Consider the following 56,147-nt stretch of genomic DNA (forward strand, 5'->3'; position numbering starts at 1 on the left):
CCGCTGGATCGTCGCCTCAGCGCTGGGCGGGCCGCTGCTGATGACCGCGATCGCGCTGGCGGTGATCCACGACGCCGCGTCGGTGATGACTCAGCTGCAGACGCCGAACGCACTGCGCGCGTTCGGCGGCGTCCTGGCGGTGCATGCGATCGGTGCGCTGCTGGGGGTGGGCTCGCGGATCGGCGTGCGGCTGCTGGCCGCGTGGTCGCTGCCGCTGTGGCTGGCCGACTCGGTGCGGGCGGCGCTCACCGGTGTGCTGGCGCTGCTGGGATTGTCCGGCGCCATCACCGCGGCGTCGCTGATCGTGCACTGGGGCGCGATGCACGAGCTGTACTCGATCACCGACTCGCTGTTCGGTCAGCTGAGTCTGACGCTGCTGTCCGTGCTCTACATCCCGAACGTGGTCGTCGGCACGTCGGCGGTCGCCGTCGGGTCGAGCGCACACGTCGGTGTCGCCACCTTCAGTGCGTTCACGGTCTATGGCGGCGACCTGCCCGCACTGCCGGTGCTGGCAGCCGCGCCGACGCCTCCGCTGGGCCCGATCTGGGTGATCTGGCTGATCGCGGCGGCCGCGGCCGGGGTGGCGGTGGGCCAGCAGTGTGCACGACGGCCGCTTCCGGCGCTGGCCGCATCGCTGAAGCTGCTGACGGCAGCGGCGCTCGGCGCGGTCGCGATGGCGGTGCTCGGCTACGCCGCGGGCGGGCGGCTGGGCAACTTCGGCGACGTCGGCGTGGACCAGGGCACGTTCGGGCCCGCGGTGTTCTTGTGGTTCGCCGGCATCGGGGGGCTCACCGTCGCGATGGCCGGCGGCATCGCCCGGCCCAGACCGAAGCCGAAACCGAAGACCGACGAGGACGCCGAACCGGAGCCAGACCCGGACGCGGACACCGAGGTATTGGACGCCACACCGCCAGATCCACCCACGCTTTCCGGCGACGATTAGGCTGCCAGCGTGCAACAGCCGCTCCACGTGCCGCCCACCGCGCCGGCCCGGCTCGTGGTGCTGGCGTCGGGCACCGGATCGCTGCTGGACTCCCTGCTGACCGCCGCACGCGGCGAGTATCCGGGCCGGGTCGTGGCCGTCGGCGTCGACCGCGACTGCGCCGCCGTCGACATCGCCAAAGCGGCCGACGTGCCCGTGTTCCGGGTGCGGCTCTCGGACTATCCCGACCGCGCCGCATGGGACGCCGCGATCACCGAAGCCACCGCGGAACACCGCCCGGACCTGATCGTCTCGGCAGGGTTCATGAAAATACTTGGGCCACAGTTTCTTTCACAGTTCTTGGGTCGGATCATCAATACCCACCCCGCGCTTCTGCCGGCATTTCCCGGCGCGCATGCGGTGCCCGAATCGCTCGAGTACGGCGTCAAGGTCACCGGCTGCACTGTGCATCTGGTCGACGCCGGAACCGACACCGGACCGATCCTGGCTCAAGAAGTCGTCGAGGTGCGTGACGACGACGACGAGGCAAGCCTGCACGAACGAATCAAGGTCGTCGAAAGACGGCTGCTGGCAGAGGTCATCGCCGACGTGGCCACGCGCGGCGTGACCTGGAGCGGACGAAAGGCAACCATAGGATGACCGCACAGTACGGGCGCAGGCCGATCCGTCGGGCGCTGATCAGCGTCTACGACAAGACCGGTCTGCTACCGCTGGCCCGCGGACTGCACGAGGCCGGGGTGGACATCGTCTCCACCGGCTCGACCGCGAAAACGATTGCCACCACCGGTATTCCGGTGACACCGGTGGAGTTCGTCACCGGGTTCCCCGAGATTCTCGACGGCCGCGTCAAGACCCTGCATCCGATGGTGCATGCCGGACTGCTCGCCGACACCCGCAAGCCCGAGCACCTCACGGCGTTGCACCGCTTGAACATCGAGCCGTTCGACCTCGTCGTGGTCAACCTCTACCCCTTCACCGAAACCGTCGCCTCGGGCGCCGACGTCGACGAGTGCGTCGAGCAGATCGACATCGGCGGCCCTGCGATGGTGCGGGCCGCGGCCAAGAACCATCCCAGCGTCGCGGTGGTCACCGACCCGCTCGGCTACGACGGGGTGCTGGCCGCCGTTCGCACCGGCGGCTTCACGCTGCAAGAGCGAAAGAAGTTGGCGGCGTTGGCTTTTCGTCATACCGCAGAGTACGACGTCGCGGTGGCGTCGTGGATGGAGTCGACGCTCGCGCCCGGCGCCGAGCCGCTGCCGCCCTGGTTCGCCGGGACGTGGCGGCGCTCGGCGGTGTTGCGCTACGGCGAGAACCCGCACCAGCAGGCGGCCCTGTACGTCGACCCGTCGGCGTGGCCCGGCCTCGCGCAAGCCGAGCAGCTGCACGGAAAAGAGATGTCCTACAACAACTTCACCGACGCCGACGCCGCCTGGCGGGCGGCATTCGACCATGAACAGACCTGCGTCGCGATCGTCAAGCACGCCAACCCGTGCGGCATCGCTATCTCGTCGGTGTCGGTGGCCGACGCCCATCGCAAGGCCCACGAGTGCGACCCGGTCAGCGCGTTCGGCGGGGTGATCGCGGCCAACACCACCGTGTCGGTCGAAATGGCCGAGACCGTCGCCGACATCTTCACCGAGGTGATCGTCGCACCGGCGTACGAAGACGGCGCAGTGGACATTCTGGCCCGCAAGAAGAACATTCGTGTGCTGGTCGCCTCCCAGCCCCAGCGGGGCGGCGTCGAGTTCCGGCAAGTCAGCGGCGGGCTTTTGGTGCAGGAGCGCGACGCATTCGGAGCCGTGGGCGACGACCCGGTCAACTGGCAGCTGGTGGCGGGATCACCGGCGGACCCCGCCACGCTCGCCGACTTGAAATTCGCGTGGCGCAGTTGCCGGGCGGTCAAGTCCAACGCGATCGTGATCGCGAAGGACGGCGCGACCGTCGGCGTCGGGATGGGTCAGGTGAATCGGGTCGACGCGGCGCGGCTGGCCGTCGAGCGCGGCGGCGACCGGGTGGCTGGGGCGGTCGCGGCGTCGGACGCGTTCTTCCCTTTTCCCGACGGGCTCGAGACGCTCGCGACAGCCGGGGTGACGGCGATCGTGCATCCGGGTGGCTCGATCCGCGACGAGTTGGTCACCGAGGCGGCGGCCAACGCCGGCGTGACGCTGTACGTCACCGGCGCGCGCCACTTCGCCCACTGAATCGACCGCCGAGTCGAGTTCATCCAGCTCGGTTGGTATAGGCACCACGCCGAGGTGGGTATGGGTCTGGGGTGAAAGTGCGCTCGATGGTTGCCGCGGTAGGTGGAAGTCTGGCTGGGGTGGCAGGTTGGGACCTGCTACAGCGTCGACACACGATCCTCCGGAACTTCCCGGTGGTGGGTCATCTGAGGTTCATCCTCGAAGGCATCGGCCCGGAGCTGCGCCAGTACATCGTCACCGACAACAACGAGGAGAAGCCGTTCAGCCGCGATCAGCGGCGTTGGGTGTATGCGTCCTCGAAGCTGTCCAACCGCTACTTCGGCTTCGGCAGCGACAACGACGTGGAGAACACGCGCAACTACCTGATCCTCAAGCACGCGGCGTTTCCGGTGCTGGCGCCCGACGACGAACCGGTTCATCCCGACCCGGCGATGCCGCTGCCGCCGGCCAAGGTGCTCGGCGGCGCGCGCAAGCGCGCCAAGGCGTTCCGTCCCCAATCGATAGTCAACATCTCGGCGATGAGCTTCGGGTCGCTGAGCGCCGCGGCGATCACCGCGCTGAACAAGGGCGCGGCGATGGCAGGCGCGCTGCACACCACCGGCGAGGGTGGGGTGTCGTCGTACCACCTCAACGGCGGTGACCTGATCTGGCAGATCGGCACCGGCTACTTCGGCTGCCGCAACGAAGACGGATCGTTCAGCTTGCCGCGGCTGCTGGACCGGGTGGCCGAGACGCCGTCGATCCGGGCGATCGAGATCAAGCTCAGCCAGGGCGCCAAGCCGGGACTGGGCGGCATGCTGCCCGGTGCGAAGGTCAGCCAGGAGATCGCCGACATCCGCGGCATTCCGGTCGGCCGGGACTGCAAGAGCCCGGCCGCCCACACCGCTTTTCGTGACGTCGACGGGCTGCTGGAGCTGGTGGAGACCATCGCCGCCGAGACGGGGCTGCCGGTCGGGATCAAATCAGCGGTCGGGGAGGGCCAGTTCTGGCAGGAGCTGGCGGAGCGGATGGCGCGCACCGGCCGCGGCGTGGACTTCGTCACCGTCGACGGCGGCGAGGGCGGTACCGGCGCGGCGCCGCTGGTGTACAGCGACCACGTCGCGCTGCCGTTCAAGTGGGCCTTCCCCCGCGTGTACCGCGCATTCGCGGAGCACGACCTGCACCACGACGTCGTGTTCATCGGCTCGGCCAAGCTCGGCATCATCGAGAACGCGATGCTGGCGTTGGCCATGGGCTGCGACATGCTCAACGTCGCGCGCACAGCGATGTTCGCGATCGGCTGCATCCAGGCTCAGCGCTGTCACACCGGCCGCTGCCCCACCGGGGTGGCCACTCAATCGCGCTGGCTACAACACGGGCTCGATCCAGAGCTGAAGTCGGTGCGCTGTGCGAACTACCTCGCTACCGTCCGTTTCGAGCTGCTGACCTTGGCCCGCACCTGCGGTTATGTGCACCCTGCGCTGGTGCCGCTGGATGCCGTCGAATTGCTCGACACCGACCTGCAAACCGTCCCGGTGTGCAAGGTGTTCAACTACAAACCCGGCTGAGGCTTGCCGGGCCAACCCGACATCGATGCGATCACCCGCCTCATGGCGGACCGGCAGCCTTGCAAGCCCCGACTGCCTTGAAGCCCTCGAGGCCCTCGAGACCTACGCCTGGACGATCACCGGGTCGCCGATGTGGACGGTGTTGTAGTACCACTTCGCGTTGTCCGGGCTGAGGTTGATGCAGCCGTGGCTGACATTCGCGTAGCCCTGCGAATCCACTGACCACGGCGCCGAGTGGACGTAGACGCCGCCGTTGTTGATCCGCTCGGCGTAGTAGGCGGTGATCTTGTAGCCGTCCGGATCGCTCAGCGGAATACCGATGGTGCGTGAGTCCATGACCACGCTTGCTTCCCTGGACAGCACGCTGAAGTTGCCGATCGGCGTCGGCCGGCTGGGTTTGCCCATCGAAGCCGGCATCGTGCGGGCCAACTGTCCGTCGATGCTCACGGTGAACGTGTGCGCCGAGATGTCGGCGACGCCCTGGACGACCGAGCCGGTGGTGATGTCCGTCTTGAACCCGCCCACCGACAGCGGGATCACGCTGTGCGCCGGCCAGTAGGTGTCGGGCTTGAACTCCAGCGTCCTGTCGTCAGGCCAAGAGAACTGACCCGACGGCGCATTGGGCACCCCGACGGAAAACGACCGCTGCGCCGCCGTTCGGTTCGCGACCGGCTGCGCGAAGGTCACAGTCACCGTGGCGGCCACGCCGACGGTTTCCCCGGCTTTCGGCGACACATTGGCCACTGTCAGCGTCGTCGACGTCACCGCGGCCGCGCCGGGCACGGCCGTTGCGACAAGTGCCGTCGTCGCGATCGTCAGCGCCACAAGAGCGCTCTTCACCTTCAGCAAACGCATGCCTCGATTTACCCGAGCGCACGGCAGGCCGAAACATCTGCCACCTGCATGGCTCATCAGCACACCCACCTGTCCCCCCGCACCGAATTGATGACGGACATTAAAAACGATACCGACGCACGGCTCACCGCGAGAGCCGATGAGCAAAGAAGCCACCCGACGCGAGCCGGGAAGCAGCCGCCGTGACGCAGTAGCGTGGAGTGGTGACTCTACCTAACGATCTTCCGCGCACCGTTGCCGAGCTGCGGGCATCAGGTCATCGCGAGCGCAGCGTCAAGCAGGAGATCCGGGAAAACCTGCTCGCCGCACTGGCTGACGGCCGCGATGTGTGGACCGGCATTTTCGGGTTCGACGACACGGTGATTCCGCAGCTCGAGCGCGCGCTGATCGCCGGCCATGACTTCGTGCTGCTCGGCGAGCGGGGACAGGGCAAGACGCGGCTGCTGCGGTCGCTGGAGGGGCTGCTCGACGAGTGGACGCCCGTGATCGCGGGCGCGGAACTGGGCGAGCACCCCTATTCCCCGATCACCCCGGAGTCCATCCGCCGGGCCGCCGAATCGGGCGACGACCTTCCCGTCGCCTGGCGGCACCGCAGCGAGCGCTACACCGAGAAGCTCGCCACGCCCGACACCAGCGTCGCCGACCTCGTCGGCGACATCGACCCGATCAAGGTGGCCGAGGGCCGCAGCCTCGGCGACCCCGAGACCATCGCGTACGGGCTGATTCCGCGCGCGCACCGCGGCATCGTCGCTGTCAACGAACTGCCCGACCTCGCCGAGCGCATCCAGGTGGCGATGCTCAACGTGATGGAGGAGCGCGACATCCAGGTCCGCGGCTACACGCTGCGCCTTCCGCTCGACGTGCTCGTCGTCGCCAGCGCCAACCCGGAGGACTACACCAACCGCGGCCGCATCATCACCCCGCTCAAGGACCGCTTCGGTGCGGAGATCCGCACCCACTACCCGCTGGAGCTCGACGCGGAGGTCGGCGTGATCCGCCAGGAGGCGCACCTGTCGGCTGAGGTTCCCGAATACCTGCTGCAGATCCTGGCCCGCTTCGCGCGCTACCTGCGCGAGTCGCGCTCGATCGACCAGCGCTCCGGGGTGTCGGCGCGGTTCGCGATCGCTGCGGCCGAGACAGTCGCCGCGTCGGCGCGGCACCGCGCCGCCGTTCTGGGCGAGCGCGACGCGGTGGCCCGGGTGATCGATCTGACCACCGTCATCGACGTGTTGCGCGGCAAGCTCGAGTTCGAGTCCGGCGAAGAGGGCCGCGAGCAGGCGGTGCTGGAGCATCTGTTGCGCCGTGCCACCGCCGACACCGCGCAGAAGTTGTTGGGCGGAATCGACGTGGGGCCCATCGTCGCTGCGGTGGAACGCGGTTCGCCCGTGACGACGGGAGAGCGGGTGTCGGCGCGTGAGGTGCTGGCGGCGCTGCCCGAAGTTCCCGCGGTCGCCGCGATCCAGCGCCGGCTGGGTGCGTCGTCAGAGGGTGAGCGCGCCGCCGCGATCGAATTGGCTTTGGAGGCACTGTATTTGGCGAAGCGGATCGACAAGGTTAGCGGCGAAGGGGAGACCGTGTATGGCTAGACGCGGACGCGGCAGGGCGTCTCGCTACTCCGCCTACACCGGCGGTCCAGATCCGCTGGCGCCGCCGGTGGATCTGCGCGACGCGCTGGAGCAGATCGGCCGCGACGTGATGGACGGCACCTCGCCGCGTCGGGCGCTTTCGGAGCTGTTGCGCCGTGGCACCAAAGACTTTCGCGGTACCGACCGGCTGGCCGCCGAGGCCAACCGCCGCCGTCGAGAGTTGTTGCAGCGCAACAACCTTGACGGCACGCTGCAAGAGGTCAAGCGACTGCTCGACGAGGCAGTGCTGGCCGAGCGCAAGGAGCTCGCCCGGGCACTCGACGACGATGCGCGGTTCTCGGAGATGCAGCTGCAGAATCTGCCGCCGTCGCCGGCCAAGGCCGTCCAGGAGCTGGCCGACTACCAGTGGCGCAGCGGCGAGGCGCGGGAAAAGTACGAGCAGATCCGCGACCTGCTGGGCCGGGAGATGTTGGACCAGCGTTTCGCGGGGATGAAGCAGGCCCTTCAGAACGCCACCGACGAAGACCGCCAGCGCGTCAACGAGATGCTCGACGATCTCAACGACCTGTTGGACAAGCACGCCCGCGGCGAGGACACCCAGCAGGACTTCGAGAATTTCATGGCCAAGCACGGCGAGTTCTTCCCGGAGAACCCGCGCAACGTGGACGAGCTGCTCGATTCGCTGGCCAAGCGCGCGGCCGCCGCCCAGCGGTTCCGCAACAGCCTCAGCCCCGAGCAGCGAGCTGAGCTGGATGCGTTGGCGCAGCAGGCGTTTGGTTCGCCGTCGCTGATGCAGGCGCTGAATCGGCTCGACGCGCACCTGCAGGCCGCACGACCCGGCGAGGATTGGACGGGCTCGTCGCGGTTCTCCGGCGACGATCCACTGGGCATGGGCGAGGGCACCCAGGCGCTGCAAGACATCGCCGAGCTCGAGCAGTTGGCCGAGGCGCTGTCGCAGAGCTATGCCGGTGCGACGATGGACGACGTCGACCTCGACATGCTGGCGCGGCAGCTGGGTGACGAGGCGGCGGTCGACGCGCAGACGCTCGCCGAGTTGGAACGGGCGCTGCTGAATCAGGGCTTCCTCGACCGGGGTTCCGACGGTCAGTGGCGGCTGTCGCCGAAAGCGATGCGGCAGTTGGGCCAGACGGCGTTGCGTGACGTCGCTGCGCAGTTGTCGGGCCGGCACGGCGAGCGCGAGACGCAGCGCGCCGGCGCGGCGGGGGAGCTGACCGGTGCAACGCGGCCATGGCAGTTCGGCGACACCGAGCCGTGGAACGTCACCCGCACGCTCACGAATTCCGTTCTGCGCCAAGCAGGTACGGGCGAGGCCGGGCCGCTGCGGATCACGGTTGACGACGTCGAGGTGTCCGAGACCGAGACCCGCACGCAAGCCGCGGTGGCACTGCTCGTCGACACGTCGTTCTCGATGGTGATGGAAAACCGCTGGCTGCCGATGAAGCGCACCGCGCTGGCGCTGAATCACCTTGTCAGCACCAGGTTTCGCTCCGACGCGTTACAGATCATCGCGTTCGGCCGGTATGCGCGCACAATGAGCGCAGCCGAGCTGACCGGCCTCGAAGGCGTCTACGAGCAGGGCACCAACCTGCACCACGCGCTCGCACTGGCGGGGCGTCACCTGCGCCGTCACCCGAGCGCCCAGCCGGTGGTTCTGGTGGTCACCGACGGTGAGCCCACCGCACACCTGGAAGGCGGCTTCGGCAGCAGCGACGAGCCCGCGCAGGTGTTTTTCGACTACCCGCCGCATCCCCGCACGATCGCGCACACCGTGAAGGGCTTCGACGAGGTGGCCAAGCTCGGCGCGCAGGTGACGATCTTCCGGCTCGGCAACGACCCGGGACTGGCCCGGTTCATCGACCAGGTGGCGCGCCGCGTGCAGGGCCGCGTCGTGGTGCCCGACCTCGACGGGTTGGGCGCCGCCGTCGTCGGCGACTATCTGCGCTCCCGCCGCCGCCTCTGATCACCGCGAGCGGGCGTGTCTGCACGTCGACACGCCGCGTCGGCCCGTGCAACAGCGCACCCTCGCGGAGGAGCGAGAGCCGCGGCCTTCAGTGTCTGCGCGGCTTGCGCCTGACGGCGACGCTGCCCCAGAACGAGAAGCCGCGCACCACCACGTGCGGCGCGCCCGGCACGCCGTTCCCCGCCGCGCTGTGGTCGAACGAACCCATCACACCCACGCCTTCGATCTCGACGTTGACCTCCGGCGGCACCAAAATCGTCTGCCCGCCCATGATCGAGTACGCCTTGATCTCGACTTGCGGTGACGTGAAGTCGGCGTAGCGCAGGTCGACGACCCCGCCACCCCACAGCGCGAACGTGGTCAGCCGGCCGGGGACGTTCCAGCGGCCGCGACGCTCGAAGCCGCTCATGATGGCCAGCAGCACGGTCGCCGGCGCCGGGTGGCACGGTCTGCCCGGCTGCCGTGGCCGCAACGCCGCGCCGGGGAGGTCGGCGCTGAGCCGGTCCAGCTCCTCATACGTGCGCGCAGAGTAGACCTTGGCCAACCGGTCCTCGTACTCGTCGATGCCGAGCCTGCCCTGGGCGGCGGCGTCGGTCAGCAACTGCGCGACCTCGATGCGATCGGTGTCGGCGGCCCGCAGCTCGGTGTCTCGCTGAGGCATATTGCTGGTCATCATCGCCGAGCCTACGACGTTGTCCGTGCCGCGCTCTAGAAACCCTCGAGATGGTCTCAGATGGTTCCCGACTGTGACTGCGTCGATGCGATTCTGTGCCGCAGCGGGCGCGCCGCGTCAGTCCAAGTGGGCCGTCAGCAACCACCCGGGCAAGGACTTGCGGCCATTCGGTTCGTCCCTCAGCTCGACGTCGGCCATAGGGGTGAAGCCGTCCGGCACGACGGCGTGGATGCGTGCCGGCCGGATCTCGTCGATCGTCCAGTACTTCGACACCGCGTCGCGAAGCTCGTCGGCAGTGACGGGATTGCCGGGTCCGTTGGGCATCCCCGCGCGGTCGAAGACGAGCACGAAGTACGACGCGCCCGGTGCAGCGGCGCGCACGATCGAACGCTGATAGCCCTCGCGCGCTTCGACCGGTATCGAATGGAACAGTGTGCTGTCGACGATCGTGCCGAACCTGCCGTCGTAGCCCCCGAAGTCGCTGATGTCGGCGACCTCGAACGTCGCGTTGGTCAGGCCGCGCTTGGCCGCTTCGGCGCGAGCCAAGTCGATGGCGGTGGGTGAGAGGTCCAGCCCCACGGTCGTGTGGCCCAGCTCCGCCAGCCGCAACGCAATCGCCGCCTCGCCGCAGCCGACGTCGAGCACGTCGCCGTGGAACATGCCCTTCTCGATCAGAGCGGCCAGCTCGGGTTGGGGCTCCCCGATGCTCCACGGGGGCTTGGCGCCGGAACCGAGCTCTTGAATCTCTCCGCGGTAGAAGGCGTCGAATTCGAAGTCTTGCGGTGCAGTCGTCATGACTCCATGCATATCAATGCGGTTGATATACGTCAATATGGTTGATATGGCAGACGCCGACCAACCGCTGGGCTATCTCATGCATCGGCTCATGGGCGTGCTCCGCCCGGCGGTCGCCGCCGAGCTCAAGCCGCTGGACCTCGGTCTCGCGGAATTCGTCTGCCTGCGCATCTTGGCCATGTCCCCCGGCCGGTCCAACGCGGAGCTGGCCCGCGACACCAACGTCTCGCCACAGGCGATGAACAACGTCTTGCGTTCGCTCGAGGATCGGGGAGCGGTCGCGCGGCCGGCGTCGGTGGCATCGGGGCGTGCCCTACCCGCCGAGCTGACGGCGCATGGGCGCGCGCTGTTGAAGCGGGCCGAGGCCGCGGTTCAGCGCGCCGACGAGCAGGTGCTGGCCAACCTCAGCCGCGCCGAGCAACGGGAATTGCGAAGGCTCCTGGCGGCCGCCGCGTCGCGGCCTAGCCGCTGACCCAACGCGGCGGGCGCTTCTCGAGAAACGCGAGCATGCCTTCGCGGGCCTCCTCAGAAGCGAACAGTCGCGCCGATTGCGCGCTCAGCTTCTCGGCCCGCTCGTCAAAGCCGTCGAGGATCGCCGCCGTCGCAAGGGCTTTCGACTCGCGCAGCCCCTGCGGCGACCCCTTCGCCAGCTCGGCGGTGATCGCGGCGACATTAGCGTCCACGTCGTCGGCGGCGAGCGTCACCAGTCCGATGCGTTCGGCCTCCTCGGCGCCGAACTTCTCGCCGGTGAGAAAGTAGCGCCCGACGGACCGCGGCGTCATCTTCGGCACCAGCGTCAGCGAGATGATCGCGGGCGCGACGCCGATGCGTGCCTCGGTGAGCGCGAACGTGCTGTTTCGTCCGGCGACGACGATGTCGCAGGCGCCGACGAGGCCGAACCCGCCGGCGCGCACGTGGCCGTCGATGGCGCCGACGACCGGTAGCGGCAATTCCACGATGGCCCTAAGCAATTCGGCGAGTTGGCGGGTGCGGGTATCCGGTCCGCCTTGGGACGCCTCCGACAAATCGGCACCCGCACAGAACGTGCCGCCGGTGTGGCCGAGCACCACGGCCCGCACGTCCGGATGGGCCGCCGCGTCACGCAGCCCCTGGTGCAACTCCTGAACGAGCCGCGAGGACAGCGCGTTGCGGTTGTGCGGCGAGTTCAAGGTGACCCGCGCCGTCGAGCTTTCGACCGCGTAGTCGACGTACCTGTTGCCCTTCGCGCTATCGCTCATCGGTGACCAGTCAGTACGAACGCGGCAGGCCGAGGGACGTCTGCGCCACGAAGTTCAGCACCATCTCGCGGCTCACCGGTGCGATGCGCGACAGCCGCGACGCGGTGATCGCCGCCCCGATGCCGTATTCCTTGGTCAACCCGTTGCCGCCCAGGGACTGCACCGCCTGGTCGACCGCGCGCGCCGACGCCTCACCGGCGGCGTACTTCGCGATGTTGGCTGCCTCGGCCGCGCCGGCGTCGTCACCGCTGTCGTACAGCGTGGCGGCCTTCTGCATCATCAGCCGGGCCAACTCGATCTCGATGTAGTTCTGCGCCAACGGATGCGACAAACCCTGGTGCGCACCGATCGGCACGTTCCACACCTGGCGGGTCTTGACGTAGTCGACCGCCTTGCGAATCGCGAAGCGGCCCATGCCAACTGCACTTGCCGCCCCCATGATGCGCTCCGGGTTCAGGCCGGCGAACAACTGGGCGATCGCGGCGTCCTCCGATCCCACCAGCGCGTCGGCGGGCAGGCGCACGTTGTCGATGAACACCTGGAATTGCCGCTCGGGGCTGATCAGCTCCATCTCGATCGGCGTATAGGTGAACCCGGGCGTGTCGGTGGGCACGATGAACAACGCCGGCCGCAACTTGCCGGTTTTGGCTTCCTCGGTGCGGCCCACCACCAGCACCGCCTGCGCTTGGTCGACGCCGGAGATGTACACCTTCTGGCCGTTGAGAATCCAGTCGCCGCCGTCGCGGCGGGCCGTGGTGGTGATGCGGTGTGAGTTCGAGCCGGCGTCCGGTTCGGTGATCGCGAAGGCCATGGTGATCGACCCGTCGGCGATGCCGGGCAGCCACCGCTTCTTCTGCTCCTCGGTGCCGAACTTGCTGATGATCGTGCCGTTGATCGCCGGCGACACCACCATCATCAGCAGCGCGCAGCCTTGGGCGGCCATCTCCTCCATCACGATCGCCAGCTCGTACATGCCGGCGCCGCCGCCGCCGTATTCTTCAGGCAGGTTGACGCCGAGGAACCCGAGTTTGCCTGTCTCGTGCCACAATTCGTCGGTGTGCTGACCGGCACGGGCCTTCTCCAGGTAATAGTCCTGGCCGTAGTTCGCGGCCATCGCCGACACCGCCTCGCGCAGTGCCCGGCGTTCTTCGTTCTCGATGAAGCCGCTGTCGGTCATGATTGCTCCTTGTCTTCGACGTCTTCGACTCGGGCGAGCACCGCGCCGAGCTCGACCTGCTGGCCAACTTCCACTGAAACCTCGGCTACCACACCGTCTTTCGGGGATGCGACGGCATGCTCCATCTTCATCGCCTCCATCCAGACGATCGGCTGTCCGGCGGTGACGATGTCGCCCACCGCGGCGCCGAGCCGGCTCACCGCGCCCGGCATCGGCGCTACGAGGGATCCTGGCTGCAGTGCGGAGCCGGGCTCCGGAAAGCGCGGGACGACGGTGAATTCCGCCGCGGCGGCGGGGGAGTCGACGTACACACGGTCGCCGTGGCGCGCCACGCGATGAGGCCGGTCGACACCGCGGACCCGCAGCACCACTTCGTCCGGAGTCGCCGAGACGAGCTGCACATCGTCGTCGGGAACATGGAGAAGCCCGCGGTCGAACCGATACCGCACGACGTGCTCGTCATCGTCGGATGCATAGCGCTTGACCTGGAAGCCGGACGGCAGGTTGCGCCAGCCCGACGGGACGGACGCCATTGCCGGTGCGGTGGCGCGGTTGTGCGCGGCGTCGGCGAGCGCAGCGGCCAGCGCGCAGTGCCGCACGGTGTCGGAGTCGGCCAGGGCGGTGCTCAACGTCGCGAGGCCGTGGGTGTCGAAGAATGCGGTGTCGGTGTCGCCGGCGAGGAACGCCGGGTGCCGCAACACGTTCACCAGCAGGTCGCGATTGGTGCGCACGCCATGTACGCGGGCTCGTGCGAGCGCGTCGGCGAGCAGTGCGGCGGCCTGCGTGCGGGTGGAGCCGTAGGAGATGACCTTCGCGAGCATCGGGTCGTAGTGCACCGACACCTCAGAGCCGCTGACGACGCCCGCGTCCACGCGGACGCCGGGCCGGGTCAGCGGAGCGAAACTCACTTGCGAGGTCGCGATCTCGAAGGTGTGCAGCGTGCCGGCCTGCGGCTGCCAGCCGCGGGCGGGATCTTCGGCGTAGAGGCGTGCCTCGATCGAATACCCCTGTCCCGCAGGCGGTTCGGGGCTCAGGCGGATACCGTCGGCGACCTGCAGCTGCAGCTCGACGAGATCGCACCCGGTGACATTTTCGGTGACCGGGTGCTCGACCTGAAGCCGGGTGTTCATCTCGAGGAAGTAGAACGCCCCGTCATCGTCGGCCAAGAACTCCACCGTTCCCGCCCCGCTGTAGCCGATCGCCGAGGTCGCCTGTCGCGCCGCGTCGAAGAGCTTGTCGCGCATGCCGGGAATGCGCTCGACGAGTGGCGACGGCGCCTCCTCGATCACCTTCTGGTGGCGCCGCTGAATGGAGCACTCCCGCTCGCCGACCGCCCACACGGTGCCATGCTGGTCAGCCAGCACCTGCACCTCGATATGTCGGCCGCGCGGCAGGTAACGCTCGCAGAACACGGTGTCGTCGCCGAAGGCAGACGCGGCTTCCCGGCGTGCAGCCGCGACTTGGGTTGGCAAGGAAGACAATTCGGTGACGACGCGCATGCCCCGACCGCCACCGCCCGCGGACGCCTTGACCAGCACGGGCAGTTGCGACTCGGTGACGCTGTCGGGGTCGAGTTCCTCGAGCACGGGCACGCCGGCGGCGGCCATCATCTTCTTGGCTTCGATTTTGCTGCCCATTGCTGCCACCGCGGCGACCGGTGGCCCGATCCACGTCAGACCAGCGTCGAGCACGGTGGCCGCGAAATCGGCGTTCTCCGAGAGGAATCCGTAGCCTGGGTGGATGGCGTCGGCACCCGCGGCCTTCGCCGCGGCGATCAATGCGTTTGCCCGAAGATATCCGTCGGTGCCGGGAAGCAGGACGCGGGCGTCGGCCTCGGCGACGTGCGGAGAGTGCGCGTCCGGCTCGGTATACACGGCGACCGTGCGCACGCCGAGGCGGCGGCACGTGGCGAACACGCGCCGCGCAATTTCTGAGCGATTGGCAACAAGAACTGTATGCATGTTCACATCCGGAAGACGCCGAAGTTGCTGGTGCCCTCGACCGGTGCATTGGCGATGGCCGACAGGCACATTCCGAGCACTGTGCGGGTGTCGCGGGGATCGATGATGCCGTCGTCGTACAACATCCCGGACAGCACCATCGGAAGCGACTCGGCCTCGATTTGCGCTTCGACCGCGGCCTTCAGGGCCGCGTCGGCCTGCTCGTCGACCTGCTGCCCACGGGCCTCGGCGGCGGCTCGGCTGACGATCGACAGCACACCGGCCAGCTGCGCCCCGCCCATCACCGCGGACTTGGCGCTGGGCCACGCGAACAAGAAGCGCGGGTCATAGGCGCGCCCGCACATCCCGTAGTGGCCGGCGCCGTAGGAGGCGCCGATCAACAGCGAGATGTGCGGAACCGTCGAGTTGGAGACGGCGTTGATCATCATCGAGCCGTGCTTGATCATGCCGCCCTCCTCGTACTGCTTGCCCACCATGTAGCCGGTGGTGTTGTGCAAGAACAGAAGCGGCGTGTTCGCCCGGTTGGCCAATTCGATGAACTGGGTGGCCTTCTGCGCCTCCTCGCTGAACAGCACACCGCGCGCATTGGCCAAGATGCCGATGGGATAGCCGTGCACGCGCGCCCAACCCGTCACCAGCGACGAGCCGTAGAGCGCCTTGAACTCGTCGAAATCGGAGCCGTCGACGACCCGGGCGATCACCTCCCGCGGGTCGAACGGGGTGCGAAGGTCGGGCGGCACGATCCCCAGCAGTTCGTCGGTGTCGAACAGCGGCTCGCTCACCGGACCCGGTGCCGGTCCGCGCTTGTGCCAGTTCAGCCGCGCGACGATCCGCCGCCCGATCCGGATCGCGTCGAGTTCGTCGACCGCGAAGTAGTCTGCCAAACCTGATGTGCGCGCGTGCATTTCGGCCCCGCCCAGCGATTCGTCGTCGGACTCCTCGCCGGTGGCCATCTTCACCAGCGGCGGCCCGGCAAGAAACACCTTCGAGCGTTCCTTGATCATCACCACGTGGTCGGACATTCCGGGAATGTAGGCGCCGCCCGCGGTCGAGTTGCCGAACACCAGCGCGATGGTCGGAATGCCCGCGGCCGAGAGCCGGGTCAAGTCGCGGAACATCTGGCCGCCGGGGATGAAGATCTCCTTCTGGGTCGGCAGGTCAGCGCCGCCGGATTCCACCAATGAGATCACCGGTAGCCGGTTCTCGAACGCGATCTTGTTCGCGCGCAGGATTTTCCGGAGCGTCCACGGGTTGCTGGTACCGCCCTTGACGGTCGGGTCGTTGGCAACCAGCAGACACTCGACCCCGCTCACCACACCGATCCCGACAACGGCCGACGCGCCAACGGTGAAGTCGGTGCCGTATGCCGCCAGCGGGCTCAATTCCAGGAACGGCGAATCAGGGTCGATCAGCAGCTCGATACGCTCGCGCGCGGTCATCTTGCCGCGGGCATGATGGCGCTCGACGTACTTGGGTCCGCCTCCGGCGAGCGCCTTTTCGAGTTCAACGCCGATTTCGGCGAGCTTGGCCGTCATGGCAGCGACGGACTCGTCGTAGGCCGGCGCGCGGGTGTCCACGGTCGAGCGGAGCACCGTCATGACTGATATCCCAGCGTCTTGGCTGCCAGCGCAGTGAGAATCTCCGTTGTGCCGCCGCCGATTCCGAGGATCCGCATATCGCGGTACTGCCGTTCGACTTCGCTCTCTGCCATGTACCCCAGGCCCCCGAACAGCTGCACGGCTTGGTTCGCCACCCACTCGCCGGCCTCGACGGCGGTGTTCTTCGCAAAGCACACCTGCGGAATGAGATTCGCCTCGCCGGCGTTTGATGTCGCCGCCATCGCGGCTCCGGCAAGCTGCCGCTCCACCACGTTGCGTGTGTACACCCGTGCCACGTCGACCCGGCGCGCCATCTCGGCCAGCGTGTTCTGCACCGACTGGCGCGAAATCAGGGGACGGCCAAAGGTTTCCCGGTTGCGGCACCACTCGGCGGTGATGTCCAGGCAGCGTTGCGCGCTGGAATACGCCTGCGCGGCCAGCCCGACACGTTCTGAGACGAACGCCGCTGCGATCTGCAAGAAGCCGGTGTTCTCCGCGCCGATCAGATTGGCCACCGGTACCCGGACGTCGGTGTAGGACAGCTCCGCGGTGTCCGACGATCGCCAGCCCATCTTGTCGAGCTTGCGGGTGACCTCGAATCCCGGTGTGCCCTTGTCGACCACCAGCAGCGACACTCCGCCCGCCCCCGGCCCGCCGGTGCGTACGGCGGTCACCACGTAGTCCGCGCGCACGCCGGAGGTGATGTAGGTCTTGGCGCCGTTGACGATGTAATCGTCGCCGTCGCGCCGCGCGCTGGTGCGCAAGTGCCCGACGTCGGAGCCCCCTCCGGGTTCGGTGATCGCCAGCGCGCCGATCAGCTCACCGCGCAGCGTGGGCCGGACGTACGTCTCGATCAAGCGTTCGTCGCCCGAGGCGATCATGTGCGGCACCGCGATCCCAGACGTGAACAGCGACGCGAACACCCCACCGGGTGAGCCCGAGTAGTGCATCTCCTCGCAGATGACCAACGAGTCGGCGCCGTCGCCGCCACCGCCGCCGGCCGACTCGGGGAACCCGGCGCCCAGAAGTCCGGCGTCGCCGGCTTTGCGGTGCAGCTCGCGCGGCAGCTCACCGATGCGTTCCCACTCGTCGATGTGCGGCAGTACTTCATGTTCGGCGAAGGCTCGCACGGTTTTTCGCAATTGCTCGCGCTCGGGGGTATGCCAAATGTTCATGTCAACAGTTCTTCCGGGATGTCGATGTAGCGGCTCCGCAGCCATTCGCCGAGGCCCTTGGCTTGCGGGTCGAAGCGGGCTTGGTACGCCACGCCCTCGCCGAGGATGCCGTCGATCACGAAGTTGACCGCACGCAGATTGGGCAGCACGTGACGGGTTACGGGCAGATCGGCCACCTCGGGCAGCAGCTGACGCAGCTTCTCGACCGTCAGCGTGTTGGCCAGCCACCGCCACTGGTCCTCGGTGCGCACCCAAACCCCGACATTTGCGCTGCCGCCCTTGTCGCCGCTGCGGGCGCCGGCGATCACACCGAGCGGCATCCGCCGTGTCTCGCCGAACGGCAGCGGCACGGGCAGAGCGAACGGCGGAACGGCGGCTAACTCCAAAGTTTCGGTGGCCGTGGGTATTTCGACACGACGCCCGTCGGCGTGCACCGCGACATGGGGAACTTGCTCGGCAGGGACGTATCCGGCGGTGAACACGCCGTACACCTGGCCGTCGGCGGGCGGTGCGGTGGTGGTGAACCCGGGATAGCTGGCCAGCGCGAGTTCGACGGCAGCAGAGGAGAATCGGCGTCCGACATTCGCCGGTTCGCGGTCACGGACCACACAGCGCAGCAGCGCGCTGGCGGTCTCCTCGGTGTCGGCGTCGGGATGGTCGGTGCGGGCCAGCGTCCATTCGAGCTCCGCAGGCTTGACAGTCAGCGCCGCCTCGAGCTGCCGGCGAACCAGCGCGGCCTTCGCGTCGATATCCAGACCGGTCAGCACGAAAGTCATCGAATTGCGGAATCCGCCAACGGTGTTCAGGGACACCTTCAACGTCGGTGGTGGCGGCTCACCGCGCACGCCGCTGATCAGCACTCGGTCGGCGCCGTCCTGGGACAGCTCGATGGCGTCCACCCGCAGTGTCACGTCGGGATTGGCGTAGCGTGCCCCGCTGATCTCGTACAGCAGCTGCGCGGTCACGGTCCCCACGGTCACTGCACCGCCCGTACCGGGGTGCTTGGTGATCACCGACGAACCGTCGGACCGAACCTCGGCCAAGGGAAAACCGGGATGGGTGAGGTCGTCGATCTCACCGAAGAATGCGTAGTTGCCGCCGGTGGCCTGAGCGCCGCATTCGATGACGTGGCCCGCGGCGACGGCACCGGCGAGCTGGTCGTAGTCGGTGCGCGACCAGCCGAAGTGCGCGGCGGCCGGCCCGACGACCACCGACGCGTCGGTGACCCGGCCGGTGACGACGACGTCCGCGCCGCTGTGGAGACACTCGACGATGCCCCAGGCGCCGAGATAGGCGTTTGCGGCCAGCGGTGTGCCGAAGCCGAGTTCGGCGGCGCGCGGCAGCAGGTCGTCGCCTTCGACGTGGGCGACGGTCACCGGTACGCCCAGCCGTTCAGACAGGGCGCGCACGGCGTCTGCGAGCCCGGCGGGGTTCAAACCGCCGGCGTTCGCGACGATCCGCACTCCACGGTCGCGGGCCACGCCGAGGCATTCCTCGAGCTGGGTGAGAAAGGTCTTCGCGTAGCCGCGTTCGGGGGATTTGGCCCGGTCGCGGGCCAGGATCAACATGGTGAGTTCGGCAAGGTAATCGCCGGTCAGGAAGTCGAGCTCACCACCGGTCAGCATCTCACGCATCGCCGAGAGACGGTCGCCGTAGAAGCCCGAGCAGTTGCCGATGCGCACGGCGCCGGGTGTGTCGGCCAACGCGTCCTCCTCCCGGGCGGTTTCTCGACCAACCGGTAGGTTAGTCGATGGTTGCGCCAATGAGCAGCCAGGGCTGCGCACCGTAGGGGGGCAGGCGACGCGCGCTTTTGTTTGCGGGCCCGCTCACCAGCTATTCTGAACGGCAATCCCCCCGATCAGATGGAGAAGCTCGATCATGGCTGTGCCGAAGCGCAGGATGTCGCGTGCGAACACCCGGAGCCGTCGCGCGCAGTGGAAGGCCAAGAGCCCTGAGCTCGTCAACGTGACGGTCGCCGGCCAGCCTCACAAGGTGCCGCGGCGCTACCTCAAGGCCGCGCGGCTGGGTCTGATCGACTTCGACAAGCGCTGACACCCTCCATCCGCCCGTCATTCGGCGCGTCTCTCAGGTGCCTCTCAGGCGGTCCGTAGAGACTGGGGGCCGTGCGGATTCTTGTCGTTGACGACGATCGCGCCGTGCGCGAGTCGCTGCGCCGGTCCCTTTCCTTCAACGGCTACACGGTGTCGCTTGCGCAGGACGGCGTGGAGGCGCTCGACGCGATAGCCAACGAACGCCCCGACGCGGTGGTGCTCGACGTGATGATGCCGCGGCTCGACGGCCTGGAAGTGTGCCGGCAGCTGCGCAGCACCGGCGACGACCTACCGATCCTGGTGCTCACCGCCCGTGACTCGGTGTCCGAGCGCGTGGCCGGACTGGACGCCGGTGCCGACGACTACCTGCCCAAGCCGTTCGCGCTGGAAGAGCTGCTGGCGCGGATGCGAGCGCTGTTGCGGCGCACTGTCCCCGACAACGCCGCCGAGTCCGTCGCCATGACGTTCTCCGACCTCAGCCTGGACCCGGTGACTCGCGAGGTGACCCGCGGGGAACGCCGGATCAGCCTCACCCGCACCGAGTTCGCACTGCTCGAGATGCTCATCGCCAATCCGCGCCGTGTGCTCACCCGCAGCCGCATCCTCGAAGAGGTCTGGGGCTTCGACTTTCCGACCTCCGGCAACGCCCTCGAGGTCTACGTCGGCTACTTGCGGCGCAAGACCGAGGCCGAAGGAGAGCCGCGGCTGATCCACACGGTGCGGGGTGTGGGGTATGTGCTGCGAGAAACGCCGCCCTGATGTCACCCCGCATACCGCTGTTGCGGCCGTCACGACGCGCGGCGCTTCCGGCCCGCAGCTCGTTGTCGTTGCGCTGGCGCGTGATGTTGCTCGCGATGTCGATGGTCGCGATGGTGGTGGTGCTGATCGCCGTGGCGGCCTACATCATGGTGTCGGCGGCGCTGTACCGCAACGTCGACAACCAGCTGCAGACGCGCGCGCAGTTGCTGATCGACAGCGGCGCGCTGGATGCCGATCCGGCCAAGGCGATCGAAGGTACCGCGTATTCGGACGTCAACGCGATGCTGGTGATCCCGGGCCGGGCCATCTACACCGCCAACCAGGAAGGGCAGCGGCTGCCGTTCGGGCAGCCGGAGAAGGACGTGGTCGACGGCAATCTGTTGTTGTCGTTGCGTGCCACCGGCGATCAGCGCGTGCTGGCCACGCATCTGCCCAATGGCACCACGCTGCTGATCTCCAAGAGCCTCAAGCCGACGAATTTGGTTCTGCGCCAATTGGGTTGGGTGCTGCTGGTGGTCGGCGGCGTGGGTCTGGTGATCGCCGCGGTGGCCGGCGGCATGGTGGCCCAGGCCGGGCTGCGGCCGGTGCGCAGACTCACCGAGGCGGCCGAGCGGGTGGCGCGCACCGACGACCTTCGGCCCATCCCCGTCGCCGGCAGTGATGAACTAGCAAGGCTCACAGAGAATTTCAACATGATGCTGCGCGCGCTCGCCGAATCACGGGAGCGCCAAGCGCGATTGGTGACCGATGCCGGCCACGAGCTGCGCACGCCGCTCACGTCGCTGAGGACAAACGTCGAGTTGCTGATCGCGTCGATGGAACCCGGTGCGCCACGGCTACCGGAAAGCGAGATGGCGGGGCTGCGGGCGGATGTGCTGGCCCAGATCGAGGAGTTGTCCACGCTCGTCGGCGATCTCGTGGACCTTACCCGCGACGACGCCGGCGAGGTGGTACACGAGCCCGTCGACATGACCGAGGTCGTGGACCGCAGCCTTGAGCGAGTTCGTCGTCGCCGCAGTGACATTCAGTTCGAGGCGGACGTCGCGCCGTGGCAGGTCTATGGTGACGCCGCGGGTCTGTCGCGCGCGGTGCTCAATCTGCTCGACAACGCAGCGAAGTGGAGCCCACCCGGCGGTGCCGTCAAAGTGAGCCTGCGACAAGTTGATCCGTCACATGCCGAGCTGGTGATCGCAGACCATGGGCCCGGCATACCGCCGAGCGAGCGGCAGCTGGTGTTCGAACGCTTCTATCGGTCAGCGTCGGCACGCGCGATGCCGGGTTCCGGCTTGGGCTTGGCGATCGTCAAACATGTGGTCATGAAACACGGTGGGCTGCTTAGGATCGAAGACACTGTGCCCGGCGGTCAGCCGCCGGGCACGTCGATCTATGTGGTGTTGCCGGGCAGGCCGATGCCCCCCACGGACGAGCCGGTCGGCCGAAAATCTGTGGATGATTCGAGGCAGCTCTCAGTGGATTCTCAGTCGAGTGTTGCACGGTAGAAGGCAACGATTGCCGCACTGAACCACTCGAGAAAGAGCGACTCAGCGAGATGACGAACCACCCGAGGTACACGCCGTCCCAGCACTCGGGGCGTTATAACGTTACGCCGCAGCAGTTCTCGTCATACGACTGGCGGTACGCAACGCAGCAGCAGTACGGTCAGCAATCACCCGTGCCGCAGGCTCCCCAAAGCCGTTCCCGCGCAGGATGGTTCACCGCAGGCGCCGTCGCTATTGCGGTGATCTCGGCGGGAATCGGCGGCGGTGTCGCAATGGCGGTCAGGTCAGAGCATCCGAACACCACGGTCGCCACGGCGCCGGCGGCGGCACCGGGCCAGCCAGCGGCGAGCGTCCCCGCGGGATCCGTCGAACAAGTCGCGGCCAAAGTGGTGCCCAGCGTGGTGAAGCTCGAAGTGTCGATGGGTCAGCAATCCGAGGAGGGCTCGGGCGTGATCTTGACCGCGGACGGCTTGATTCTCACCAACAATCACGTCGTCGCGGCGGCTGGCCAAGCCGGGCCGATGGGTGGTTCGCCCAAGACCACCGTGACGTTCAGCGACGGCCGTACCGCGCCGTTCAGCGTGGTCGGCGCGGACCCGTCGACTGACATCGCGGTGGTGCGTGCCCAAGGTGTGTCCGGTCTGACGCCGATCACGATCGGTTCGTCGAGCAATCTGCAAGTGGGTCAGGACGTGGTCGCGGTCGGTTCTCCGCTGGGCCTGCAGGGCACCGTGACCACCGGCATCATCAGCGCCTTGAACCGGCCGGTGGCCACCGGTGGTGACGCCGGTGACCAGAACACCGTGCTGGACGCAATCCAGACCGACGCGGCGATCAACCCCGGCAATTCCGGCGGGGCGCTGGTGAACATGAACGGCGAATTGGTGGGCATCAACTCGGCGATCGCAACGTTGGGAGAGCAGTCGAGTGGGCCGCAGAGCGGAAACATCGGCTTGGGCTTCGCGATTCCCGTCGATCAGGCCAAGCGCATCGCCGACCAGTTGATCCAGACCGGCACCGCAACGCACGCGTCGCTGGGTGTTCAGGTGAGCAACGATGCGACGGAAAGCGGCGCCAAGATCATGGAAGTGATGCCTGGGGGACCGGCGGCTCACGCCGGTCTGCCGAGCGGTGTGGTGGTGACCAAGCTCGACGACCGGGTGATCGACGGCGCCGACGCGTTGGTGGCCGCGGTCCGGTCGAAGGCACCGGGCGACAAGGTGACGCTGACGTACGCCGCGCCGGGTGGGACGAAGACGGTGGATGTGACCCTGGGCGTGGCGCAGCGATGAGCCGCGTGCGCGAAGAGCAGAAAGCAGCGATGAGCCGCGTGCGCGAAGAGCAGAAAGCAGCGATGAGCCGCTTGCGCGAAGAGCAGATAGCAGCGATAAGCCGTTTGGTGATGCGCAATCGAGTGGTGAGGATGGTGACGCCGGTGTCGGCGCGCGGATATACGGTGGCATCCATGGAAAAGCCGGTGGAGTTGGTGGGCCGCGCACTTGTGGTCGTCGTCGACGATCGCACCGCGCACGGCGACGAGGAAGACCACAGTGGGCCGCTGGTCACGGAGCTTCTCACCGAGGCCGGTTTCGTCGTCGACGGTGTCGTGCTGGTGTCCGCCGACGAGGTCGAGATCCGCAACGCGTTGAACACCGCGGTGATCGGCGGGGTGGACCTTGTGGTGTCCGTCGGTGGCACGGGCGTGACGCCGCGCGACGTGACGCCGGAGGCTACGCGCGACATTCTCGACCGCGAGTTGTTGGGTATCGCGGAGGCGTTGCGCGCGTCGGGATTGTCGGCGGGCATCACCGACGCCGGGCTGTCGCGCGGGCTGGCCGGCATCTCCGGCAGCACGCTGGTGGTCAACCTGGCCGGCTCCAGGTACGCGGTGCGCGACGGCATGGCCACACTGAACCCGCTGGCGACCCAGATCATCGGCGAGCTGTCGAGCCTCGAAATCTAGACGCGGCGGCCCGCTTCACAACCGCGGAACAGCGCGTTAACAGCGGCTTTGCAAATCGTTGTGACCTTAATCACACTCGATGCCGCCATCCGTTGTGACGTTGAAGTAAGCGGCGTTCCGCAGCGAACCCCGCTCGACGGCATTTGGAACCCGGGGAAATGGCAGCGACTGCCGCTTGAGATCACCGGCCTTGCGGCCCATAAACCCTGGCAGGGAGGTTCCACGCGCCGTTGCGCAACGACGGCCGGGCATGCCGCAGACACCCGCCGACTGATAGTCGCGGAGGCCTCCAAATCGGGCGAGCAAAGCGCCGTGAACCCAGTTGGCCGGCAATTGGTCGTGTCCCACGCGTTGCTCAAGCGGTGGAGCCGCCGTTATGTTCCTCCTGTCAACGATGAGCGGTAGTTAAGGACAGCCTGAGAGCAAATCTCATTTGAGTCTCATTTGGATGTCCAACGTCGTGGTGTCAGCGGTCTGATACACCACCAAACGACACTCGGTGATCTACTTGGATCACCGGCGACATGGCTAGGGAGAACATGAAAGTTATCGGTCGAGTACTGGTGGCTCTGATCGCTGCCGTGGCGGCGCTGTTCGTGGGCACGGGCACGTCGCATGCGGGGCTGGACAATGAGCTGAGCGTGGTCGACGGCAAAGGCCGCACGCTGGTGATTCAACAGTGGGACACCTTCCTCAACGGCGTCTATCCGCTGGACCGCAACCGGCTGACCCGTGAGTGGTTCCATTCGGGGCGGGCGATCTATCACGTGACCGGCCCGGGCGCGGATGCGTTCAACGGCACCTTGGAGCTCGGTTATCAGATCGGCTTCCCCTGGTCGCTGGGCGTCGGCGTCAACTTCAGCTATACGACGCCGAACCTCAACCTGGACCAGACGGAGATCGCGCCCGTGCCGGCTCTGGTGGTCACCAGCCCGCCGCTGTTCCCCGGTGCGTCGATCAGCGCCGACCTGGGCAACGGCCCCGGCATCCAGGAGGTCGCGACGTTCTCGGTGGATGTCTCCGGTCCGAACGGAGGCGTGGCCGTGAGCAATGCGCACGGCACGGTGACCGGTGCGGCCGGCGGGGTGCTGCTGCGCCCGTTCGCGCGGCTCATCTCCAAGGACGGTGACAGCGTCACCACCTACGGCGAACCGTGGAACATGAACTGACGCCCTAGTCGCAGAGCAAGCAGAGCAATCAGCCCCCGACCGATCGGCCGGGGGCTGATTGCAACCTAAGGTGCTACGACTTATCGGCGCTGGTCGTCTTCGCGGTGTCCGGGCTCGGGCCGGTACCGGGCCCTGACACCGACTCGTGGCGGCCGGTGCCCTGGCCGTTCGTCGCCAGCAGGTCGCGGATCTCGGTCAGGATCGACAACTCCGTGTCCTGGGCCTGCTCCACCTCACCGCGCTTGCGGAAGGTGTTGTACGGCAGGACCACCAAGAAGTACACCACCGCCGCGACGAGCACGAAGTTGATGGCCTGGGTGACCACGGCGCTGAAGTCGACGACCTGTCCGCCGCCGATGTCGATCTGGAGGAACCCATATTGCCGGTTTCCGCCGGCACCCACGCGGTTGATCAGCGGCTGCAGGACCTTGGTGGTGAAGGCGGTGACCAGCGCCGTGAACGCGGTGCCGATGACCACCGCCACCGACAGGTCGACGATGTTGCCCCTGGCGAGAAACTCTTTGAAGCCCTTGAGCATGCGGTTCTCCTGTCGTTCGGTGGGCGGGCGTGCACCGAACAGTAGCCTCAGTGGAACGTCAGCGTGATCGTCTCGGTGAGGGCCACACCGGCGACCTGATGGGCGGTTGCGGCGGGCAGCGCGACCAGCACTACGCGGTCGTTGCCGGGTCCACGCTGTGAAGGTTTCGGCGAGACCAGCACCACCACGGCGTCGGTCGCCACCATGTGCGGCGCAGAAGCGGTGTCCGGTCCGGAGTTCGACGGTCCGGCCGCGAGTACGTCGACGATGTCGCCGGCTCGCAGCACGTCGAGCACTGCCGAGTCGGATAGATGCAGCGGCACGATGCGGGCATCGGGACCCGCGGCAGACGTCGCCAGCCGCGGTCCCAGCAGCCGCACGTCGGTGAGAACCTCGCCACGTCGGGCCGGTCCGGCAAGCGTCGCCCCGACGACGTCGTTGACGCCGGATCGGGCACCGTCGGGAACCGTTGGGGCCAAACGCTTTTCGACGCGCACGTCGTCAGCTGTGAGCGCGAGCCCAGGCGCGAGGTCGCGAACCGCCACCACCGCGTCGACCCGGTCACCGTCGGGGTCGGAGCGAAACGCCGCGACCGCGGCAAGCACCACCAGTGCCGCGGCGGCGACCCGGCGCGCCGCGACGGTGCGCGACCAGTCCGGCCGCAGCATCCGTGAAAGTCGATTCAGCGCAGACGGATTGAGCGATTCCCGCACGCTCTCACGCTAGGCGCGCAGCGGCGACTCCGGGGAAAGTAGGTAAGCGTCCTGTGGATAACGGGTCAGCTCGCGACAGCAGCGGGCGCAGGAGAGGACTTGGCCTCGCCGTTCGACTTCGACGACGACGTCTCGCTCGATGTCGAGGACTCCGAGCTGGACTTGCCGTTGGACGAGCCGTTTGACGCCGCCCGGCTGTCGGTGCGGTAGAAGCCGCTGCCTTTGAACACCACGCCGACCTTCCCGAACAACTTGCGCAGCCGGCCTGAGCACTTCGGGCACTCGGTCAGGGCAGGGTCGGTGAACGCCTGCACCGCGTCGAACCTGTTGTCACACTCGGTGCACGCATACGAGTAGGTCGGCACAGGAACCTCCGTTAGATCAGCTTGCTAGCACTCTACCTGTTCAAGTGCCAGCGGGCCACCTGCATTCCCCGAAAACCGATCAGGCCAGCGGAATCAAGCCGAAGCCCGGCGTCAGCGCATGAGTCATCGGGATGTCGTGCGGCTCCACCGGCAGCTGCTCGACCAGCTCCTCGTCACGCACCACGGCGATGAGCCGAGCCGCCGGATCGCGGAACCTCAGCGAGCGGTCGTAGAAGCCGGCGCCGCGACCCAGCCGGGCGCCGTGCCGGTCGACGGCCAGCGCGGGCACCAGCACAGTTCGCGCACTGGCCAGCGCGGTCGGCGGCAGCCAAGGCGGGGGCGGCTCGACCAGGCCATAGGGCGCCGCGACGAGCGGGCCGGCCCGGTACCTGGACCACTGCAGCGGCAGCGGAATGCCGTCGTCGGATGCCCGCGCGATCGGCAACAGAACCGAACCGCAGATCGCGACCACGGCGTCGGCCAGATCGGGATAGCCGGGCTCGGTCGACAGTGGGGCGTAGGCGGCAACCACTTCGTCGGCGGCGAGAATGGTCTGTAAATGCCGAACCAGAGCCGCAGTTTCGGCGGTGCGCACCTGTTCGTCGACCGTTTGCCGCGCGGCAACGCGGTCGGCCCGGATACGGTCCTTTAGCGTGAGCGCCACTGCGCAACGATGACAGGGGGTTCCGTCTATATGCCAGAGGAGTCACAGGGCGCGGCGTTAGGGTGTGTGCGATGACGCGACCAGAAGTTTCGATACCGCGCACGGCGGTCGTGCCTGCGGCGGGTCTGGGCACGCGGTTCTTACCCGCGACCAAGACCGTGCCCAAGGAGCTGCTGCCGGTCGTCGACACGCCCGGCATCGAACTGGTCGCGGCAGAGGCGGCGGAGGCCGGCGCCGAGCGGCTCGTCATCGTCACGTCTGAGGGCAAGGACAGCGTCGTCGCCCATTTCGTCCATGACTTGGTGCTGGAAGGCACGCTCGAAGCCCGCGGCAAGACCTCCATGCTGGCGAAGGTGCGGCGGGCGCCGGCCCTGATCAAGGTGGAGTCCGTGGTCCAGCACGAGCCGTTGGGCCTGGGACATGCAGTCAGCTGCGTCGAGCCGGTGCTGTCCGACGACGAGGACGCGATCTCGGTGCTTTTGCCTGACGACCTGGTGCTGCCCACCGGGGTGCTGGAAACCATGTCGAAGGTGCGCGCCGAACACGGCGGCTCGGTGCTGTGCGCAATCGAGGTGCCGGAATCGGAGATCAGCGCCTATGGGGTGTTCGAGGTCGAAAAGCTCTCCGACGAGGACAACCCGAACGTGTTGCGCGTCAAGGGCATGGTCGAAAAGCCTGATCCTGAAGACGCGCCGTCGCCGTACGCGGCTGCCGGCCGGTACCTGTTGGACCGGGCGATCTTCGACGCGCTGCGCCGGGTCCCGCGCGGCGCCGGCGGTGAGATCCAGTTGACCGACGCGATCGCGCTGTTGATCGACGAGGGCCATCCGGTGCACGTCGTGGTGCACCGCGGGTCCCGACACGACCTCGGAAATCCCGGCGGCTACCTCAAGGCTGCGGTTGACTTTGCATTGGATCGTGACGACTATGGCCCGGATTTGCGGCGCTGGTTGGTAGCGCGGTTGGGTTTGGAGCAGTAACTGCCTGCCGGCCGCTCATCGGTCTACAGGAAGGCATGCTGTGCGTTCGGTTGAGGAGCAGCAGGCGCGGGTGATGGCCGCTGCGGTCGCGCCGCGGCCGGTTCGCGTGGCTATCGCCGAAGCGCAGGGCCTGATGTGCGCCGAAGAAGTGGTGACCGAGCGGCCGCTGCCCGGATTCGACCAAGCCGCCATCGATGGGTACGCGGTGCGCAGCGTCGACGTGGCTGAGGCCGACGACTCCGGCGGCATCGAAGTGCGGTTGCCGGTGGTGGGCGAGATCGGCGCGGGTGCCCGCACGCCCAGCCGGTTGCAGCCCCGCCAGGCCGCGCGCGTGCAGACCGGTGCGCCGATGCCTACTCTCGCCGACGCGGTGTTGCCGTTGCGCTGGACCGACGGCGGCGAATCCAAGGTTCGGGTGTTGCGCGGGGTCCGCTCGGGTGCGTATGTGCGGCGCGCAGGTGACGATGTGCAGCCGGGCGATGTCGCCGTGCGCGCAGGCGCGATCATCGGTTCGGCGCAGGTCGGGTTGCTCGCAGCGGTGGGACGCGAGCGGGTGCTGGTGCATCCCCGGCCGCGGCTGTCGGTGATGAGCGTGGGCAGCGAGCTCGTCGACATCGCCCGCACGCCCGGCAACGGCCAGGTGTACGACGTGAATTCGTATGCGTTGGCGGCCGCCGGGCGTGACGCGGGAGCGGAGGTGACTCGCGTCGGGATCATCAGCAGCGACCCGAAAGAACTCCGCGAAGTCGTCGAGGGTCAGCTGAACCGGGCCGAGGTGGTGGTGATCGCCGGAGCCGTCGGCGGATCCGCTGCGGAAGCCGTGCGCTCGGCGCTGGCGCCGCTCGGCGAGATGGACATCACCCGTGTGGCAATGCATCCCGGCTCGGTGCAAGGGTTCGGACAGCTGGGCCCCGAGGGGGTGCCGACGTTTCTGCTGCCGGCCAACCCGGTCAGCGCGCTGGTGGTGTTCGAAATCATGGTGCGGCCGCTGATCAGGATGTCGCTAGGCAAGCGGCAGCCGATGCGGCGGATCGTGGAAGCCCGTACGCTGTCGTCGATTTCGTCGGTGCGCGGTCGTCGCGGATATCTGCGGGGACAGCTGATGCGCGACCAGGACACCGACGAATACCTCGTGCAGGTTCTCGGCGGTCCGGGGGCGTCGTCGCACTTGCTGGCGACGCTGGCGGAGGCCAACTGCCTGGTGATCGTCCCCGCAGAGACCGAACAAATCCCGACCGGCGAGATGGTCAGCGTTGCGTTCTTGGCGCAGCGCGGCTGAATCCTGTTCGCAGTGAGCATTTTTCGCAGTAGTGGCGTCCATCCCGGGTGGCCGGCAACCGTTGGCCCGATCCGCGTTCCCGGGGGGATGGTGCGGCTGCGTCCGGTCCGGATGCGTGACGCCGCCCAGTGGAGCCGGATCCGGCTGGCCGACCGTGCGCACCTCGAGCCGTGGGAGCCGACGACGGACACGGATTGGGTTCGGCGGCAAACAGTTTCGTCGTGGCCGTCGGTGTGTTCGGGACTGCGGGGCGAAGCGCGCAAAGGCCGCATGCTGCCGTTCGCGATCGAACTCGACGGCGAGTTCTGCGGACAGCTGACGGTGGGCAACGTGACGCATGGTGCATTGCGCTCGGCGTGGATCGGCTATTGGGTGGCCAGCTCCGTCACCGGGCGTGGAGTGGCAACCGGGGCGCTGGCGTTGGGTCTGGACCACTGTTTTTCAGCGGTGCGGCTGCACCGGGTCGAGGCGACGGTGCGGCCGGAGAACGCGGCGAGCCGGCGGGTGCTCGCGAAGGTCGGCTTTCGGGAAGAGGGGCTGCTGCGGCGCTATCTCGACGTCGACGGAGCATGGCGCGACCACCTGCTGGTGGCGATCACGGTCGAAGAAGTACAGGGCTCGGTGGCGTCGACGCTGGTGCGGGCCGGCCAGGCGCGCTGGTCCTAGCCCGCGCTCTGTTACAGATGTGACAAATGCGCCTGTCGGTGCTTGCCTGTGTCGAATTACAGGTGTGTAATTGCGCAGGTCACGTGGCGCGAAAGGAGCAGGCACCATGCCAAGCGTCCCGCAATCACTCCTGTGGATTTCTCTGGTGGTGCTCTGGCTCTTCGTCTTGGTGCCGATGCTGATCAGCAAGCGCGAGGCGGTGCGGCGTACCAGTGACGTGGCGCTGGCCACCCGGGTGCTCAACAGCGGCGCGAGCGCCAGGCTCAAGAAGCGAGGCCCGGCCGACGGGCACCGCAGCGACCCGGATTGGCAGCCGGTCGACGAGGACGATGACCTCGACGACGACGAAACCGCGGACAAGGCCGTCGTACTGAAAGCGGCAGACGCGACCGCGGAGCCCGACATCATCGACGTCGACATCGTCGAAGAGGACTCGGGGGCCTTGCCGGCCGGCGCGAGTCAAGCCGAAGCCGAAGACCCTGCGCCGGAGCCCGTGGCGGCCGACGCGGCCGAGGAGTCAGCGGAGGAGGCGGCCGATGACGGCACCTCCGACGAGTACGAATACGTCGAGGACACCTCCGGGCTGGAGTCAGAGGAGGACCCGCCGACCGCAGCGACGTCGGTACCGCCTCGTCGGCGGTTGTACGAGTCGAAGACCGCGGCGGCGGTCAGCGCGCGCAAGTACCGGTTCCGCAAGCGCGTGCTGTCGGCGATGTCGCTGATTTTGGTGGCGACGACGATCGCGGCGGTCACGGTGTGGCCCTCCGGGTGGTGGGCCTGTGGCGCCGCGGGTGTGATCACGATCCTGTACCTGGCGTATCTGCGTCGGCAGACCCGCATCGAGGAGCAAGTGCGTCGGCGCCGGCTGCAGCGGATGGCACGGTCGCGGATCGGAGTGCCGAACACCGCCGACCGTGAGCACGACGTTCCGGCGCGCGTGCGCCAGCCCGGCGCCGCCGTGCTCGAAATCGACGACGAGGACCCGATTTTCGAGCACCTGGACTACGCGCCGGGCCCGATGGAGTACCACCTGCCGAAGGCCGCTGGCCAGTAGGTTTTCTGGCCTGGGCGCCTCGGCTGGTAACCTGCTAGCGACCAGGGGCTATGGCGCAGTTGGTAGCGCGACTCGTTCGCATCGAGTAGGTCAGGGGTTCGAATCCCCTTAGCTCCACTTACTTCTTGTAGGGACGTCAAGCAGGCGATGTACTGCTCGCAAAGATCTGTGCTCGATGGGCCGCAACTGAGGCTGCCCACCGCTCTACGACGCGGAAATCTGGGGCCTCGGCACTCGTCTTCAGTAGCCGTCCCGTCCAGCTCCCGGAAGCGAAAACTCCCTCGGATACGCCGAATTCAGGTGCCACGAGGACTGGCACCTGAGCTGCTACCGCCATCCCTGTCTCGGTATGCAGCCAAGGGGAAGTCAAGGTTCCGGCCACGTTCGCCTCTTCCTTCGTGCCAAGTCGCCAGCCACCCGAGTGGATCGTCAATTGCCGGAATCCCAATACGAGCACGCCGTCACACGAACCGAAGAGTCGCAGTAAGTCTGGCCAGGGATCGTCGCGGTAGGACTCTCGACGAAGTTGTTCGACCGAGAAGTCGAGAGTCGACAGATAGTCATGCCACCAGTCGCTGATCTTCTGCTGAAGTGAAGTAAGCCCCGAAGGCTGGCAAAGGAAAATGACAGGACTCATCGGAGCTGCCCTAAGGCACCATTGCTCCCGGTAATCCTACCAGATCGTTGTCCAGCAGGTTCGCCACTTCTTCAGGGATCCCTTGCGCGCCCGCAAAATTGGCTCCCTCGATCTTCGCGCCGCTGAACTTGGAGCCGGTCAACTGTGCCTCACGAAAGTCAGCGTTCTGACAATTTGCTCCCTTGAGTACCGTACCTTCAAGAATGGCCCTATAGAACACGGTGTTTATGGCGGTCACATCTCTGAAAGATGCGCCGGAGCAATTGGATTCGAACAAGTCGGCACCGGAGAGATCGACGGCCCGCTTCTCGTCAGGCTTCCTCCCGATGTAGGCGTTTTCGAGGTGGCAGTTCTGCAGATCCGCTCCCACCAAGTCATTCGCGTAATGTAGGCCGTCCGCTAGCACTTTCCTGATGCGAGGCGATTTCTCGGCTCGCAGCATGCCGGCGATCACCTCTATCGCCTCTTTGATGTATGGCGTTCCCGCCGCTCCTTGTTCGGTATGTTCGTCGAAGAACCGTCGCAGCAAAACCGCTCCGGTCATGCGCACTGTTTCGTTGTCGGATGCGATTCTGTCTACCGTGAGGGCAAATGATGCCCCTACTGCAGCCCGAACGTCTCTCCTGCTTCGGTAATTGAAGTACTTCAGGATTCCGAGGAGAGCGGCAAGGGTAGCTCCGATGACAGCGATTGCTCCCTGAGCGGCTTGCCACATCGAAGTCCCTTTCTGTGGAAGCGCACCACAAGGTGAAAAATAGCGGCTGAATATTGATTTGCGGTGGTGGCGCGCCGTCACAGAAGGCCAGGCGACGCCGTAAGCGCTCTGCGTACCTGCAACCGCCAACCGGACAACGGCAAAATGAATGGCTTCGGAGCGCGGTGTTTCCGTAGACCTGCACGCGGGCGGTCTTGCCGTCGCGGATCGCTGACATGCGTCTCGCGGAGCACCACTATGTCGCCCTAGATACTCGCCGAGTTCTGGCTGATCAGCGTTCACATGTCGCCGGCACCGAAGGCTTTGACCAGCTGATCGGCCCGAAGAGCACGGGCGTGCGGCCGGCAAACCCCTACGGTGACCACGCCGATCTCACTCGGCCGGGCTCGACTGCAGGGCGACCATCGGTGGCAAACAGCTGTCGGCGCCCACGATCGCGAGTGACCTTGGTCCCTAGGACCTTGAGTACTTGTGCAGTTACGAGCCGATGGGAGCGAAATTTAGGTTTGGTGTCGGGTAGGCAAACCGCCAAAGCGGTGATCCGTCTACCGCAGCTAACTAAATTTCTGACGCGAGCGTTAATACGCCCCGTCTTGCATTGACAGAGAGCTTCGCATGACGCACTTCATCAGCCCGGCCCCCGCACCGCCCGGCGAGTGGGTGTCGAGGGCACGATGCCGATCGACCGATCCGGACGAACTCTTCGTGCGCGGAGCCGCACAGCGCAAAGCCGCCCAGACGATCTGCCGGCACTGTCCAGTCATCGTCGAATGCGCCGCGGAAGCGCTCGACAACGAGATGGAGTTCGGCGTCTGGGGCGGCATGACCGAGCGCCAGCGCAGGGCGCTGCTCAAGCAGCATCCCGAGGTGGAGTCATGGGCCGATTTCTTTGCCGCGCAGCGCAGGCGCAGCACCGGAAGATTGGCGTAGGCCGGTCGTCAGGTGACCGGAACGTCGAGGATCGGCCGCTCGACGTACGCGCCCGGCCCATCGAAGTGCCACCACTCGCCCGAGTACACCGCCAAGCCTCCGGCCTCCATCGCCGCCCGAAGTCGCGCCCGATTCGCCTGCTGTGCGGTTGTAACGCCTTCCGTCGCGAAAGCCCCTGCACGCGAGGAGAAGTCGTCGAAGTCGGTACCCATGTCGACGCCGTCGATGGTCACATCCACCGATCGCCCGGCTTCGTGGCTGCGAGCATAGCGCCCCGGTCGCGCCACCCACGCCGGATTCGGGACGGCCGCCCACATCCGCACTTGCACGTCATGCGGCCGATAACAGTCCCAGAACCGCAATACTTCTGGACGCAATCGCTCCGCGGCGGCTGCCAAGCCCCGCGCCATCGATTCGTGCACCAGGCAGCGCGCATCGGCGGGATACATTGGCACGCCGACGAAGTTATCGGGCGTGGCATAGCGCAGATCGACGATGGCGTGCGGCACGACGGTGCGCACGTCGACCAATCCCGCCGCGCGGGCCGCGTCGCTGACCGGCGCCACCCCTGCGATGGGCGACGTGGTCGTCGTGGCGACGGGGACGATGTCCGCTACATCCTGCGGCGGCGTCGTGCGGGGTGTGCTGCAGCCAGCGCCGACCGCAACGACGACAACAGCCACGCCCAGGCGCACCGACCGCATAGCTGCATTGTGCCGCCGCGATCCCTCACTCAGCCTCCGCTCGGGCCCTCAACAGATTCTCACCAGATTCTTGGGAGAATGCCGTCTTGCCTCCAAGGCTTTGACAAGGCCCCGCACGCAGGATGACTCTGCCCTGCTCTCTCGCCAACCTCTTGGAGCGCTCATGAGCACCGAACCATGCGGCACCGAGCTGATCGAACGCTATCTGCGGACCCGCAAGCTGCGGTACTTCCGTGGTCGCCACGACGCCGAATACTTCTTCGTCTTGACGGTCCGCCACGAGCGCTTCCATGTCCACTTCGAGATGCCGCCGGGGCGCCCTGAGGTCGTCGAGATTCGAATCGCACCGGCCTACTACTTTCCCGCTGCCGACCGTGACCGGCTGGAGGAGTTCGCGCGCCGTTGGAATGCCGAACAGCGGCGCCCCCAAGCAGTGGTCCACGAATCATCGGACCCCAACCGGCTCGGCGTCGTCGCAGAGGACTCCTGTTCCGCTTCGCTTGATGCCGAAGAATTCTTGAGCTTCGCCGACCGCAGCATCCGCTCCGCCATCACGCTGTTCACGGAGTCCGCATCGCCAGTGTTGGTCGACGCCAGTTGATGCTGTTGGCATGGAACGACATTCGCTTGAAGAACGACGCTTCCGTCTAACATCGCTAAAATAGCGTGACACGCATCCGCTGGACGGGTGGGCGAGTGAGGGAGCGAATGCGCATCATCGACGCCGACGGACACGTCGCCGAGGGCGCTTCGCTTGCGGTCGAAGCCCTGCAGCGCTGGCCCGACATCGTCAAGCCGCGTCCCGACGGCCGCGGGCTGGTGATCGAAGGCCGCAACTACCCCGAGGACAGCGGGCCAGGAGCAGGTTGTCCGACCGAGCATGGGCTCAGCGCGGCTCCCGGTATCAACTGCAGGTCCGCCGAGGGTGTACTCGGTGACGCGGACCGCGACCAGATCGACACGATGGTGTTGTATCCGAGCCTGGGTCTGTGCACACCTACCCTCGAAAACCCGCAATTCGCAGCAGGATTCGCCCGCCTGTACAACCAGTGGATCGCCGACTACTGCGCATCGTCAGGTGGCCGGCTGCGCGGCGTGGCTGTCACGCCGATCGAACACAGCCACGTCGCCATCGACGTCATGCGAGAGGCCAAAGACCTTGGCCTGGTGGCCACCCATATTCCGCCCGCACTCAAGACACGCAATCTCGACCATCCCGACCTCGACCCGTTCTACGCGGCCGCCGTCGACCTCGACATGCCGTTGGGCATCCACGGTGCACCCGGCATCCATCTGCCGAAGATCGGCGTGGACCGCTTCACCAATTACATTCAGGTGCACTGCATCAGCTTCCCGTTCGACCAAATGACCGCGATGACGGCACTGGTGTCCGGCGGAGTGTTCGACCGGCATCCGGCGCTGCGCGTGGCGTTTCTGGAAGCCGGCGTCGGCTGGGTGCCGTTCTTCGTCGACCGGCTGCACGAGCACTTCGAGAAGCGCGGCGATTGGATCGAGGGTGGGTGGCAACGCGACCCGCACGACTATCTGGCCGCCGGAAACATCTGGACGACCTGTGAGCCCGAGGAACCGATCCTGCCTGGAGTGGTCGACGTACTCGGCGACGATTTCATCATGTTCGCCAGCGACTATCCGCATTGGGACGGTGAGTGGCCGGAAAGCACCAAGCCGCTGCGAACCCGTGCAGACATCAGCGAGGAGACTCGGGCGAAGATCGCCGCCGGTAACGCGCAGCGGTTCTACGGCCTTAAGTAAGCCGCCGAAAACGGCGACATGACAAGCTGATTCGCTTCAGGACACTGGGCGAAACGTCACGGGAAGCTTCGTCGGCGAGCGGAACGGCATGCCGGTGATCTTCGTGTCCTCGTCGGGCACCAGTTGGAGGTCGGTGACGCGATCGAAGAGGCTGTTGAGCATCGCGCTAGTTTCTACCCGCGCCAGATGCATGCCCAAGCACATGTGAATGCCACCAGCGAATGCGATGTGTGGCAACCGCTTTCGATGAATGTCGAAGACGTCCGCGTGTTCCCATCGGATCTCGTCGCGGTTCGCCGAGCCCGTGCACAGATTGACTGCGGCGCCGGCCGGGATCGTCACACCATGCATCTCGACATCCCGGGTAGTGGTGCGCGGCACGCTGATCAGCGGGGTCTCGTAACGCAAACCCTCCTCGATCGCGGCGGGAATCAGCGATCGGTCGGTTTGCACCGCGTGCAACTGCTCGGGGTGCGTCAGCAGGAGATAGAGGAGATTGCCCGACGAGCGGTAGGTGGTTTCCAGCCCGGCCGGCAGCAGAAGCCGCAGGAACGAAATGATCGCCTCGTCGGTGAGCTTTTCTCCGTCGATCTCGGCGGCCACCAAGTCTCCGATGACGTCGTCGGTCATCGTCCTTCGCCGCTGCTCCACCTGTTCTAGGAAGTAGTCGTGCAGCTTGACCGACGCTATGAGGCCTGCTTCGATGTCCTGCGCGATCGAGATCAAGTCGAACGACAGCCGGCGGAACATGTCCAGATCCTCGCGCGGCAAGCCCAGCAGCGCCGCGGTGACGCGCGTCGGGAACTCGAACGTCACCGAAGCGACCAGGTCCGCGGTGCCGCGGTTCTTGATCTCGTCGACGAGCTCGTGGCAAATCGGGTCGATGACGGCGGGTTCCCACCGCTCGAGCGCACTGGCCCGGAACGCCTTGGCGACCAGACTGCGATGGTCGTGATGCTGCTTTCCGTGCATGGCCAAGATCGTCGGCCCGATCACCAGCCCGATGGTCTGGTCGTAGCCATGTGAGCTGAAGACCTCGTCGTCACGGAATGCGCGAAAGACGCTGTCGTAGTCGAACAGCGTCCACTCTTCGTCGGGAATCAGTTCGGGGGGCGCCTTGGAATGATCCATCACGGTTCCGCGCCACACCGGTTCGGTCTTGCGCTTGTGCTCGAAGAACGGATACGGATCGCCCGAGGGGTCCAGCGTGATCGCATCGGTGCTGACCGTCACCGCACCTCCCTGCAGAGCCCGCCGTCGCCCTATCTTTACTATTTTAAGGAAACTAGGTCAAGGAGCTGTGCCGTATGCGCCCAGACGGTATGCGGGAGCGCCCAGACGGTAATAGCTGCCGCGGGACGCAAGACCCGGGTGCAGCGTGTCAGCGGCGGCGGGCGCGGCGCTCCACCTCTAGCGGCACCACCGGCTCGCGAGCCGACGGCCCGCGCGTGACGGCGTGCAGCCTGATCTCCGGCACGTCGACCGACGGGTCCACGGAGTCCAGCCACGCCACCGCCTCGGCCACATCGGCCGCCCGAATCGCATACATCTCGAACGGCACGTCCTGCAGCATGTCGGTCTCCACCGGGCCCGGGGTGACGACGTGGACGTTGATGCCGTCGCGGTCGACCTCCAGCGCGAGCGCGCGTGCAAACGCGTTCACCCCGGCCTTCGACGCGGAGTACGCCGTTCGCGCCCGCATGGGCTCGTGCGCGGCCGACGACGAGACGAACACGAACCTGGACCCGGCCGTCATCTTCTGTAAGGCGGCGGAGGTGACCACGAAGCACGAGTCGAGATTGGCCGCCATCGTCGCACGCCACTGCTCGAAAGTCTGCTTGCGCGCGTACGTTCCGCCGAGTACCCCTGCTGCGTGCACGAGCAGGTCGATGCGCCCGATCGCCGATACCGCCGGCTCGAAGAGCTCCGGACGTGACGCATCGGCGACCACATACCGCGCTCCCATTTCGTCGGCTGCGGCGCGCAGCGGTTCTTCTCGGCGAGCCGTCAACACCACCTCGTAGCCGAGCATGGCGAGCTTGCGCCCGCACGCCTTGCCGATGCCGCCACTGCCGCCCGTGATCAATGCTGTTCGCACGCCGCGCCTTTCAGCGCCGACGCGGCGTCATGGCCTGCGGCGACAGCGCGACGATCCGCTGGTTGGGATCGGCTGCCAAGAAGTAGGTCCGAGTGTCGGCCAGGTGTCGGGCGGCCAGCCGGCGGGCACGCTCGTCGTCGCCGGCCTCGATCGCGTCGGTCATCTTGTGGTGCACCCGCAACGCGACGCGCCGCTTGCTCATCGACGGGTACTCGCCCCGGGCCGCCGTCTCGTCGGCCCACTGCTGAAGGTGGCTGCTCCACAACGTCTCGAGGCTGCCCACCACCGCGATCATCGTGTGGTTTCCGCAGCCGCGCACCACCTCGTCGTGGAATTGGTTGCCGAACTCGGTGAACCGTGCGCCTTCGCCGATGTGTTGCGCCATCGCGTCGTTGATCTCCCTCAGCCGCGGCACCAGCTTGTCGCCGCGGTCGGGCCGTCGGGCCGCCAACGCCGCGCAGATCGGTTCGAGTTCCTGCAGCGCGGTGCCGAGATCACCCAGCGGCACGTAATCGCTTTGCAACAGCAGGCCCAGCATGTATGCGGCGCTTGCCTTGGCCGGTGCATGCACCACGGCACCTCCGCGATTGCCCCGGCGCACCGACACCAAACCTTCGGTTTCCAGGATTCGCAACGCTTCCCGCAGCGACACCAGGCTGACGTTGAACTGCTCGACGAGTACTTCCTGGCGGGGCAGAAGGTCACCGTCGACGAGTTCGCCGTCGATGATCTGTCTGCGCAATTCGTCGGCGACGATCTCGGCGGTCCGCCGCGCCGACAGCCGACGGCGGGCTTCCAGGCCAATTCCGCGCGTAGTCATTGCCTTTCATGCTAACAGCCGGCCATTGCGCAAAAGTAGCTAAGATAGCTCTTCGTGGCTCGCACCCCGCTGACGGATGTGCGCGTGCTCGAGGTCAGCGACCGGATCGCCGGTGACTACTGCGGCAAGATCCTCGTCGACGCCGGCGCCGACGTGGTCAAGGTCGAACCACCGCAGGGCAGTCGATTGCGTCGCTACACGGTCACCGGCGCCACGCCGGCCCCGGGCGGAGACGCCCCGCTGTTCTGCTATCTCAACGCCGGAAAGCGAAGCACCGCAACGGCTTGCGACGACCTTGTCACGCGGGCCGACGTCGTCGTCGTCACGGGGACCCGCGCAGCGGCGGCCCGAGCCGGTATCGATCCGCAGCGGCTGCTCGAGTCCACACCGGGATGCATCGTCGTCACGATCTCCGACTTCGGCTGGACCGGTCCGTGGGCGCAACGCACTGCGACCGAGTTCACGCTGCAGGCGTGGTCGGGCTGCACCGGATTCCGCGGCGATCCCGCGGGGCCGCCGATTTCCATCGGCGGGGAACTGGGAGAGTACATGGCGGGCGCGTTCGCCGCATTCGGTGCGCTCGCGGTGCGTCGGCGCGTGCGCCGCGGCGGGCCGGGCGAGCATCTGGACCTTTCGGTGCTGGAAGCCATGACGCTGATGCAGAGCTGCGAGTGGCTGCACGCGCAGCTCATGGGTGTGCCGCCGATCCGCCGCTCCATCGAGGTGCCGTCGATCGAGCAGGCGAAGGACGGTTACGTCGGCTTCGCCATGGTCACCGGCCAGCAGTGGCTCGACTTCGCGGCGATGGTCGATTGTCCCGAACTCGCCGAAAAACCTGAGCTGCGTTTTCAATTGGGCCGCTGGGCACATCGCGACTGGATCCGCGAGCGCATCGGCGGGTGGCTGCGTGAGCGCACCGTCGCGGAAATTGTCGAACTCGGGCAGCTCTTCCGGTTGCCCGTGGCGCCGCTGGGCAACGGCGCCACGATTCCCGACATGGAGTACATGCGCGCACGGGGAGTGTTCGTTCCCCATCCGGCCGGGTTTCACCAGCCACGCGCCCCATGGTTGATGTCCGGCCTGACACCGGCGCCCGTGCGTGCGGCTCCTGCTCCGGGCGGTGACGAAATCGCCTGGCCGCCAAGGCCGCAACGCACCCGGGAAGCCACAGGCTTGCCGCTCGACGGCGTTCGGATCGTCGACCTGACCGCGTTCTGGGCCGGCCCCTCGGCGACCCATGCGCTCGCCGCGTTCGGAGCCGACGTCATCAAGGTGGAATCGATCCAACGCCCCGACGGGATCCGGTACTCCGGCGGACTGCGCACCGACGTCGACGACTGGTGGGAATACGGCTGGCTGTTCCAGGGCGTGAACACCAACAAAAGGTCGGTGACGCTGAATCTTCAATCGCCGGAAGGTCTTCGGCTGTTCAAGATGCTGGTAGCACAGGCTGATGCGGTGATCGAGAACTTCTCGCCGCGAGTGCTGGATCAGTTCGGCCTGGGCGGCGACACCCTGCTGGAACTGAACCCCCGGCTGGTGCTGGTCCGGATGCCTGCGTTCGGATTGAACGGCCCGTGGCGGGACCGGGTGGGCTTCGCGCCGACCATGGAACAGATCGCGGGTCTGGCGTGGGTCACCGGCATGCCCGACGGGCCGCCCGTCGCGCCCCGCGGTGCTTGCGATCCGCTGGCGGGCGTGCATGCCGCGGTCGCTCTGCTTGCGGCGCTGGAGTACGCCGACGACACGGGCCGCGGCCAGCTTGTCGAGCTGCCGATGATCGAAACCGTGCTCAACGTCACCGCCGCCCAACCGATCGAGTACGAGGTCTACGGAATTGTGTTGCAGCGCAACGGCAATCGCGGCCATCCCAGTGTGATGCAGAACCTCTACCGCTGCGCAGGCGACGACGACTGGATTGCGGTGACCATCCGCGACGACGCCGAGAAACAGGCGCTGCTGCGAGTGATGGGGCAGGGCACGCCTCCCGACGACGAGGCGCTGGCCGAGTGGTTCTCCACGCAGCATCTCGACGACGTCGTCGAACGCCTGGCGCAAGCGGGGGTGCCCGCGGCGGCCGTGGTGTCGCCGTCGGCGGTCACCGAAAACCCGCAATTTCGCCACCGGGGGTTCTTCGAAGAGCTCGAGCACCCCCGCACCGGACCCGGCTGGTATCCGTGCCCGCCGTTCGCGCGGCTGGCGGGAATGCAGCGGTGGCTGACCCGCCCGGCGCCCACCTTGGGCCAGCACAACCGAGAAGTCCTGACGCACATGTGCGGATTGACCGATGCGGACCTCGACGAGCTGTCCACGAACGCCGTGATTGGCACCCGCCCCAAAGGCCTCTGACCCCGCGAGCAGTCGCAAACTCGCATTACCGGCCCGCCATTTATGCGGTTTCGCGTCTGCTCACCGGCGAGGACGTGGGTAACCTGGTCACGCCGATGTCTCGAGCGAACGGGAGGTGTGGCTGTGGCGAGCCGACGGGCCGACCCGCGACCGGCACTGTCGCGCGCGCGCCTGCTCGACGCCGCGACGTCGCTACTGAGCGCCGGCGGCCCCAGCGCCGTGACCGTCGACGCCGTCACTCGCGCCGCCAACGTCGCCCGCGCCACCCTGTACCGCCACTTCCCCAGTGGCAACGACCTGCTCGCCGCAGCGTTTCACTCGTTGATCCCGCCCGCTCCCACGCCCCCAGCGGAGGGATCGCTGTCCGAGCGGCTGACCACGCTGGTGCAGGCGTGGGCGGAGTCGATGGCCGAGGCCCCCGCGGCGCTGTCGGCGATCTCCTGGTTGTCCTTGGGCGGCGGCATCGACCAGCTGCCCAGCGAACGCGCCCGCGTCGCCCGCGACAGCGTCGAGATCCGCACATTGCGTGAACGGATCGCCCAGCAGTACTCGGCGCCGTTCGACGCGATCTTCGACAGCCCGCAAGCCAAGGCGGAGCTGGGCGAAGTGAACCGCGAGCAGGCGATCGCCCTGCTGCTCGGGCCGATTCTGCTGGGCAAGCTCAGCAAGCTCGCCGACTTCGACTACCGCGAATGCGCACGGGCGGCGGTCGCAGGGTTTCTGGCCACCCACGCCAAGACAGCGGGTGGCTCAGCGGCGAGTGAGCGAGATCGGCATCTCGTCGAAGATGTACATGTTGGTGACGAGGCTCGGGTAGGCGACCTTCGCTGACCCCAGCGCGATGTGGTCGGCGCCAAGCAGCAATTCGTCGAACACCGCGCGGATTTCGGCGCGAGCCAGCATCGCACCTAAGCAATGGTGCGGGCCGCCGCCGCCGAACGCGACATGCGGGTTGGGATCGCGACCGATGTCGAACACGAATGGGTCGACGAACACGTCCTCGTCGCGGTTCGCCGACCGCAGCATCGACACCACGCGATCGCCCTTCGGGATGGTGTGCCCGTCCATCTCCACGTCGACCTTGGCGGTGCGCGTCCAGTACGTCACCGGTGTGGCCCACCGCAGCACCTCTTCGACTGCGGAGGCCCGCGCCGCCTCGTCGTCGCGGTACCGCTCGATCTGCTCCGGGTTGGCGACGAACGCTTGCAGCCCCGCCGCCAACGCGTTCTTCGTGGTGTCGCTGCCGGCGAACGCCAGCACGAAAAAGAAGATCTCCAACTCGTCGGCGGGCAAGCACAGCTGCTCGCCGTCCTCACCGGTGATCACCGCTGACGCGAGCGTGCTCCAAATGTCGTCGGCGGGATTGCGCCGCTTCTCGGCCGTCAGCTCCAGCGCATACGAGAAGATCGTCGCGTAAAGACCCGCCTCTTCTTCTTCAGATAGCCGCGCCTGCGGCGAGCGCGCTTTGAGGATCCGGTCGAAGCACTCGAAGATGCGGGGGCGGTCGGCCTCCGGCATGCCGATGATGTCGCCGATCACCGTCATAGGGAGCAGGTCGGCGACGTCGCCTATCCAGTCGCCGCCGCCGTTGGCCAGCAGTGTGCCGACCATCGCCGCGGCCCGCTGCCGGATGCCGTCCTCCAGCTTCGCGATCGCGCGGGGGGTGAACGCGCTGGCAATCACGCGACGCCGCTTCGTCACCTCGGGCGGATCCATGTTGATCAGGGTCGGGTACGACGAGAACGTGTCCATGGCTTGGATCAGCGGCCCGTCGACCGCGGTGAACGAGTCGGCGTCGCGGTGGATGCGCACGGCGTGGTGGTGTCTGGTGGTCATCCAGAAGTCGCGGCCCACCACCTTCGCGACGCCAGGGGTGAGCTCGTGGTGAAAGATCGGCCTTTCCCGGCGCAGCTCAGCGAACACGTCGTCCGGAAAACCGTTGCGCCACAGGGCGAAATCCGACAAGTCGGGATTTCGGTGCGATTCCAGGCGCCCAGCGACGGTTTGCGCACCGAAATCGCGAGCTTGACCCATATCCTTAAAATACTAAAGATAGGGCCGTGCCGGAACGGAGGACGCAGTGACCACGATGGATCCGTCGGATTTCGAGTTCGGCCCCAGCGGTATCGGCCTGTCTCCGTATCGGTTTCCGACGGGGTGGTTCGTGGTGGCGTTCGCGTCCGACCTGGCCACCGGCCAGGTGAAGCGCGCCCACTACTTCGGCGAAGAGCTGGTGATTTTCCGGACCGCCTCGGGTCAGGTCAACGTCCTCGACGCGTACTGCCAGCACCTCGGCGCGAACATGGGCGTCGGCGGCACCGTGGAGGGCGAGCACATCGTCTGCCCGTGGCACGGCTGGCACTGGACCGGCGACGGGGCCAACGCGCTCATCCCGTACAGCAAGATCGGCTGCAAGAACAACGTCCGCATCCGCAGCTACCCGAGCATGGAGTGGTACGGCTTCATCCTGGTCTGGCACGAGCGCCATGGCCGCGCACCATATTGGCAGCCGCCGGTGCTGCCCGAGCTCGAAACCGGCGAGTATTACCCGCTGCATCCGCACAGCCGCATGGTCAACCGGGTCAAAGTGCATCCGCAGATGATCATCGAGAACGCCGCCGATCCCTACCACGTCCAATACGTACACAAGGCGGCCAATCCCGCGAACACTGCCTCCTTCGAGGTGAGCGGCTATCACCTGCACGCGACCGTGAACGCGAATTTCGGTGGGGGACGGGCGAAGACGTGGCTGACGCCCAACGGGCCGGTCGACGCGAAGATCATCTACGACAACTACTCGCTGGGCCTGGGCATCGTCCGGTTCCCGTCGGACCTCGTTGCGACGGTCCAGGTGACCGGCCAGACGCCGGTGGACGAGGACTACACCGACTACTTCTACACCCAGGCCTCGGTGCGAGAGCCCGGCGACGACGGCGACGCGCCCACCGGACGGGCCGCGAAGTTTCTGCAACTGCAGCAGGAAGTGATCAAGCAGGACTTCTTCACGTGGGAGAACATGAAGTACCTGGAGAAGCCGAACCTGGCGCCGGAAGAGGCCCGCGACTATGCCGCGCTGCGCCGATGGGCGCATCGCTTCTATCCCGGACCGCAGCCGTCGCCAGAAGATTTCGGCTACACCGCTGACGGCACCCCCGACCCGGCGGCGGCCGGCGGGTAATGCCAGAGCCCCGTCCTTCGGTGACGTCGCTGCTCGACGCCCGAGCCGACGAGTGCGGCGATCGAGTGATGATGTCGATCGCCGGCACGGCGGTGACGTATGCACAGATGCGCGAAATGTCCTGCGCTGCAGCTAATCTGCTCACTGAGCATGGTGTGCGGCGCGGCGGCACGGTGGCATTGTTCACCGGCACGTGCCCGGAGTGGGTGTACTTCTGGCTGGGTGCCGCACGGATCGGTGCGGTGATCGCGGCCGTCAATGCCGCCAACAAGGGGGATTTCCTGTCACACGCGCTGCGGCTGTCGAAAGCCGACGTGGTACTCACGGACGCCGAGCGGCTCGAGCGGCTGGACGGTATCGACTGCCGAATTCCTATTCTCCTGCAAGGTGATTCGCTTACCGCGCTCCTGCGCGCCCGGGCGAGCCCCCCGAAGGGCTCGCCCGCCGCACTCGACGACCTGGGTGCTCTGTTCTTCACTTCAGGCACCACCGGCCCGTCGAAGGCGGTGGCCACAACCTGGCAGTATCTCCTGACTGTCGCCGCCACCGTCGCGTCAGCGTGGGAGTTGCGCGAGGGTGAAGTGCTGTGGACGGCGATGCCGCTGTTTCACCTCAGTGCAGCACCGACCGTGCTGGCGCCGATGCTCGTCGGTGGCACAAGTGTAGTCGCGGCCGCCTTCCATCCCGCTCAGGTGTGGGACGACGTACAGGCCTGCGGCGCAGTAGGTTTCGCAGGGGCCGGCGCGATGGTGTCGATGCTGTGGAACCAGCCGCCCGACCCCCGCGACGCCCAGCTCGGCTTGCGGTTCATCTCAGCTGCACCGATAGCGGCTGACCTGTACCGCGCGATCGAAAACCGCTACAACTGCCGCGTGGTGACGATGTACGGTCTCACCGAGGCGTTTCCGCTGGCGGTCAAGGTGGTGTCCGACGAGGGTGTACCCGGGACATCGGGCACGGTGAACCCGGCATTCGATGTGCGCATCGTCGACGACCACGGGACGCCGGTGCCCACTGGCAGCACTGGGGAGATCGTCTGCCGCCCAAAGCATCCGCACGTGATGAGCCAGGGATACGTGTCCTCTGGCCAGACTTTCCGGGTACGCCCGCATCCGGAGTGGTTTCACACCGGCGACCTGGGCCGGCTGGACGACGCCGGCAACTTGACCTATGTCGACCGCGTGAAGGACTGCCTGCGCCGCCGCGGTGAGAACGTGTCGTCGGTGGAGATCGAGACGACGGTCATGCGCCACCCCGCTGTGTCGGAGGCGGCGGTGGTAGGCGTTGCGAGCGAGTTGGGCGAAGACGACATCCTCGTCGTCGTCACGCAGGCGCACGGCGCAAAGCTGATTCCGGTTGAGCTCCTTGACTTCTGCGCCCAACGAATGCCGTACTTCTGCGTGCCGCGATACGTCGACGTGGTCGACGAGATACCGAAGACCGTGATCGGCCGCGTGCGCAAGGACGTGCTACGCGAGAGAGGTGTGCGAGCCGCGACGTGGGACCGCGAGGCGCACGGCTACACACTCAGTCACCGATAGTGGGAGAAAGATGACGCTGACGTATCAACAGCAGTACGTGCTCGACGGCCTGGCTGCTCGGGCGGCGATCCTCAATCTGAACGCCCGGCACAACCGGCTGTACTCGGCGGGAGACCTCGCCGGCTGGGTGGCGACGTTTCGCCATTCGGGCGCCACGTATGTCCGCTCGGGGCAGACGTTCAGCGATCTGGCGGGAGCATTCGACGGCGGCAATGGGCAACGGTTGACGACCGTCGACCACGACATCGCCGTCGACGGCGTGGACGCGACGCAGCGCTGTGTCGCGTTACTGTTCCGGGGCGCTGCGCTGCGCGCTACCGGAACCTTTTGCGATCGGCTGGTTTACGAGCGCGGAGGATGGTACTTCACGTCCCGTGACCTCGAATGGGACACGGCCTCCACGTGACCACCGAGGTCAGCTACGAGTTCGCGTTCGGTAGCTACGAGGACGCGCTGAGGATGGTGGGCGCTCGCAGCGGCCCGCGATTCGCGGGCATGGCTGTCAGCGCCGACCGGATCCAGCACTTCGCCGCGATGGTCCGCGACGGCAACCCGTCGTTCTGGGACAACGACTTTGCGGAACCAATGTGGGGTGGGCTGGTGGCACCGCCGGCACTTCTCATGGGTCTGCTGATACCACCGCCGTGGCTGCCGACGGGTGCGCCGCGCGCGGCGTCGATCGCACTTCGCGTGCCGCTACCCGGACCGGCGTTCATCAACGCCGCCAACGACGCCGAGTTCTTGCAGCCCATCCTGGCCGGCGACCGGCTCAGCGTCGTCGAAGAAGTGGTGGCGGTGTCGCCGGAGAAGACCACGCAACTGGGCGCCGGCCACTTCGTCGAGACGTGTGAGGCTTACCACCGCGACGACGGCACGCTGGTGGCCGTCAACCGCAACACTTTGTTCCGGTACTGCCCGGTGGATTCGGCATGACTTACGACGAGATCACGGTGCCCACAGAGCTTCCCGAGGTTGTCGACGAGATCAGCTATCAGCGGGTGGTGATGAACACCGGCGCCACCGGGGACTACCACCCCGGCCACTACGATCCGGTCTATGCCCGAACACACGGGCATCCGACGATTTTCGTGAACACCATGCACATCGCCGGCTTCATCGATCGCATCACCACGAGCTGGGCCGGCCCGTACAGCCGCGTGGTGCGGCGCAGGATGCGAATCACCGGGTCGATCTACGCCGGGGATTCGATGGTGGGCCGTGGCCGCGTGCTGGGGAAGCGTTGTGAAGCAGCGCAAGGCAATACGCGGTACCTCGTGGACCTCGAGGTGACGGTGTGCAACCAGCGCGGTGAGCTGTGCTGCCCCGCCGAAGTGACACTCGAGCTGTACGGGGACGCTAGAGGGCAGGCAGCTTGCCGGCGCTGACCGTCGACTGAAGCTCGACGTATTCGGCCATCCCCTCCGCCCCGAACTCGCGTCCGATGCCGGACTGCTTGAACCCGCCGAACGGACAGCTGGTGTCGAGTGTGTACATGTTGATGCCGTAGGTGCCGGTGCGGATCTGCTCGGCGATTTCCAGGCCGTGTGCGGTGTCGTCGGTCCACACCGAACCCGCGAGGCCGTAGTCGCTGTCGTTGGCGATCCGCACTGCCTCGCGCTCGTCGGAGTACGTCAGCACCGTCACCACCGGGCCGAAAATCTCTTCGCGGGCGATCCGCATCTGGTTGGTCGCATCGGTGAACAACGTCGGCCGCACGTACCAGCCGCGGTCGTAGGGTGCGTCAGGGCCGCCGACGACGATTCGCGCCCCTTCGTCGAGGCCCGCCTTGATGTATCCCTGCACTCGTTGCTGCTGGCGTTGCGCCACAAGGGGACCCACGTCAGTCGCCTCGTCGGTGGGGTCACCGACCCGCAGGGCCGACATCATCTCCGCGAGCGCGTCTACCACCTCGTCGTGGCGCCGCCGGCTGACCAGAACGCGGGTCTGCGCCACGCAGGCCTGGCCGTTGTTCATCAGGCTGGCGGTCTTGAGTCCCCGGACGGTGTGGTCCAGGTCGGCGTCGTCGAGGATGATCGCCGCCGACTTGCCGCCGAGCTCCAGACTCACCCGCTTGAGTTGTTCACCGCACAACGCCGCGATCCGCCGGCCTGTGGCCGACGAACCGGTGAACGAGATTTTGTCCACACCGGGATGGCGCACCAGGCTTTCACCCGTTTCGCGGCCGCCGGGCAGGATCGACACCACGCCCTCCGGCAGATCGATCTGCTCGAGCATCTCGGCCAGCCACAGCGCATCCAACGGCGTCTCCGGTGCGGGCTTCACCACGACGGTGCAACCGGCGAGCAGCGCCGGGATGAGCTTCGGCATGATCAAAAACTGCGGCACGTTCCACGGCACGATCGCACCGACGACGCCCACGGGCGCTCGGCGCAGGTGGACCTCACCGAATAGCCCCTGTCTGCGTTCCGCCCACGGGAACTCGCGGGCGGTGGCCATGGCCAGGTGCATCTGTGCCAGCGCACCCGCGGCCTGCCCGAGTCGGCTGAAGCTGCGCGGGGTGCCCATTTCCGCGGTGATGAGGTCGGCCATCTCGTCGACACATCCGGCGTAGACGGCCGTCAGCGTCTCGACGCGCTCCATCCGCTCGGCGACTGACATCCGCGGCCACGGGCCGTTGTCGAACGCGTCGCGGGCCGAGGTGACGGCCCGGTCGACGTCTGCGGTCGACGCCTCCGGACTCTGCCCGATGGGTTGTTCGGTGTGCGGTGAAATCACCGAGATCTTGCGGTCACTGGCCGGCCGCTGCCATCGACCGCCGATGAAAAGCTGTTCGTAGTCAAGGCTTTTCATGTCGGCCACCGCCTTGTCGCCCGTGATGTGCAGTCGCTATTGCTGCTAACATAGCAAAGATGGGTGCTGATCTGGATCGGTGGCGCCGTTATCCCTTCCAGCTTGTCGCCGACGATCCGCAGTTCTGCTTTCCCGCCGCCGAGGCGGAGCATCCCGATTTCGAGTCTGATACCTGGTTTCTGGCCGGTGAACTCACCGGGCAGGGCAGCGGCCGCAAGTTCGCGTTCTTGACGATCGTGAACAAGAACCGGCCCGGCCACGCCGTCACCGCCGACTTCTACACCTTTGCGCTGTTCGATCTCGACAACGGCACCTATGGCACCTACACCGACTACGACATGCCGCCGGCCAACCTGCGACCTGACGCCCGTCCCAAGCTGTCCACCGCGCATAGCCACCTCGACATCCGCTACCGCAGCGACGCAGGTGCAGCGGTGTGGCGCACCTGCCGTGACGAATACGACCAGCTGCTCCCGTACACCTACGACATCGCGCTTGTCGGTACCGACCGGGCCGGCGTCCCGATGGCCCTGCAACTGCACGTGACGCCGACCCGGCCGCCGGTACCACTCGGTGCGTCTACTTACGACGGCAAGATCGCGTGCTTCGGCCAGGACAACACCTACTCGTACTTCCAGACCGGCATGCAGATGACCGGCACGCTGAGGTGGGGATCGGTCGACGAGAAAGTCGACGGCACAAGCGGCCACGTCGACCGGCAGTGGTTCCCGAGGTATGCCGGCGGCGGTGGGACGGGCGGCGATCCGCGGGCCCGCGCCCACGAGTGGCGCACGATCTCCCTTGACAACGGCGTTGACCTGAGCATCTGGCGCCAGTTCGATCGGACAAATCGTAATGCGCTGCAAGCCTTTTCGGGCGCAACCACCAGCCCGGCCCGGGGCTGCCCTCGCTGCGTCGAGGACGTCGAGGTCAGCGTCCAAAGCTATGTGCGCTGGCCCGCGGACGTGCGGCCACTGGTACCGCCGTTGGCCGAAGCCCGCTATCTGCCGGACCGCCATCGCATCTGGTCGCGTCAGCTCGACCTGGATCTGGTCGGCGAGCCGCTGGTACCCGCCCCCGCCCATGCGCTGCCCATCGAATACATGGAGGGTCCCTACCGGTATCGCGGCACAATGGCCGGGAAACCGGTGAGCGGCTTCGCGTTTTACGAACGCTCGATTGCGCTGTACCGGGATTGGGAGCTGGTCGACGTGCTGGGCACCGTGGTCGACGTGGCTGAGTTGCGGTCGCTAATCCGAGACGGGCGCAAATCCGAAGCGCTCGCCTGGTTGGCCGACGTGAACGTGCACCCTCTGGTGGACGATCTCATCGCGGCGCTGGGTCGCACCGATTGCCCTCCGCGCGTTGACAATTCGTGACCAACGACGGGTGGAGCCGCATTGTCGCTCGGTTGTTACAGGTGTGGTTCAGCGATCGCTTCCAGCCATGTCGCATGCCGGTGCTGCAGGCCCGGCTCGTTGCGGCCGAACACCAGATGGGGGCGAACCCCGGACTCGAGATTGGCCTGCAGCGCTTCGACAAGTCGATAGTCCTCGTCGCGCACGGTGGCGTGGGCATAGTCGAACACCGCATGTGCGCCCGCTGCGGCCGATTCGGTCGAGATGTCGAGCGGGGTTGCGTTCTGGTGCACGGTGGTCGACCGGCCAGGCACGTCACCGGGATACACGCGAAACAGCTCACCGTTGGCGACTGTGGCCGACAGCACGATATTCGGGAACAGCGCGTAAATGACGACCATGTGCTGCAGCGGCTCCCACTGCTGCTCATCGACACCGTCGAGTTCGCAGATGCCATTGAGCGGAAAGACGAGCCGGTGATGTGGACCGATCGCGTCGAACACGGTGCAGTTGCTTCTGGCGATGGTCGCGAACGTGGTCTTGTGCACAGTGGCGAAGTGGTAGTTCTCGGCGAACGTGTCGATCGCGAGCTTCCAGTTGATCGGTGAATCCAGCACCTTCTCGCCCAGCGGCGACCACCGGCCGATGCCCCAGGATTCGAGCTCGTCGGCCAGCGGCCCGAGATGTGCAAGGACGTCGAGGGGAACATGCGGGTCAAGTGAGATCCACAGGAAACCCGCGCACTCGGCGGCTGGCAGCTCCGTCAAACGCCTTGGCAGCGAGGCGGATTGGGGGAATCCCTCTCTACCGGGAACACCCACCAGGTTGCCGTCGAGGTCGTAGGTCCACGCGTGGTACGGGCACGACAGCCGACGCGCTGTGCCGCAGCCGGATGCGATCCGCGACTGGCGGTGCAGACACACGTTGTCGAACGCCTTCACCGAACCGTCCGGGCCGCGGGTCAACAGGATCGAGCGTCCCATCACCGTCTTGGTGCAGTACGTGCCAGGCGCGGGCAGCTCAGATGCGTAGCCGACCAACTGCGGGCTGCGCAGCAGCATCTCCGTGTCGCGGGCATGGCGCTCGGCGCACGTGTAGTCAGAGGCCGCGACCGTGTACTCCGAAGGGGCGAGGTCCGTGGTCTTGTCGCGCGCCAACTTCAGCGCTCGGCGGGTGAGGTCGATCAGGTGGTCGCGATCCATCCTGGATTCCTCCCAGCACAACGGTGATCCGCTATTTTTGCAATGATAGCGTTCGCCGCGGTGCCGGCGATCGGTCGTTCGCGAAGCCGCGCACGACGTGTGCGCGCACGAATTCCGCAACGACGTCGTCGTCGTTCATATCCAGTACTGCTGACGGTGTGCTGAACAGTGAGAACAGCATGCGCGCGAACCACTCGCCGGCAGCCGGGACGTCGAGGTCTTTGCGCACCTCGCCGGTCAACTTCGCCGCGCTGAGATAGGGGGCGAAGAATTCACTGCACTCCTGCAGCAGGACTGCCGCGTCCTTGGTCAGCAGCAGGCCGACCGCGTCTGCATCGAAGTACTTTTCCGGCTCGATCGTGCGCCGCGCTCTGGTGACGAAGACTGCCGCACGCGTCAGCTTGTCCTCCAGCGACGTGCCTGGCTCCATCGCCCTGGTCATCTCGAGATAGAACTGCTGCGACGTGTGCTCTGCGGTCGCTTCGACCAGCGCCGCCTTGTCGCGGAAGTATTCGTAGACGGTGCTGCGTGATACCTGGGCGGTGCGCGCCACGTCGACGATCGTGGTCTTACGCAGCCCGTGCCTGCGGAAGCATGCGAGCGCCGAGGCAATGATGAGGTCGCGGGTGTCGGATGCGGGCAACGGTGCTGTCACGGCACCAGCGCACCTCTCGGCACCGTTGCGGCGTCTGCCGATTCAAACGCTGCGTTGATGTCGGCAAGGTGGTAGGGCTTTGGCATCAGGCGGTCGAACGGGTACCGGCTGGATTGCAGGAACCTCAAGCCGATTTCCAGCGTCGCCGGCTCATAGAGCATCACCCCGCGCATTGTCTTGTTGCCGTACACCAGCACGCTGGGATCAAGCTGAAATGTGCGGCCGATGCCCACGTTTCCGACCTCGAGCAGCGTGCCACCGTTGTTGAGGAAGCCGACACCGTCGGGGATCACGCCGGGCGCGCCGACGACTTCGAGCACCCAATCGGCGCCGATGCCGTCGGTTTGCGCCTTGACCTGCTCGGTCACCTCGTGGGCTGTGAGACTGCTGGCGTCGATGCAATGTGTGGCACCGAAATCGGCTGCGAGGTCGAGCCGCTCGGTGATCATGTCGACGACGACCACCCGAGCTGCACCAGCACTGCGCGCCACCGCCGCGGCGTTGATGCCGAGCCCGCCCGCGCCCTGTATCACGACGGTGTCGCCCAAGCGCACCTCGCGAAGTGCGAACAACACTTGGGCGAGAGCACAATTCAGCGGTGCCACCTGTTCGTCGCTGAGGTCTTCGGGCACCTTGTACAACGGCTGGCGTCGATGGGTGTAGTAGTACTCGGCGTGCGCACCGACGAAATGCGGTGGTTCGTGGTGCATCCGGTATTCGCCGGCCATCAGGTTCTGACATGCGTGTGTTCGTCCGCGCGAACAGGCGTGGCACTGCCCGCAGGTCCAGAAGTACGGGGTGACCACCCGGTCACCGACTGCCAGTGGCGCTCCGGTCGCGTCGGCGCTCACCCCGTCGCCGAGTTCCACCACCTCGCCGACCATTTCGTGGCCCATAGGGTACGGGTAGAACAGCGGCAGGTCGCCGCGAAAGATGTGCAGGTCTGATCCGCAGATCCCGGCCATCCGCAGCTTCAGCGCTGCGGTGCCCGGAGCCGGTGCGGTCAGCGGGTATTCGGCCAGTTCGATCGGTCCTCCGACCGCCGTCAGCAGTGCGAGCTTGGGCACGATCCTCCTCAGTCGTCCGGCGCGAGGACGAGCGCGCTGGTGGGAACGCCGGTGCCCGATGTCACCAGGGCGTGTTCGACGTCGTCGACTTGGTTGTACGACGTGCCGCGGATCTGGCGGACGCCTTCGGTGACGCCGTTCATGCCGTGAATGTATGCCTCACCCAACAACCCGCCGTTCGTGTTGATCGGCAGGGCGCCGCCGATCGAAAGGTTCTCCACCGTCGCGAAATCCTTCGCCTCGCCCCGCCCGCAGAAGCCCAGCTCCTCCAGCTGTGTGAACACGAACGGTGTGAAGTGGTCGTAGAGAAACGCGGTCTGGATGTCGGTGGGCTTGAGTCCCGCGTCGCGCCAAAGCTTTTCAGCCACCACACCCATCTCCGGCAGGCCGGTGATGTCGTCGCGGTAATAGCTCGTCATGACCTCGCCGTCATGCGCCGCGCCCTGCACCGCGGCGGTGATCACCGCGGGCGGCCGGGCGAGGTCTCGCGCACGTTCGACGCTGGTGACCACCAGCGCGACTCCGCCGTCGCTCTCCTGACAGCAGTCGAGAAGCCGCAGCACGGGCTCGATCACCCACTGCGAGTTCTGGTGGTCCTCCAGGGTGATCGGCCGCTGGTAGAACCACGCGTCGGGATTGCGGGCCGCGTGAGCGCGGTCGACCACCGAGATGCGCCCGAAATCCTCATTGCCCACCCCGTAGGTCGACATGTAGCGCTGCGCGTGCAACGCCACCCATGATGCGGGCGTCATCAGCCCGAACGGGGCGTAGTTCGCCATGAACAGCGGCGTCTGCCCGGTCGGCCGCGCCGACGAGCCGCCGAAGCGGAAACCGGAGCGCTCGTTGAACGCGCGGTAGCAGACGACGGCCGTCGCGGCACCGGTCACCACCGCCATCGCCGCCTGCATGACCGTGCCCGCCGCCGCCCCGCCGCCGTGCGGCACGCGCGTGAAAAACGTCAGGTCGCCGATCCCGACGCTGCGGGCGACGTCGATCTCTTCGTTCTCGTCGGCGGTGAATGTCACCATCCCGTCGATGTCCTTCGGCGACAGTCCGCATTCGTCGATCGCCGCCTTCACTGCTTCGCACGCCAGCTGCAGCGGGCTGCGCCCCGACTCCTTCGAGAACTCGGTTTGCCCGATGCCGGCGATCGCCGTCTTGTCGCCCAGCGTGCTCACGTGCCGGTCCCGTCCAACAGACTCAGCGTCGCGGTGCCCGACACATGCTCCCCGAGGCTGTTGGCGCCCTTGAAGCTCACCTCGACGAACCCTTCGCCGTCGGCCTCTCGGGACTTGCCTGTGACGGCTCCGGTGAACCGCAGCGGGTCGTTGGGAAACGCCGGCACACCCAACCGGATCGCCAGCCTCGTCACCATCGCCTCAGGACCCGCCCAGTCGGTCAGGAAGCGGGTGCAGAGCCCGTTGGTGGTCAGGATGTTCATGAACATGTTCGGCGACCCCTGCTTTCTCGCGAACTCGGGATCGTGGTGGACCGGCATGAAATCACGCGACGCGATCGCACCGGCCACGATCACCGTTGCGGTGACCGGGATTTCGAGTGGGGTGACCTCGTCGCCGACGTTGATGTCGCGCCATGCCAGTGTGGTCGTGCGGAATGTGGCGGTCATTTGTCTCCTCCTACGTACACGGTGGAAAGCCGGGCCAATTGCGCAGACGCGCAACCGAGCGCCAACTCGTTGTGTTTGGCCCACAGGAAGTAGCGGAACAGGGGATAGCTGGTGTCGATGCCGATGCCGCCGTGGACCTGCTGGGCGGTGGCGGCGACGCGAGCGCCGGCTTCCGCGGCCCAGAACTTCGCGATCCCTGCCTCCCGGGTGGCGCTCCGGCCCTCGCCGAGCAGCCACGCCGCCCGCCATGTGGTCCACCGGATCGCCTCGACGTCGATGAACGCGTCGGCCATCCGCTGCTGCACGGCCTGAAAACTCCCGATCGGTCTGCCGAACTGCTCGCGTTCGGTGGTGTACTTGGCGGCCATTCGCAACGCACGCTCGGCGACGCCCACTTGGACGGCACAGAGTCCGACGAGCGCGCGATCGTAGACGTCACTCATGGGTGCGAGCACCTGATCCTTCTGCGACGCTGCCGCCCCGTCGAGGAACACATCGGCGTGCGGCTCGCGATTGGTCGTCTCGACAGGGCGCACGTCGACGTCGCCGTCATCCGCGTCGACGACGAAGACCCCGACGTCACCCTCCTCGGTGGCCGCCGGGATGAGCATCTTGTGGGCGAGTTGAGCAGCCGGAACCAATTCCTTGACACCGGTGACGCGCCAGCCGGAACCGTCGCGGCGCGCGGTCGTCGACGGTGTTGTCGGGTCGGACCTCCCCGGCTCGTTCAGACCCGTCGTGAGCAGCAGATTTCCGGCCGTGACGTCAGGAAGATACCGCTGGTGTTGAGAATCGCTGCCGTGCCGAGCGATGGTGTCGGCGCCGAGCAGAGTGGCGTAGGCCGGTACCGGGGCGACGCTCCATCCCACTTCGGACAGAAGCAAGGCCAGCTCGAGGAAGCTCTGTCCACTGCCACCGACCTTGTCCGGCAACGCAATTCCGAGCAGGTCGGCCTCCGCCATCTCACGCCACAACCCGGCGTCGAAGCGCACGTCGCCGGCTTCGAGTTCGGTGAGATGCTCTGGTGTGGCGCGGTGTTCGAACAACTGGCGAGCGACCTTGGCGATCGTCTCTTGTTCTTCGGTGAACGTGAAGTCCATGTCAGCGGGCCGGCCGGAATTGGTGCAACACCAAATCCTGGTTGTCGAGGGTGTCGAACGTCTCGTAGAAGACCTCGACGGGCATGCCGACTTCCACGTCGCCGGGCGCGATCTCGCAGAGGTTGGACACCAACCGAACTCCCTCCTCCAGT

General features: G+C 66.8%; 55 protein-coding genes and 1 tRNA gene (1 of these 56 running past the window's edge). 29 read left to right on the top strand and 27 right to left on the bottom strand.

Going from position 1 to position 56,147, the window contains the following annotated elements; translation table 11 throughout:
* The 4 genes from AC5Y4C_RS20090 to AC5Y4C_RS20105 form a co-directional block, all read left to right on the top strand.
* Positions 1-943 (top strand): cell division protein PerM (locus AC5Y4C_RS20090; protein WP_500008520.1); only part of this gene is annotated, 943 nt, incomplete at its 5' end.
* Positions 944-952: 9 nt separating this feature from the next.
* The gene (gene purN, locus AC5Y4C_RS20095; protein WP_499906502.1) at positions 953-1,582 is read left to right on the top strand and encodes a phosphoribosylglycinamide formyltransferase; all 630 of its coding nucleotides are present in this window, start codon (positions 953-955) and stop codon (positions 1,580-1,582) included.
* A complete protein-coding gene (gene purH, locus AC5Y4C_RS20100; protein ID WP_499961684.1) occupies positions 1,579-3,144 on the top strand; it encodes a bifunctional phosphoribosylaminoimidazolecarboxamide formyltransferase/IMP cyclohydrolase in 1,566 nt (521 codons plus the stop codon). Before purN ends, purH begins: the two co-directional genes overlap by 4 nt.
* A gap of 86 nt (positions 3,145-3,230) precedes the next feature.
* A complete protein-coding gene (locus AC5Y4C_RS20105; RefSeq protein WP_499961685.1) occupies positions 3,231-4,691 on the top strand; it encodes an FMN-binding glutamate synthase family protein in 1,461 nt (486 codons plus the stop codon).
* A 102-nt stretch (positions 4,692-4,793) separates the two neighbouring features.
* Here the strand turns inward: AC5Y4C_RS20105 and AC5Y4C_RS20110 are convergent, their stop codons facing one another.
* Positions 4,794-5,531, bottom strand: a complete 738-nt coding sequence (locus AC5Y4C_RS20110) for a L,D-transpeptidase (RefSeq protein WP_499907442.1) — start codon at positions 5,529-5,531, stop codon at positions 4,794-4,796.
* A 218-nt stretch (positions 5,532-5,749) separates the two neighbouring features.
* On the opposite strand from AC5Y4C_RS20110, the gene AC5Y4C_RS20115 reads away from it, so the two are divergent.
* Both AC5Y4C_RS20115 and AC5Y4C_RS20120 read left to right on the top strand, forming a co-directional pair.
* Positions 5,750-7,132, top strand: coding sequence for a sigma 54-interacting transcriptional regulator (locus AC5Y4C_RS20115; protein WP_499906496.1), 1,383 nt, complete (start codon positions 5,750-5,752; stop codon positions 7,130-7,132).
* Positions 7,125-9,113, top strand: a complete 1,989-nt coding sequence (locus tag AC5Y4C_RS20120; RefSeq protein WP_499906494.1) for a VWA domain-containing protein — start codon at positions 7,125-7,127, stop codon at positions 9,111-9,113. The genes AC5Y4C_RS20115 and AC5Y4C_RS20120 overlap by 8 nt, the downstream gene beginning before the upstream one ends.
* A gap of 88 nt (positions 9,114-9,201) precedes the next feature.
* Here AC5Y4C_RS20120 and AC5Y4C_RS20125 read toward each other — a convergent pair whose 3' ends face one another.
* Together AC5Y4C_RS20125 and AC5Y4C_RS20130 are read right to left on the bottom strand one after the other, a co-directional pair.
* Complete coding sequence (locus tag AC5Y4C_RS20125) at positions 9,202-9,786, bottom strand: DUF1707 SHOCT-like domain-containing protein (RefSeq protein WP_499906492.1); 585 nt, start codon at positions 9,784-9,786, stop codon at positions 9,202-9,204.
* A gap of 117 nt (positions 9,787-9,903) precedes the next feature.
* Entirely contained in the window at positions 9,904-10,581 is a 678-nt protein-coding gene (locus AC5Y4C_RS20130; protein ID WP_499906490.1) for a class I SAM-dependent methyltransferase, read from the bottom strand.
* A 37-nt stretch (positions 10,582-10,618) separates the two neighbouring features.
* Between AC5Y4C_RS20130 and AC5Y4C_RS20135 the strand changes: the two genes are divergently transcribed.
* Complete coding sequence (locus AC5Y4C_RS20135; RefSeq protein WP_499961686.1) at positions 10,619-11,053, top strand: MarR family winged helix-turn-helix transcriptional regulator; 435 nt, start codon at positions 10,619-10,621, stop codon at positions 11,051-11,053.
* Here the strand turns inward: AC5Y4C_RS20135 and AC5Y4C_RS20140 are convergent.
* The 6 genes from AC5Y4C_RS20140 to AC5Y4C_RS20165 are packed head-to-tail and all read right to left on the bottom strand — an operon-like array spanning position 11,043 to position 19,412.
* Complete coding sequence (locus tag AC5Y4C_RS20140) at positions 11,043-11,819, bottom strand: enoyl-CoA hydratase family protein (RefSeq protein WP_499961688.1); 777 nt, start codon at positions 11,817-11,819, stop codon at positions 11,043-11,045. The two genes, AC5Y4C_RS20135 and AC5Y4C_RS20140, sit on opposite strands and share 11 nt — an antisense overlap.
* A gap of 10 nt (positions 11,820-11,829) precedes the next feature.
* Positions 11,830-12,996, bottom strand: a complete 1,167-nt coding sequence (locus AC5Y4C_RS20145; RefSeq protein ID WP_499906483.1) for an acyl-CoA dehydrogenase family protein — start codon at positions 12,994-12,996, stop codon at positions 11,830-11,832.
* Positions 12,993-14,957 carry an acetyl/propionyl/methylcrotonyl-CoA carboxylase subunit alpha gene (locus AC5Y4C_RS20150; protein WP_499961689.1) on the bottom strand — a complete coding sequence of 655 codons (1,965 nt, stop codon included), beginning with the start codon at positions 14,955-14,957 and terminating at the stop codon, positions 12,993-12,995. Before AC5Y4C_RS20150 ends, AC5Y4C_RS20145 begins: the two co-directional genes overlap by 4 nt.
* 2 nt (positions 14,958-14,959) lie before the next feature.
* Positions 14,960-16,549, bottom strand: coding sequence for an acyl-CoA carboxylase subunit beta (locus AC5Y4C_RS20155; protein ID WP_499961758.1), 1,590 nt, complete (start codon positions 16,547-16,549; stop codon positions 14,960-14,962).
* Between the two features lie 2 nt (positions 16,550-16,551).
* Positions 16,552-17,730, bottom strand: a complete 1,179-nt coding sequence (locus AC5Y4C_RS20160; RefSeq protein WP_499906479.1) for an acyl-CoA dehydrogenase family protein — start codon at positions 17,728-17,730, stop codon at positions 16,552-16,554.
* Positions 17,727-19,412, bottom strand: a complete 1,686-nt coding sequence (locus tag AC5Y4C_RS20165; RefSeq protein ID WP_499961760.1) for an acyclic terpene utilization AtuA family protein — start codon at positions 19,410-19,412, stop codon at positions 17,727-17,729. Before AC5Y4C_RS20165 ends, AC5Y4C_RS20160 begins: the two co-directional genes overlap by 4 nt.
* A 196-nt stretch (positions 19,413-19,608) precedes the next feature.
* Here AC5Y4C_RS20165 and rpmF point away from each other — a divergent pair, with 196 nt between their 5' ends.
* From rpmF to mspA, 6 genes are all read left to right on the top strand, one after another.
* On the top strand, positions 19,609-19,782 hold the full coding sequence (gene rpmF / locus AC5Y4C_RS20170; RefSeq protein WP_499906477.1) for a 50S ribosomal protein L32: 174 nt from the start codon (positions 19,609-19,611) through the stop codon (positions 19,780-19,782).
* Between the two features lie 71 nt (positions 19,783-19,853).
* Positions 19,854-20,540 (top strand): response regulator transcription factor, encoded by a 687-nt coding sequence (locus AC5Y4C_RS20175; RefSeq protein WP_499906475.1) that lies wholly within the window; start codon positions 19,854-19,856, stop codon positions 20,538-20,540.
* Positions 20,540-22,039, top strand: coding sequence for a HAMP domain-containing sensor histidine kinase (locus AC5Y4C_RS20180; protein ID WP_499961691.1), 1,500 nt, complete (start codon positions 20,540-20,542; stop codon positions 22,037-22,039). The genes AC5Y4C_RS20175 and AC5Y4C_RS20180 overlap by 1 nt, the downstream gene beginning before the upstream one ends.
* Positions 22,040-22,089: 50 nt before the next feature.
* On the top strand, positions 22,090-23,331 hold the full coding sequence (locus tag AC5Y4C_RS20185) for a S1C family serine protease (RefSeq protein WP_499961692.1): 1,242 nt from the start codon (positions 22,090-22,092) through the stop codon (positions 23,329-23,331).
* A 131-nt stretch (positions 23,332-23,462) separates the two neighbouring features.
* Positions 23,463-24,002 carry a MogA/MoaB family molybdenum cofactor biosynthesis protein gene (locus AC5Y4C_RS20190; protein WP_499907436.1) on the top strand — a complete coding sequence of 180 codons (540 nt, stop codon included), beginning with the start codon at positions 23,463-23,465 and terminating at the stop codon, positions 24,000-24,002.
* A 539-nt stretch (positions 24,003-24,541) separates the two neighbouring features.
* Positions 24,542-25,171 (top strand): porin MspA, encoded by a 630-nt coding sequence (gene mspA, locus AC5Y4C_RS20195; protein ID WP_499906469.1) that lies wholly within the window; start codon positions 24,542-24,544, stop codon positions 25,169-25,171.
* A gap of 73 nt (positions 25,172-25,244) precedes the next feature.
* Here the strand turns inward: mspA and mscL are convergent, their stop codons facing one another.
* From mscL to AC5Y4C_RS20215, 4 genes are all read right to left on the bottom strand, one after another.
* Positions 25,245-25,709, bottom strand: coding sequence for a large-conductance mechanosensitive channel protein MscL (gene mscL, locus AC5Y4C_RS20200; RefSeq protein ID WP_499906466.1), 465 nt, complete (start codon positions 25,707-25,709; stop codon positions 25,245-25,247).
* A 47-nt stretch (positions 25,710-25,756) separates the two neighbouring features.
* A complete protein-coding gene (locus tag AC5Y4C_RS20205) occupies positions 25,757-26,422 on the bottom strand; it encodes an SAF domain-containing protein (protein ID WP_499961693.1) in 666 nt (221 codons plus the stop codon).
* A gap of 65 nt (positions 26,423-26,487) precedes the next feature.
* A complete protein-coding gene (locus AC5Y4C_RS20210; RefSeq protein WP_499906462.1) occupies positions 26,488-26,787 on the bottom strand; it encodes an FmdB family zinc ribbon protein in 300 nt (99 codons plus the stop codon).
* A gap of 79 nt (positions 26,788-26,866) precedes the next feature.
* Positions 26,867-27,451, bottom strand: a complete 585-nt coding sequence (locus AC5Y4C_RS20215; RefSeq protein WP_499961695.1) for a 5-formyltetrahydrofolate cyclo-ligase — start codon at positions 27,449-27,451, stop codon at positions 26,867-26,869.
* 71 nt (positions 27,452-27,522) lie between these two features.
* On the opposite strand from AC5Y4C_RS20215, the gene AC5Y4C_RS20220 reads away from it, so the two are divergent.
* From AC5Y4C_RS20220 to AC5Y4C_RS20240, 5 genes are all read left to right on the top strand, one after another.
* The gene (locus AC5Y4C_RS20220) at positions 27,523-28,431 is read left to right on the top strand and encodes a UTP--glucose-1-phosphate uridylyltransferase (RefSeq protein WP_499906458.1); all 909 of its coding nucleotides are present in this window, start codon (positions 27,523-27,525) and stop codon (positions 28,429-28,431) included.
* A 40-nt stretch (positions 28,432-28,471) separates the two neighbouring features.
* Positions 28,472-29,710, top strand: a complete 1,239-nt coding sequence (gene glp / locus AC5Y4C_RS20225) for a molybdotransferase-like divisome protein Glp (protein WP_499961696.1) — start codon at positions 28,472-28,474, stop codon at positions 29,708-29,710.
* 12 nt (positions 29,711-29,722) lie between these two features.
* Positions 29,723-30,376 (top strand): GNAT family N-acetyltransferase, encoded by a 654-nt coding sequence (locus AC5Y4C_RS20230; protein ID WP_499906453.1) that lies wholly within the window; start codon positions 29,723-29,725, stop codon positions 30,374-30,376.
* Between the two features lie 106 nt (positions 30,377-30,482).
* Entirely contained in the window at positions 30,483-31,430 is a 948-nt protein-coding gene (gene sepX / locus AC5Y4C_RS20235) for a divisome protein SepX/GlpR (protein ID WP_499961697.1), read from the top strand.
* A 44-nt stretch (positions 31,431-31,474) separates the two neighbouring features.
* Positions 31,475-31,547, top strand: a tRNA-Ala gene (locus tag AC5Y4C_RS20240).
* Positions 31,548-32,077: 530 nt separating this feature from the next.
* Here AC5Y4C_RS20240 and AC5Y4C_RS20245 read toward each other — a convergent pair.
* Positions 32,078-32,863: a pentapeptide repeat-containing protein gene (locus tag AC5Y4C_RS20245; RefSeq protein ID WP_500008521.1), complete on the bottom strand. Its 786-nt coding sequence runs from the start codon at positions 32,861-32,863 to the stop codon at positions 32,078-32,080.
* Positions 32,864-33,397: 534 nt separating this feature from the next.
* Here AC5Y4C_RS20245 and AC5Y4C_RS20250 point away from each other — a divergent pair.
* Positions 33,398-33,712, top strand: coding sequence for a WhiB family transcriptional regulator (locus tag AC5Y4C_RS20250; RefSeq protein ID WP_499961700.1), 315 nt, complete (start codon positions 33,398-33,400; stop codon positions 33,710-33,712).
* A gap of 8 nt (positions 33,713-33,720) precedes the next feature.
* Here the strand turns inward: AC5Y4C_RS20250 and AC5Y4C_RS20255 are convergent, their stop codons facing one another.
* Positions 33,721-34,416, bottom strand: coding sequence for a M15 family metallopeptidase (locus tag AC5Y4C_RS20255; protein WP_499961701.1), 696 nt, complete (start codon positions 34,414-34,416; stop codon positions 33,721-33,723).
* Between the two features lie 163 nt (positions 34,417-34,579).
* Here AC5Y4C_RS20255 and AC5Y4C_RS20260 point away from each other — a divergent pair, with 163 nt between their 5' ends.
* The gene (locus AC5Y4C_RS20260) at positions 34,580-35,017 is read left to right on the top strand and encodes a YbjN domain-containing protein (protein WP_499961703.1); all 438 of its coding nucleotides are present in this window, start codon (positions 34,580-34,582) and stop codon (positions 35,015-35,017) included.
* Positions 35,018-35,124: 107 nt separating this feature from the next.
* Positions 35,125-36,189 carry an amidohydrolase family protein gene (locus AC5Y4C_RS20265; RefSeq protein WP_499961761.1) on the top strand — a complete coding sequence of 355 codons (1,065 nt, stop codon included), beginning with the start codon at positions 35,125-35,127 and terminating at the stop codon, positions 36,187-36,189.
* A 36-nt stretch (positions 36,190-36,225) separates the two neighbouring features.
* On the opposite strand, the gene AC5Y4C_RS20270 is transcribed toward AC5Y4C_RS20265, so the two are convergent.
* From AC5Y4C_RS20270 to AC5Y4C_RS20280, 3 genes are all read right to left on the bottom strand, one after another.
* On the bottom strand, positions 36,226-37,422 hold the full coding sequence (locus AC5Y4C_RS20270) for a cytochrome P450 (protein WP_499961704.1): 1,197 nt from the start codon (positions 37,420-37,422) through the stop codon (positions 36,226-36,228).
* A gap of 148 nt (positions 37,423-37,570) precedes the next feature.
* The gene (locus AC5Y4C_RS20275) at positions 37,571-38,287 is read right to left on the bottom strand and encodes an SDR family oxidoreductase (protein WP_499961705.1); all 717 of its coding nucleotides are present in this window, start codon (positions 38,285-38,287) and stop codon (positions 37,571-37,573) included.
* A 10-nt stretch (positions 38,288-38,297) separates the two neighbouring features.
* Positions 38,298-39,107: a FadR/GntR family transcriptional regulator gene (locus AC5Y4C_RS20280; protein WP_499906438.1), complete on the bottom strand. Its 810-nt coding sequence runs from the start codon at positions 39,105-39,107 to the stop codon at positions 38,298-38,300.
* A gap of 54 nt (positions 39,108-39,161) precedes the next feature.
* On the opposite strand from AC5Y4C_RS20280, the gene AC5Y4C_RS20285 reads away from it, so the two are divergent.
* Positions 39,162-41,456: a CaiB/BaiF CoA-transferase family protein gene (locus tag AC5Y4C_RS20285; RefSeq protein ID WP_500008522.1), complete on the top strand. Its 2,295-nt coding sequence runs from the start codon at positions 39,162-39,164 to the stop codon at positions 41,454-41,456.
* 123 nt (positions 41,457-41,579) lie between these two features.
* Positions 41,580-42,287, top strand: coding sequence for a TetR/AcrR family transcriptional regulator (locus AC5Y4C_RS20290; RefSeq protein ID WP_499906433.1), 708 nt, complete (start codon positions 41,580-41,582; stop codon positions 42,285-42,287).
* On the opposite strand, the gene AC5Y4C_RS20295 is transcribed toward AC5Y4C_RS20290, so the two are convergent.
* Positions 42,207-43,490 carry a cytochrome P450 gene (locus AC5Y4C_RS20295; RefSeq protein WP_499961707.1) on the bottom strand — a complete coding sequence of 428 codons (1,284 nt, stop codon included), beginning with the start codon at positions 43,488-43,490 and terminating at the stop codon, positions 42,207-42,209. The two genes, AC5Y4C_RS20290 and AC5Y4C_RS20295, sit on opposite strands and share 81 nt — an antisense overlap.
* 55 nt (positions 43,491-43,545) lie before the next feature.
* Between AC5Y4C_RS20295 and AC5Y4C_RS20300 the strand changes: the two genes are divergently transcribed.
* The 5 genes from AC5Y4C_RS20300 to AC5Y4C_RS20320 are packed head-to-tail and all read left to right on the top strand — an operon-like array spanning position 43,546 to position 47,560.
* Positions 43,546-44,634: an aromatic ring-hydroxylating oxygenase subunit alpha gene (locus tag AC5Y4C_RS20300; RefSeq protein WP_499961762.1), complete on the top strand. Its 1,089-nt coding sequence runs from the start codon at positions 43,546-43,548 to the stop codon at positions 44,632-44,634.
* A complete protein-coding gene (locus tag AC5Y4C_RS20305) occupies positions 44,634-46,175 on the top strand; it encodes an AMP-binding protein (RefSeq protein ID WP_499961708.1) in 1,542 nt (513 codons plus the stop codon). Before AC5Y4C_RS20300 ends, AC5Y4C_RS20305 begins: the two co-directional genes overlap by 1 nt.
* Positions 46,176-46,185: 10 nt before the next feature.
* Positions 46,186-46,581 (top strand): nuclear transport factor 2 family protein, encoded by a 396-nt coding sequence (locus tag AC5Y4C_RS20310; protein WP_499961710.1) that lies wholly within the window; start codon positions 46,186-46,188, stop codon positions 46,579-46,581.
* Positions 46,560-47,108: an FAS1-like dehydratase domain-containing protein gene (locus AC5Y4C_RS20315; protein ID WP_499951779.1), complete on the top strand. Its 549-nt coding sequence runs from the start codon at positions 46,560-46,562 to the stop codon at positions 47,106-47,108. Before AC5Y4C_RS20310 ends, AC5Y4C_RS20315 begins: the two co-directional genes overlap by 22 nt.
* The gene (locus AC5Y4C_RS20320) at positions 47,105-47,560 is read left to right on the top strand and encodes a MaoC/PaaZ C-terminal domain-containing protein (protein WP_499961711.1); all 456 of its coding nucleotides are present in this window, start codon (positions 47,105-47,107) and stop codon (positions 47,558-47,560) included. The genes AC5Y4C_RS20315 and AC5Y4C_RS20320 overlap by 4 nt, the downstream gene beginning before the upstream one ends.
* Here AC5Y4C_RS20320 and AC5Y4C_RS20325 read toward each other — a convergent pair.
* Positions 47,532-48,986: an aldehyde dehydrogenase gene (locus AC5Y4C_RS20325; protein WP_499961713.1), complete on the bottom strand. Its 1,455-nt coding sequence runs from the start codon at positions 48,984-48,986 to the stop codon at positions 47,532-47,534. The genes AC5Y4C_RS20320 and AC5Y4C_RS20325 overlap by 29 nt on opposite strands.
* 59 nt (positions 48,987-49,045) lie before the next feature.
* On the opposite strand from AC5Y4C_RS20325, the gene AC5Y4C_RS20330 reads away from it, so the two are divergent.
* Positions 49,046-50,365 carry a lipocalin-like domain-containing protein gene (locus AC5Y4C_RS20330; protein ID WP_499906424.1) on the top strand — a complete coding sequence of 440 codons (1,320 nt, stop codon included), beginning with the start codon at positions 49,046-49,048 and terminating at the stop codon, positions 50,363-50,365.
* A gap of 35 nt (positions 50,366-50,400) precedes the next feature.
* Here AC5Y4C_RS20330 and AC5Y4C_RS20335 read toward each other — a convergent pair whose 3' ends face one another.
* The 7 genes in view from AC5Y4C_RS20335 to AC5Y4C_RS20365 are tightly spaced (at most 31 nt apart) and all read right to left on the bottom strand, a layout consistent with a single transcriptional unit that may run on beyond the window.
* Positions 50,401-51,546: an aromatic ring-hydroxylating oxygenase subunit alpha gene (locus tag AC5Y4C_RS20335; protein WP_499951784.1), complete on the bottom strand. Its 1,146-nt coding sequence runs from the start codon at positions 51,544-51,546 to the stop codon at positions 50,401-50,403.
* Positions 51,547-51,577: 31 nt separating this feature from the next.
* Positions 51,578-52,201, bottom strand: coding sequence for a TetR/AcrR family transcriptional regulator (locus AC5Y4C_RS20340; RefSeq protein WP_499961714.1), 624 nt, complete (start codon positions 52,199-52,201; stop codon positions 51,578-51,580).
* Positions 52,198-53,268 carry a zinc-binding dehydrogenase gene (locus AC5Y4C_RS20345; protein ID WP_499961716.1) on the bottom strand — a complete coding sequence of 357 codons (1,071 nt, stop codon included), beginning with the start codon at positions 53,266-53,268 and terminating at the stop codon, positions 52,198-52,200. Before AC5Y4C_RS20345 ends, AC5Y4C_RS20340 begins: the two co-directional genes overlap by 4 nt.
* Before the next feature lie 8 nt (positions 53,269-53,276).
* Entirely contained in the window at positions 53,277-54,446 is a 1,170-nt protein-coding gene (locus AC5Y4C_RS20350) for a lipid-transfer protein (RefSeq protein WP_499961717.1), read from the bottom strand.
* A complete protein-coding gene (locus tag AC5Y4C_RS20355) occupies positions 54,443-54,895 on the bottom strand; it encodes a MaoC family dehydratase (protein ID WP_499906416.1) in 453 nt (150 codons plus the stop codon). The genes AC5Y4C_RS20350 and AC5Y4C_RS20355 overlap by 4 nt, the downstream gene beginning before the upstream one ends.
* On the bottom strand, positions 54,892-55,995 hold the full coding sequence (locus tag AC5Y4C_RS20360) for an acyl-CoA dehydrogenase family protein (protein WP_499961718.1): 1,104 nt from the start codon (positions 55,993-55,995) through the stop codon (positions 54,892-54,894). Before AC5Y4C_RS20360 ends, AC5Y4C_RS20355 begins: the two co-directional genes overlap by 4 nt.
* 1 nt (position 55,996) lies before the next feature.
* Positions 55,997-56,147: the end of a Zn-ribbon domain-containing OB-fold protein gene (locus tag AC5Y4C_RS20365; RefSeq protein WP_499961720.1), read on the bottom strand. Its footprint extends 260 nt past the window's final position; 151 of the gene's 411 nt are visible here — the last part of the coding sequence; its start codon lies off the right edge, out of view — the gene reads right to left on this strand; its stop codon occupies positions 55,997-55,999.

The organism is Mycobacterium sp. NGS35 (assembly GCF_059812855.1).

Excerpts from the sequence above, each read along its gene's own strand:
- AC5Y4C_RS20220 (WP_499906458.1), top strand. The coding sequence starts at position 27,523 with ATGACGCGACCAGAAGTTTCGATACCGCGCACGGCGGTCGTGCCTGCG.
- AC5Y4C_RS20330 (WP_499906424.1), top strand. The coding sequence starts at position 49,046 with ATGGGTGCTGATCTGGATCGGTGGCGCCGTTATCCCTTCCAGCTTGTC.
- AC5Y4C_RS20125 (WP_499906492.1), bottom strand. The coding sequence starts at position 9,786 with ATGACCAGCAATATGCCTCAGCGAGACACCGAGCTGCGGGCCGCCGAC.
- AC5Y4C_RS20130 (WP_499906490.1), bottom strand. The coding sequence starts at position 10,581 with ATGACGACTGCACCGCAAGACTTCGAATTCGACGCCTTCTACCGCGGA.
- AC5Y4C_RS20105 (WP_499961685.1), top strand. The coding sequence starts at position 3,231 with ATGGTTGCCGCGGTAGGTGGAAGTCTGGCTGGGGTGGCAGGTTGGGAC.
- AC5Y4C_RS20280 (WP_499906438.1), bottom strand. The coding sequence starts at position 39,107 with ATGACTACGCGCGGAATTGGCCTGGAAGCCCGCCGTCGGCTGTCGGCG.
- AC5Y4C_RS20250 (WP_499961700.1), top strand. The coding sequence starts at position 33,398 with ATGACGCACTTCATCAGCCCGGCCCCCGCACCGCCCGGCGAGTGGGTG.
- AC5Y4C_RS20295 (WP_499961707.1), bottom strand. The coding sequence starts at position 43,490 with ATGGGTCAAGCTCGCGATTTCGGTGCGCAAACCGTCGCTGGGCGCCTG.
- AC5Y4C_RS20120 (WP_499906494.1), top strand. The coding sequence starts at position 7,125 with ATGGCTAGACGCGGACGCGGCAGGGCGTCTCGCTACTCCGCCTACACC.
- AC5Y4C_RS20160 (WP_499906479.1), bottom strand. The coding sequence starts at position 17,730 with ATGAACATTTGGCATACCCCCGAGCGCGAGCAATTGCGAAAAACCGTG.
- AC5Y4C_RS20320 (WP_499961711.1), top strand. The coding sequence starts at position 47,105 with ATGACTTACGACGAGATCACGGTGCCCACAGAGCTTCCCGAGGTTGTC.
- rpmF (WP_499906477.1), top strand. The coding sequence starts at position 19,609 with ATGGCTGTGCCGAAGCGCAGGATGTCGCGTGCGAACACCCGGAGCCGT.
- AC5Y4C_RS20185 (WP_499961692.1), top strand. The coding sequence starts at position 22,090 with ATGACGAACCACCCGAGGTACACGCCGTCCCAGCACTCGGGGCGTTAT.
- AC5Y4C_RS20315 (WP_499951779.1), top strand. The coding sequence starts at position 46,560 with ATGGGACACGGCCTCCACGTGACCACCGAGGTCAGCTACGAGTTCGCG.
- AC5Y4C_RS20140 (WP_499961688.1), bottom strand. The coding sequence starts at position 11,819 with ATGAGCGATAGCGCGAAGGGCAACAGGTACGTCGACTACGCGGTCGAA.
- mscL (WP_499906466.1), bottom strand. The coding sequence starts at position 25,709 with ATGCTCAAGGGCTTCAAAGAGTTTCTCGCCAGGGGCAACATCGTCGAC.
- AC5Y4C_RS20190 (WP_499907436.1), top strand. The coding sequence starts at position 23,463 with ATGGTGACGCCGGTGTCGGCGCGCGGATATACGGTGGCATCCATGGAA.
- sepX (WP_499961697.1), top strand. The coding sequence starts at position 30,483 with ATGCCAAGCGTCCCGCAATCACTCCTGTGGATTTCTCTGGTGGTGCTC.
- AC5Y4C_RS20255 (WP_499961701.1), bottom strand. The coding sequence starts at position 34,416 with ATGCGGTCGGTGCGCCTGGGCGTGGCTGTTGTCGTCGTTGCGGTCGGC.
- AC5Y4C_RS20310 (WP_499961710.1), top strand. The coding sequence starts at position 46,186 with ATGACGCTGACGTATCAACAGCAGTACGTGCTCGACGGCCTGGCTGCT.
- mspA (WP_499906469.1), top strand. The coding sequence starts at position 24,542 with ATGAAAGTTATCGGTCGAGTACTGGTGGCTCTGATCGCTGCCGTGGCG.
- AC5Y4C_RS20180 (WP_499961691.1), top strand. The coding sequence starts at position 20,540 with ATGTCACCCCGCATACCGCTGTTGCGGCCGTCACGACGCGCGGCGCTT.
- AC5Y4C_RS20145 (WP_499906483.1), bottom strand. The coding sequence starts at position 12,996 with ATGACCGACAGCGGCTTCATCGAGAACGAAGAACGCCGGGCACTGCGC.
- AC5Y4C_RS20305 (WP_499961708.1), top strand. The coding sequence starts at position 44,634 with ATGCCAGAGCCCCGTCCTTCGGTGACGTCGCTGCTCGACGCCCGAGCC.
- purH (WP_499961684.1), top strand. The coding sequence starts at position 1,579 with ATGACCGCACAGTACGGGCGCAGGCCGATCCGTCGGGCGCTGATCAGC.
- AC5Y4C_RS20265 (WP_499961761.1), top strand. The coding sequence starts at position 35,125 with ATGCGCATCATCGACGCCGACGGACACGTCGCCGAGGGCGCTTCGCTT.
- AC5Y4C_RS20325 (WP_499961713.1), bottom strand. The coding sequence starts at position 48,986 with ATGAAAAGCCTTGACTACGAACAGCTTTTCATCGGCGGTCGATGGCAG.
- AC5Y4C_RS20355 (WP_499906416.1), bottom strand. The coding sequence starts at position 54,895 with ATGACCGCCACATTCCGCACGACCACACTGGCATGGCGCGACATCAAC.
- AC5Y4C_RS20260 (WP_499961703.1), top strand. The coding sequence starts at position 34,580 with ATGAGCACCGAACCATGCGGCACCGAGCTGATCGAACGCTATCTGCGG.
- AC5Y4C_RS20135 (WP_499961686.1), top strand. The coding sequence starts at position 10,619 with ATGGTTGATATGGCAGACGCCGACCAACCGCTGGGCTATCTCATGCAT.
- AC5Y4C_RS20360 (WP_499961718.1), bottom strand. The coding sequence starts at position 55,995 with ATGGACTTCACGTTCACCGAAGAACAAGAGACGATCGCCAAGGTCGCT.
- AC5Y4C_RS20150 (WP_499961689.1), bottom strand. The coding sequence starts at position 14,957 with ATGCATACAGTTCTTGTTGCCAATCGCTCAGAAATTGCGCGGCGCGTG.
- AC5Y4C_RS20335 (WP_499951784.1), bottom strand. The coding sequence starts at position 51,546 with ATGGATCGCGACCACCTGATCGACCTCACCCGCCGAGCGCTGAAGTTG.
- AC5Y4C_RS20300 (WP_499961762.1), top strand. The coding sequence starts at position 43,546 with ATGGATCCGTCGGATTTCGAGTTCGGCCCCAGCGGTATCGGCCTGTCT.